The sequence below is a fragment of the Pseudomonas sp. FW305-3-2-15-E-TSA4 genome (assembly GCF_058787295.1).
In genome coordinates, this window is sequence record NZ_JBYSZP010000002.1 from 343,821 (window position 1) to 400,485 (window position 56,665).

Annotated in this window: 55 protein-coding genes and 3 pseudogenes (2 of these 58 only partly in view); 37 read left to right on the top strand and 21 right to left on the bottom strand. The window is 57.0% G+C overall.

The window, feature by feature from the left end; genetic code table 11:
* Window positions 1–88, bottom strand: the beginning of a protein-coding gene (galU, locus tag AC3WMV_RS03920; RefSeq protein ID WP_007912230.1) for a UTP--glucose-1-phosphate uridylyltransferase GalU. It extends 752 nt beyond the left edge of the window; the window shows 88 of its 840 coding nt (coding positions 1–88); its start codon is at window positions 86–88; the stop codon falls past the left edge of the window.
* A gap of 258 nt (window positions 89–346) precedes the next feature.
* Here galU and AC3WMV_RS03925 point away from each other — a divergent pair, with 258 nt between their 5' ends.
* Both AC3WMV_RS03925 and AC3WMV_RS03930 read left to right on the top strand, forming a co-directional pair.
* Entirely contained in the window at window positions 347–532 is a 186-nt protein-coding gene (locus AC3WMV_RS03925; RefSeq protein ID WP_007964653.1) for a hypothetical protein, read from the top strand.
* A 151-nt stretch (window positions 533–683) separates the two neighbouring features.
* On the top strand, window positions 684–971 hold the full coding sequence (locus AC3WMV_RS03930; protein ID WP_007964655.1) for a hypothetical protein: 288 nt from the start codon (window positions 684–686) through the stop codon (window positions 969–971).
* Window positions 972–974: 3 nt separating this feature from the next.
* Here AC3WMV_RS03930 and AC3WMV_RS03935 read toward each other — a convergent pair whose 3' ends face one another.
* Window positions 975–1,205, bottom strand: a complete 231-nt coding sequence (locus AC3WMV_RS03935; protein WP_027612691.1) for a hypothetical protein — start codon at window positions 1,203–1,205, stop codon at window positions 975–977.
* Between the two features lie 72 nt (window positions 1,206–1,277).
* Complete coding sequence (locus AC3WMV_RS03940) at window positions 1,278–1,634, bottom strand: hypothetical protein (RefSeq protein ID WP_027612690.1); 357 nt, start codon at window positions 1,632–1,634, stop codon at window positions 1,278–1,280.
* Between the two features lie 212 nt (window positions 1,635–1,846).
* Between AC3WMV_RS03940 and AC3WMV_RS03945 the strand changes: the two genes are divergently transcribed.
* From AC3WMV_RS03945 to ada, 5 genes are all read left to right on the top strand, one after another.
* Window positions 1,847–2,149, top strand: a complete 303-nt coding sequence (locus AC3WMV_RS03945; RefSeq protein WP_024164475.1) for a DUF1883 domain-containing protein — start codon at window positions 1,847–1,849, stop codon at window positions 2,147–2,149.
* 30 nt (window positions 2,150–2,179) lie between these two features.
* Window positions 2,180–2,350 carry a hypothetical protein gene (locus tag AC3WMV_RS03950; protein WP_096796544.1) on the top strand — a complete coding sequence of 57 codons (171 nt, stop codon included), beginning with the start codon at window positions 2,180–2,182 and terminating at the stop codon, window positions 2,348–2,350.
* A gap of 94 nt (window positions 2,351–2,444) precedes the next feature.
* The gene (locus AC3WMV_RS03955; protein WP_103366994.1) at window positions 2,445–3,155 is read left to right on the top strand and encodes a 2OG-Fe(II) oxygenase; all 711 of its coding nucleotides are present in this window, start codon (window positions 2,445–2,447) and stop codon (window positions 3,153–3,155) included.
* Window positions 3,156–3,160: 5 nt separating this feature from the next.
* Entirely contained in the window at window positions 3,161–3,826 is a 666-nt protein-coding gene (gene alkB / locus AC3WMV_RS03960) for a DNA oxidative demethylase AlkB (RefSeq protein WP_103367204.1), read from the top strand.
* An 86-nt stretch (window positions 3,827–3,912) separates the two neighbouring features.
* Window positions 3,913–4,980 carry a bifunctional DNA-binding transcriptional regulator/O6-methylguanine-DNA methyltransferase Ada gene (ada, locus tag AC3WMV_RS03965; RefSeq protein ID WP_103366993.1) on the top strand — a complete coding sequence of 356 codons (1,068 nt, stop codon included), beginning with the start codon at window positions 3,913–3,915 and terminating at the stop codon, window positions 4,978–4,980.
* On the opposite strand, the gene AC3WMV_RS03970 is transcribed toward ada, so the two are convergent.
* Both AC3WMV_RS03970 and acuI read right to left on the bottom strand, forming a co-directional pair.
* Window positions 4,977–5,435, bottom strand: a complete 459-nt coding sequence (locus AC3WMV_RS03970; RefSeq protein ID WP_103366992.1) for a GyrI-like domain-containing protein — start codon at window positions 5,433–5,435, stop codon at window positions 4,977–4,979. The genes ada and AC3WMV_RS03970 overlap by 4 nt on opposite strands.
* A gap of 61 nt (window positions 5,436–5,496) precedes the next feature.
* Entirely contained in the window at window positions 5,497–6,480 is a 984-nt protein-coding gene (gene acuI / locus AC3WMV_RS03975) for an acrylyl-CoA reductase (NADPH) (RefSeq protein ID WP_103366991.1), read from the bottom strand.
* Between the two features lie 188 nt (window positions 6,481–6,668).
* Between acuI and AC3WMV_RS03980 the strand changes: the two genes are divergently transcribed.
* The 12 genes from AC3WMV_RS03980 (at window position 6,669) to AC3WMV_RS04035 (ending at window position 17,988) form a co-directional block, all read left to right on the top strand.
* Window positions 6,669–9,131, top strand: a complete 2,463-nt coding sequence (locus AC3WMV_RS03980) for an autotransporter (protein ID WP_103366990.1) — start codon at window positions 6,669–6,671, stop codon at window positions 9,129–9,131.
* 101 nt (window positions 9,132–9,232) lie between these two features.
* Complete coding sequence (locus AC3WMV_RS03985; RefSeq protein WP_103366989.1) at window positions 9,233–10,297, top strand: NAD(P)H-dependent flavin oxidoreductase; 1,065 nt, start codon at window positions 9,233–9,235, stop codon at window positions 10,295–10,297.
* Between the two features lie 168 nt (window positions 10,298–10,465).
* The gene (gene modA, locus AC3WMV_RS03990; protein WP_027612682.1) at window positions 10,466–11,233 is read left to right on the top strand and encodes a molybdate ABC transporter substrate-binding protein; all 768 of its coding nucleotides are present in this window, start codon (window positions 10,466–10,468) and stop codon (window positions 11,231–11,233) included.
* Entirely contained in the window at window positions 11,234–11,914 is a 681-nt protein-coding gene (gene modB, locus AC3WMV_RS03995) for a molybdate ABC transporter permease subunit (RefSeq protein WP_097087329.1), read from the top strand.
* A 3-nt stretch (window positions 11,915–11,917) separates the two neighbouring features.
* Window positions 11,918–12,997 carry a molybdenum ABC transporter ATP-binding protein gene (gene modC / locus AC3WMV_RS04000; protein WP_097087327.1) on the top strand — a complete coding sequence of 360 codons (1,080 nt, stop codon included), beginning with the start codon at window positions 11,918–11,920 and terminating at the stop codon, window positions 12,995–12,997.
* Between the two features lie 69 nt (window positions 12,998–13,066).
* Complete coding sequence (locus tag AC3WMV_RS04005; RefSeq protein WP_096796534.1) at window positions 13,067–14,095, top strand: DNA topoisomerase IB; 1,029 nt, start codon at window positions 13,067–13,069, stop codon at window positions 14,093–14,095.
* Window positions 14,096–14,239: 144 nt separating this feature from the next.
* A complete protein-coding gene (locus AC3WMV_RS04010) occupies window positions 14,240–15,865 on the top strand; it encodes an ABC-F family ATP-binding cassette domain-containing protein (RefSeq protein WP_103366988.1) in 1,626 nt (541 codons plus the stop codon).
* A 70-nt stretch (window positions 15,866–15,935) separates the two neighbouring features.
* Window positions 15,936–16,166 carry a hypothetical protein gene (locus AC3WMV_RS04015; protein ID WP_027612678.1) on the top strand — a complete coding sequence of 77 codons (231 nt, stop codon included), beginning with the start codon at window positions 15,936–15,938 and terminating at the stop codon, window positions 16,164–16,166.
* A 122-nt stretch (window positions 16,167–16,288) separates the two neighbouring features.
* Window positions 16,289–16,519, top strand: coding sequence for a hypothetical protein (locus AC3WMV_RS04020; protein ID WP_007964939.1), 231 nt, complete (start codon window positions 16,289–16,291; stop codon window positions 16,517–16,519).
* Window positions 16,520–16,626: 107 nt separating this feature from the next.
* Window positions 16,627–16,911 carry a hypothetical protein gene (locus tag AC3WMV_RS04025; protein ID WP_027612677.1) on the top strand — a complete coding sequence of 95 codons (285 nt, stop codon included), beginning with the start codon at window positions 16,627–16,629 and terminating at the stop codon, window positions 16,909–16,911.
* 207 nt (window positions 16,912–17,118) lie between these two features.
* A complete protein-coding gene (msrA, locus tag AC3WMV_RS04030; protein WP_027612676.1) occupies window positions 17,119–17,625 on the top strand; it encodes a peptide-methionine (S)-S-oxide reductase MsrA in 507 nt (168 codons plus the stop codon).
* 201 nt (window positions 17,626–17,826) lie between these two features.
* Window positions 17,827–17,988 carry a hypothetical protein gene (locus AC3WMV_RS04035; RefSeq protein ID WP_178085212.1) on the top strand — a complete coding sequence of 54 codons (162 nt, stop codon included), beginning with the start codon at window positions 17,827–17,829 and terminating at the stop codon, window positions 17,986–17,988.
* Window positions 17,989–18,141: 153 nt separating this feature from the next.
* Here AC3WMV_RS04035 and AC3WMV_RS04040 read toward each other — a convergent pair whose 3' ends face one another.
* The 3 genes from AC3WMV_RS04040 to AC3WMV_RS04050 form a co-directional block, all read right to left on the bottom strand.
* Window positions 18,142–18,582: a hypothetical protein gene (locus tag AC3WMV_RS04040; protein ID WP_103366987.1), complete on the bottom strand. Its 441-nt coding sequence runs from the start codon at window positions 18,580–18,582 to the stop codon at window positions 18,142–18,144.
* A gap of 739 nt (window positions 18,583–19,321) precedes the next feature.
* Window positions 19,322–21,061 carry a hypothetical protein gene (locus AC3WMV_RS04045; RefSeq protein WP_103366986.1) on the bottom strand — a complete coding sequence of 580 codons (1,740 nt, stop codon included), beginning with the start codon at window positions 21,059–21,061 and terminating at the stop codon, window positions 19,322–19,324.
* 106 nt (window positions 21,062–21,167) lie between these two features.
* Entirely contained in the window at window positions 21,168–21,722 is a 555-nt protein-coding gene (locus AC3WMV_RS04050) for a hypothetical protein (protein ID WP_178085211.1), read from the bottom strand.
* 251 nt (window positions 21,723–21,973) lie between these two features.
* Between AC3WMV_RS04050 and AC3WMV_RS04055 the strand changes: the two genes are divergently transcribed.
* Window positions 21,974–22,594 carry a tyrosine-type recombinase/integrase gene (locus AC3WMV_RS04055; RefSeq protein ID WP_103366985.1) on the top strand — a complete coding sequence of 207 codons (621 nt, stop codon included), beginning with the start codon at window positions 21,974–21,976 and terminating at the stop codon, window positions 22,592–22,594.
* A gap of 139 nt (window positions 22,595–22,733) precedes the next feature.
* Window positions 22,734–23,768: a diguanylate cyclase gene (locus AC3WMV_RS04060; RefSeq protein ID WP_103366984.1), complete on the top strand. Its 1,035-nt coding sequence runs from the start codon at window positions 22,734–22,736 to the stop codon at window positions 23,766–23,768.
* Window positions 23,769–23,900: 132 nt separating this feature from the next.
* Here AC3WMV_RS04060 and AC3WMV_RS04065 read toward each other — a convergent pair whose 3' ends face one another.
* On the bottom strand, window positions 23,901–25,310 hold the full coding sequence (locus tag AC3WMV_RS04065) for a hypothetical protein (protein WP_146038471.1): 1,410 nt from the start codon (window positions 25,308–25,310) through the stop codon (window positions 23,901–23,903).
* Window positions 25,311–25,685: 375 nt separating this feature from the next.
* On the opposite strand from AC3WMV_RS04065, the gene AC3WMV_RS04070 reads away from it, so the two are divergent.
* From AC3WMV_RS04070 to AC3WMV_RS04080, 3 genes are read left to right on the top strand one after another with little or no spacing between them, the layout of a single operon-like run.
* Complete coding sequence (locus AC3WMV_RS04070) at window positions 25,686–26,219, top strand: PAAR domain-containing protein (RefSeq protein WP_103366982.1); 534 nt, start codon at window positions 25,686–25,688, stop codon at window positions 26,217–26,219.
* Window positions 26,220–26,225: 6 nt separating this feature from the next.
* On the top strand, window positions 26,226–26,939 hold the full coding sequence (locus AC3WMV_RS04075; RefSeq protein ID WP_103366981.1) for a peptidoglycan recognition protein family protein: 714 nt from the start codon (window positions 26,226–26,228) through the stop codon (window positions 26,937–26,939).
* The gene (locus AC3WMV_RS04080) at window positions 26,936–27,223 is read left to right on the top strand and encodes a hypothetical protein (RefSeq protein ID WP_103366980.1); all 288 of its coding nucleotides are present in this window, start codon (window positions 26,936–26,938) and stop codon (window positions 27,221–27,223) included. Before AC3WMV_RS04075 ends, AC3WMV_RS04080 begins: the two co-directional genes overlap by 4 nt.
* Window positions 27,224–27,870: 647 nt before the next feature.
* Here AC3WMV_RS04080 and AC3WMV_RS04085 read toward each other — a convergent pair.
* Complete coding sequence (locus AC3WMV_RS04085) at window positions 27,871–28,515, bottom strand: TetR/AcrR family transcriptional regulator (RefSeq protein ID WP_103366978.1); 645 nt, start codon at window positions 28,513–28,515, stop codon at window positions 27,871–27,873.
* Window positions 28,516–28,626: 111 nt separating this feature from the next.
* On the opposite strand from AC3WMV_RS04085, the gene AC3WMV_RS04090 reads away from it, so the two are divergent.
* A complete protein-coding gene (locus AC3WMV_RS04090) occupies window positions 28,627–29,520 on the top strand; it encodes an NAD(P)/FAD-dependent oxidoreductase (RefSeq protein WP_103366977.1) in 894 nt (297 codons plus the stop codon).
* A 21-nt stretch (window positions 29,521–29,541) separates the two neighbouring features.
* Complete coding sequence (locus tag AC3WMV_RS04095; RefSeq protein WP_103366976.1) at window positions 29,542–30,015, top strand: methyltransferase family protein; 474 nt, start codon at window positions 29,542–29,544, stop codon at window positions 30,013–30,015.
* Window positions 30,016–30,103: 88 nt separating this feature from the next.
* Here the strand turns inward: AC3WMV_RS04095 and AC3WMV_RS04100 are convergent.
* Window positions 30,104–30,208, bottom strand: a pseudogene (locus AC3WMV_RS04100) (low affinity iron permease family protein); the annotation flags it as partial.
* A gap of 283 nt (window positions 30,209–30,491) precedes the next feature.
* Between AC3WMV_RS04100 and AC3WMV_RS04105 the strand changes: the two are divergent.
* From AC3WMV_RS04105 to AC3WMV_RS04150, 10 genes and pseudogenes are all read left to right on the top strand, one after another.
* Window positions 30,492–31,496 carry a fimbrial protein gene (locus AC3WMV_RS04105; RefSeq protein ID WP_103366975.1) on the top strand — a complete coding sequence of 335 codons (1,005 nt, stop codon included), beginning with the start codon at window positions 30,492–30,494 and terminating at the stop codon, window positions 31,494–31,496.
* Between the two features lie 93 nt (window positions 31,497–31,589).
* Window positions 31,590–34,400: an ATP-binding protein gene (locus AC3WMV_RS04110; protein ID WP_103366974.1), complete on the top strand. Its 2,811-nt coding sequence runs from the start codon at window positions 31,590–31,592 to the stop codon at window positions 34,398–34,400.
* Window positions 34,387–35,574, top strand: coding sequence for a response regulator cyclic di-GMP phosphodiesterase PvrR (pvrR, locus tag AC3WMV_RS04115; RefSeq protein WP_103366973.1), 1,188 nt, complete (start codon window positions 34,387–34,389; stop codon window positions 35,572–35,574). Before AC3WMV_RS04110 ends, pvrR begins: the two co-directional genes overlap by 14 nt.
* 87 nt (window positions 35,575–35,661) lie before the next feature.
* Window positions 35,662–38,823, top strand: a complete 3,162-nt coding sequence (locus AC3WMV_RS04120) for a hybrid sensor histidine kinase/response regulator (protein WP_103366972.1) — start codon at window positions 35,662–35,664, stop codon at window positions 38,821–38,823.
* 22 nt (window positions 38,824–38,845) lie between these two features.
* The gene (locus AC3WMV_RS04125; protein WP_103366971.1) at window positions 38,846–39,493 is read left to right on the top strand and encodes a response regulator; all 648 of its coding nucleotides are present in this window, start codon (window positions 38,846–38,848) and stop codon (window positions 39,491–39,493) included.
* A 109-nt stretch (window positions 39,494–39,602) separates the two neighbouring features.
* Window positions 39,603–40,190: a fimbrial protein gene (locus tag AC3WMV_RS04130; RefSeq protein WP_011334439.1), complete on the top strand. Its 588-nt coding sequence runs from the start codon at window positions 39,603–39,605 to the stop codon at window positions 40,188–40,190.
* Window positions 40,191–40,262: 72 nt separating this feature from the next.
* Window positions 40,263–41,012: a fimbrial biogenesis chaperone gene (locus AC3WMV_RS04135; RefSeq protein ID WP_103366970.1), complete on the top strand. Its 750-nt coding sequence runs from the start codon at window positions 40,263–40,265 to the stop codon at window positions 41,010–41,012.
* An 85-nt stretch (window positions 41,013–41,097) separates the two neighbouring features.
* A complete protein-coding gene (locus tag AC3WMV_RS04140) occupies window positions 41,098–43,584 on the top strand; it encodes a fimbria/pilus outer membrane usher protein (RefSeq protein WP_103366969.1) in 2,487 nt (828 codons plus the stop codon).
* Between the two features lie 157 nt (window positions 43,585–43,741).
* Window positions 43,742–44,477: pseudogene (locus AC3WMV_RS04145) on the top strand (DUF4123 domain-containing protein).
* Window positions 44,477–45,550, top strand: a pseudogene (locus AC3WMV_RS04150) (DUF6531 domain-containing protein); the annotation flags it as partial. The pseudogenes AC3WMV_RS04145 and AC3WMV_RS04150, both read left to right, overlap by 1 nt.
* Window positions 45,551–45,697: 147 nt before the next feature.
* Here the strand turns inward: AC3WMV_RS04150 and AC3WMV_RS04155 are convergent.
* The 10 genes from AC3WMV_RS04155 to AC3WMV_RS04200 form a co-directional block, all read right to left on the bottom strand.
* Entirely contained in the window at window positions 45,698–46,915 is a 1,218-nt protein-coding gene (locus AC3WMV_RS04155) for a hypothetical protein (protein WP_146038470.1), read from the bottom strand.
* Between the two features lie 175 nt (window positions 46,916–47,090).
* Entirely contained in the window at window positions 47,091–49,685 is a 2,595-nt protein-coding gene (locus tag AC3WMV_RS04160; protein ID WP_103366967.1) for a hypothetical protein, read from the bottom strand.
* 414 nt (window positions 49,686–50,099) lie between these two features.
* Window positions 50,100–50,702 (bottom strand): terminase small subunit, encoded by a 603-nt coding sequence (locus AC3WMV_RS04165; RefSeq protein ID WP_103366966.1) that lies wholly within the window; start codon window positions 50,700–50,702, stop codon window positions 50,100–50,102.
* 236 nt (window positions 50,703–50,938) lie between these two features.
* Complete coding sequence (locus tag AC3WMV_RS04170) at window positions 50,939–51,175, bottom strand: hypothetical protein (RefSeq protein ID WP_146038469.1); 237 nt, start codon at window positions 51,173–51,175, stop codon at window positions 50,939–50,941.
* A gap of 295 nt (window positions 51,176–51,470) precedes the next feature.
* Entirely contained in the window at window positions 51,471–51,803 is a 333-nt protein-coding gene (locus AC3WMV_RS04175) for a phage holin family protein (protein ID WP_008080174.1), read from the bottom strand.
* A gap of 529 nt (window positions 51,804–52,332) precedes the next feature.
* Entirely contained in the window at window positions 52,333–52,692 is a 360-nt protein-coding gene (locus AC3WMV_RS04180; protein WP_103366964.1) for a PA0613 family protein, read from the bottom strand.
* Window positions 52,685–54,904 carry a VapE domain-containing protein gene (locus tag AC3WMV_RS04185; protein WP_103366963.1) on the bottom strand — a complete coding sequence of 740 codons (2,220 nt, stop codon included), beginning with the start codon at window positions 54,902–54,904 and terminating at the stop codon, window positions 52,685–52,687. Before AC3WMV_RS04185 ends, AC3WMV_RS04180 begins: the two co-directional genes overlap by 8 nt.
* Window positions 54,894–55,118 carry a TraR/DksA family transcriptional regulator gene (locus AC3WMV_RS04190; RefSeq protein ID WP_103367202.1) on the bottom strand — a complete coding sequence of 75 codons (225 nt, stop codon included), beginning with the start codon at window positions 55,116–55,118 and terminating at the stop codon, window positions 54,894–54,896. Before AC3WMV_RS04190 ends, AC3WMV_RS04185 begins: the two co-directional genes overlap by 11 nt.
* The gene (locus AC3WMV_RS04195; protein WP_009049401.1) at window positions 55,111–55,629 is read right to left on the bottom strand and encodes a phage regulatory CII family protein; all 519 of its coding nucleotides are present in this window, start codon (window positions 55,627–55,629) and stop codon (window positions 55,111–55,113) included. The genes AC3WMV_RS04190 and AC3WMV_RS04195 overlap by 8 nt, the downstream gene beginning before the upstream one ends.
* Before the next feature lie 319 nt (window positions 55,630–55,948).
* A complete protein-coding gene (locus AC3WMV_RS04200; protein WP_103366962.1) occupies window positions 55,949–56,200 on the bottom strand; it encodes a transcriptional regulator in 252 nt (83 codons plus the stop codon).
* Between the two features lie 101 nt (window positions 56,201–56,301).
* Here AC3WMV_RS04200 and AC3WMV_RS04205 point away from each other — a divergent pair, with 101 nt between their 5' ends.
* Window positions 56,302–56,665: the beginning of a S24 family peptidase gene (locus AC3WMV_RS04205; RefSeq protein ID WP_103367201.1), read on the top strand. It continues 398 nt past the right edge of the window; 364 of the gene's 762 nt are visible here — the first part of the coding sequence; it begins with the start codon at window positions 56,302–56,304; its stop codon lies off the right edge, out of view.

Below are 56,665 nucleotides of genomic sequence, written 5' to 3' on the forward strand. Positions count from 1 at the left end.
CCGGCAGCATTTCTTTGGGCATGGCTTTAGTCGCTGGCAGGAAGCGAGTACCGTAACCGGCTGCTGGGAACAAGCATTTCTTGATCATATAAGTCCTTGAAAGGGCTGTGTGTACGAGTTTCGGCGCAGTCTAATCAGGCGGCGTGCACCTTACAATGCCCCGCACTGGCTAACCGATGCCAACATAGAGAAATATTCTCGCCGATAGTTCCGTTGGCGACTTCGACCCGCGAAAACAGAGTAGCTCAAACACGCAAATGCGCTGCATCACCATACGCTCATCATCCCCCAATGTGAGGATTTGTCGGTATCATGGCGCCTTTGAACCAGCGAACGAGACAGATAGATGGCCGCGGTAAAAATCATCAACGGGTATGTGATCGACAAGAAAGACGGCAAGTGGAACCTGACCACTACCAATGGCGAACACATCGCCGGTCCTTTCGACAGCGAGCAACTGGCGACTGATGTAGCGTCGGTATTCACCGACACCCCTGCGTCGTCCAAACGCCGTGGCAAAGATCAGGACTGATCTGTTGCGACACGCGCCGAGCCCTGCCCTTGTGCAGGGCTTTTTTGTGGCCGCTCGCAGCATGATGAAAACAAGTGGCCAATCGCTATAACCTTTTCATGCTGGCGCTGTCAGAGCGTTTAGCCCCTCCCTCGCTGAAGACGACACACTTATGAACATGAACAGAATGCTGCCGCTGATCGCGGTATTGGCCCTCGGTGGCTGTGCCACCTCGGAAACCACCTACCTGAACAACGGCGAACAGGGCTTGAGCATCGACTGCTCCGGGGAAGCCAACTCCTGGGCCACCTGCTACGAAAAGGCTGACGCCTCCTGCGCGGGCACCGGCTATCGCATCGTCGGTACCGACGGCACGCCGGCGCCCAAGGAGAGTGACAAAACCCTGGGGGTCGACGTCGGCAACTACAAGAACCGCAGTGTGGTGGTGGTCTGCAAATAGACCCTACATGTGGATCTCGGCGAACTTGATCCCGAGCCCGCGCACGATCTCGATCAGGTCGTCGAGCCGGGCAAAGGATTCGACTTCGTCGTTATCGTCCACCAGAAAATAGCTGCGACCGGCGCTCTTCTTGAAAAACACGATCCATTCGCCCGAGTTCGCCGGGTTCTGAATCACATGCGTGGCAGAGATAAGGCCCTCTGCATGCCGTTCCCGTACTTGCTCTCGCTTCATGCGCGACTCCAGAAATGAAAATGCCGTCACAGCAGGACTGTGACGGCATCGGTGCTGATGGACGCTATTCTATCAGCCGGAAATACAGGCATTGGCGGCGTTTTGCACGTCACGGGGACGAACCGGCACATTGGACATCCGCTCATGCAGCTTGATGCTGCTGCCGCCGGAACGGTCTTCGATATCAAACACCGCAGCCGCGCCGGTGGAAAATTTCCCGGGAACAATCACTCGCACGCCATCCTTGTGCGGCTGCATCTGCAGCGCGCCGCGGCTGTTGGCAAGCTTGTCGGCCAGGCACTGAGCATACTCATGGGGTTTCTTGCCGGAAATCACGCTCATGGTGGGCAAGGTTTCGTTGATTTCGGAAACACTCGCGCAACCACCCACGACCAACATCAACGGCAGACACACCACACCCCACTTCATACAAATACCTCCCATAAAGACCCTCGGACAGCAGTAATGCCATTTTTCTCCGAGGCTTACTCCATTAAACCCGCATGGAATCGCGAATAACTGTTTTTAATTGTCAAAGCAGCGCTCGACGGCGGGATAATAACCCGTTCGGGCTGATAAACTGCGCCAATCGCACATGCTATCGTTTTGATTTAGTAGAAAAAGCCCTTCTGGAGGCGCCCATGAAATTCATTCACCAGCGCGAGCACCTCAACGAAGACGACATCGTCGTCATCCAATGCTCGCAAACCTGCAACATCCGCTTGATGAACGACGCCAACTTCCGCGCGTTCAAGAACGGCGGCCGCCACACCTACCACGGCGGCGCTTTCGACACGTTTCCTGCACGCATCACCGCGCCGAGCACCGGTTTCTGGAACATCACCATCGACACCGTCAACCGTCGCGCCATCAGCGTCACGCGCAAGCCGACCCTGACCCACTCGATCAAGATCATCCGCCGCTCCAGCTCCAAACTGAGCTGAGTCGCCCCTAACGCAAAGGTAAGCACGACCGTGGCCCAAACGACCAAATACGTCATCAAATACAAGCTCAACGGTGAACGCCGTTTCGAGTTCGCGCAACTGGAAAACGGCACCGTCGAAGAGGCCAAGGCCGCACTGGACGCCATCCATGGCACCACCGAAGACGTGATCAGCGACATCGCCGTGAGCAAAGCCCTGTAACGCAACACTCGGGATTCGACCGCAAGCGGCGGAGTGTTCTGCCGCCGGGATTTGCCCAGACTGACAGCCTCGACCAAAGGGTTCAGGAGTCAGCATGTCAATGTCCCCGTCTCGGCTGGATGCGCTCGATTGGGCAAGCCTCGAACAGCATCTGGATCAATATGGCTATGCCATCGTCCGCTCGTTGCTGTCGGCGCAAACCTGTGAACGCTTGAGCGCCCTGTATTCGCAGACCGAACCGTTTCGTTCGCAGGTCATCATGGCCCGCCACGGTTTCGGTCGCGGGGAATACAAGTACTTCAGCTATCCCCTGCCGACAGCCATCGAACGTCTGCGCACTGCGTTTTACCCGCGCCTGGTGCCACTGGCCAACCGCTGGTACGAACGCATGAATGTGCCTGTACGCTTTCCCGCAACCCATTCCGAGTTTGTGCAGCGCTGTCAGGCTGCCGGCCAACTGCGGCCGACACCCTTGCTGTTGCAATACGGCCCGCAGGACTACAACTGCCTGCATCAGGATCTGTACGGAGAACTGGTTTTCCCACTGCAAGTGGCGATTCTTCTGTCGCAGCCCGGAGAGGATTTTACCGGTGGTGAGTTCGTTCTGACCGAGCAGCGTCCACGCATGCAGTCGCGCCCTCACGTCGTGGATCTGCACAAGGGTGACGCGGTTATATTCGCGGTCAACCAGCGCCCGGTCAGCGGCACACGCGGCGATTATCGAGTGACCATGCGTCACGGCGTCAGTCGCCTGCACAGCGGAAATCGGCATACTCTGGGCATCATCTTCCACGACGCATCATGAACGCCATGCACCCGACCACCTTCGACCTGTTCGCCGACCACGAACCCGAGCAACAACCCCGCGCCGAGCAGATCGGCGAACAATCGTGGGTGTTGCGCGGCTTCGCTTTGCCGGTGATCGATCAACTATTGCCAGCGCTGGAAGCCATTCTCGCCGTAGCACCGTTGCGCCACATGATGACCCCGGGCGGTTTCAGCATGTCGGTGGGCACCAGCAGTTGCGGAACCCTGGGCTGGATCACCGACCGTAGCGGTTATCGCTACAGCACCGTCGACCCGCTGAGTGGCCAGCCCTGGCCGGCGATGCCAGAAGTGTTGTCGGAACTGGCGCGCAAAGCAGCACAGCGCGCTGAATTTGCCGACTTTCATCCAGACTCCTGCCTGATCAACCAATATGTCCCCGGCGCGAAAATGTCTTTGCATCAGGACAAAGACGAAAATGCCTACGCGGCGCCGATCGTTTCGCTGTCATTGGGGTTGCCGGCGATGTTCCTGTTCGGTGGTTTTGCCCGTAGCGACAAAAGCCAGCGCATTCCTCTGCTGCATGGCGATATGGTGGTCTGGGGCGGGGTTGATCGCTTGCGCTTTCACGGCGTGCTGCCGATCAAACCCGGGCGGCATCCGCAGTTGGGCGAACGCCGGATCAACCTGACCTTGCGTGTCGCCGGGTGAACTGAAAAGTTTGACCGCAAGGCCCGGAGTGTTACCAACATTGCCGCTGGTTAACCTGAATCAAACAGGTCAACGGACTACTCGCCATGAAAAAGCTTTCGCCCCTCATCAACGTTGAAACCGATCCACGCTGGGCCGCCGTCGTTGCACGGGACCCGCGGGCCGACGGGCAGTTTGTCTATGCGGTGAAAACCACCGGCATCTACTGCCGCCCCAGCAGCCTTTCACGTTTGCCCAAACCGCAAAATGTCGAATTTTTCGACAGCGCCGAAGCTGCCGAAGCGGCGGGCTACCGCCCAAGCAAACGCACAAGCAAAGATCAGACTGACGTCGCCAGCCAGCACGCCGCGACCGTGGCGATGGCCTGTCGGCAGATCGAGTCGAGTGAAACAGTGCCCGCACTCAATGAACTCGCCGAAACCGCCGGCCTCAGCCCTTTCCATTTTCATCGGGTGTTCAAGGCCGCAACCGGCCTGACACCAAAGGGTTACGCGGCGGCGCATCGTTCGCGCCGGGTGCGTGAACGGCTCGCGGATGGCGGCACGGTGACCGATGCGCTGTACGACGCGGGATTCAATTCCAACAGCCGCTTTTATGAGGCAGCCGACAAGGTACTGGGCATGAAACCCGGTGACTATCGCGCTGCCGGTCGCAACAACGACATTCATTTTGCCGTTGGCCAATGTTCGCTCGGGGCGATTCTGGTGGCGCAGAGTGAGCGCGGCGTGTGCGCGATTCTGTTGGGCGACGATCCGCATCAACTGGTGTGCGATCTGCAGGATCAGTTCCGCAACGCAAACCTGATTGGCGCCGACGCCGGATTCGAGCAATTGATCGCCAAAGTGGTGGGTTTCATCGAAGCGCCAGCGCTAGGCCTCGACTTGCCACTGGATGTGCGTGGCACAGCGTTCCAGGAGCGGGTGTGGCAGGCGTTGCGGGAGATTCCAGTGGGTCGCACCGCCAGTTACGCCGAAATCGCTCAGCGCATTGGCGCGCCGACCTCCATGCGCGCCGTGGCGCAAGCCTGCGGCGCCAACCGTCTGGCCGTAGCAATCCCCTGCCATCGCGTGGTGCGCAGCGATGGCAATCTGTCGGGGTATCGCTGGGGCGTAGAGCGTAAGCGCCAGTTGCTGGAACGCGAAACCCAGTCTTAGCGCACGCCGATGTAGACCGACACGGACTCGGGGCCGGTATAGGCCTCGAAGTCGGTAGCGTAACGGCGCTGAATCTGCGGATTGGCTGCAAAGAAGTCCCAGATCTTTCCCCAGGTCGAGATGACCGCGTCTGGCAACGGCCCCTGCGCTTCGAACACCAGATACTCGCCCGCTTCGATCCGCACGGACTCAAAGTCTTTGACTGAAGCATTCACGGCAACGCCAGCGGTAACGTCAAACGCACCCGAAGCATCCGACTCGTAAGCCGAATACACGCCATAAATCGGCGAATGGGCTGACTTGCCGGGAATGGATTCGGCCAACTCCTCGCCGAAAAACCGGCCCCACATCGGGCCGATTTTCGCGGTTTCGGGTTGGTGCTCTGCGGCGTTGGTGGTGCGCACCCGCAGGCCAGCAACGGTGAAGGCGTCGATTTGCTGTCGTTTCAAATCCATCGAAATTGCGGCTCCCTGTATAGAAGTGCGGCCACACAGGGCCGCAATGACGCCTACTCTGTCAGCGATTGACGTCGACCACAACCCTGCCGCGAAGCTGTCCGGCAAGCAGCTCAGGTGCCGCATCGATGGCCTCGCTCAGGGCGATTTCGTGACTGATCACTGGCAACAGGGCGAAGTCCAGATCCTTGGCCAGACGCGCCCAGGCCTCGATCCGCCGTGCCTTGGGCTGGGTCACGCTGTTGATTCCGGCCAGGGTCACACCGCGCAGAATGAACGGCGCCACCGACGCCGGAAAATCCATGCCCTGAGCCAGACCGCAGGCAGCGACGGTGCCCTCGGCGCGGGTACTGGCGCAAGCGTTGGCCAGGGTGTGACTGCCGACCGAATCGATCACCCCGGCCCAACGTTCCTTAGCCAAGGGCTTGCCCGGCTCAGACAAAGTTGCGCGATCGATGATCTCGCTGGCACCCAGTTGCTTCAGGTACTCATGCTCGGACACCCGGCCGGTGGACGCCACCACGCGATAACCGAGTTTGCTGAGCAAGGCGATGGCGAAACTGCCCACCCCGCCATTGGCGCCAGTCACCAGCACTTCGCCCTGATCCGGGGACACGCCGTTACGCTCCAGCGCCAGAATGCACAGCATCGCCGTGTAGCCGGCGGTACCAATGGCCATGGCTTGCGCGGCGGTAAAGCCTTTGGGCAACGGAATCAGCCAGTCGCCATTGAGCCGCGCCTTCTGCGCCAATCCGCCCCAGTGACTTTCGCCCACGCCCCAGCCGTTGAGCAGCACCTGATCACCGACCTGGTAATCGGGATGCGAACTGACCTCGACCGTGCCCGCCAAGTCGATCCCCGGTACCATCGGAAACTTGCGCACCACAGGGCTGCTGCCAGTAATCGCCAGACCGTCCTTGAAGTTCAGCGTGCTGTACGCGACCTTCACCGTCACGTCGCCTTCAGGCAACTGCGCTTCGTTGATCTGCTGCAGGCTGGCGCGATATCCGCTGTCGTCTTTGTCGATCAAAATGCCGTTGAACATGGCTGCCTCTCAATCAATGGATTCAAATACTCGTGCCCTGGAATAACACAAAGCAACACATTGCCCCACCCGACTTTGCGCCAATTCGCAAATCCGCCCAGTAATTCCAGAGCGGGCGACTATGCTTTTTCGACGGCCGTGCTTTCGCTGCCATCCTGCTGAAAGCGGCCCTGTCGATGGAGCTGACAATGTCTTACCCGCGCTCGTTGCTTGCGATACTGATGCTGTGCCTGCTGACGGTTGGCAACACTTGGGCTGCCCCGGCTACCGCCAGCAAACCTGCTGCTGCCGACGCTGCCCCGAGCGCGCCGACGTGGCCGCAAGTGATCACCAGCGACAAGGCCAAACTGACCGTGTACCAGCCGCAACTCGACAGCTGGGATGGCTACACCCTCAATGCCCGGGCTGCCGTCGAAGCCACCGGCGCCGACGGCAAACCCACCTTCGGCATCGTCCAGTTCAGCGCGCACACGCTGGTCGACAAGGCCACGCGCTGGGTCGCACTGGATCAGTACAAGATCATCAAGGCCGACTTCCCTGCCGACGCCAGTCAGGCCGACGTCTGGCTCGGCGCGCTGCAGAAAGATGCCGAAAGTCGCAAGAAAACCATCTCCCTCGATCAACTTGAAGCCGCCGTCGGCGTGCTGTCGGCCGAGCAGAAAGCCGACAGCGCGCCGCTGGAAAACACCCCGCCGACGATCATCAGTTCAGACGTCCCGGCGCTGCTCGTCTACATCGATGGCGACGCCGTGTACCGGGCGGTCGATGGCACCGCGCTGCAACGGGTGATCAACACCCGCCCGCTATTGCTCAAGGACGCCGAGGGCAAGCACTACCTGCACGTGTTCGATGGCTGGATGGTCGCTGACAGCCTCAGCGGCGAATACACCCGTCTGACCACACCACCGGCCGATCTGGAGAAGGCCAAACAGGCGGCGATCCAGAGCCGTCAGGTCGATCTGCTGACCGGGCAGAGTGATCCGAAAGACAAGGTGCCAAATCTGGCCAGACCGCCGCAGCCGAAAATCTTCATCGCCACCACGCCCACTGAGCTGATCGTCACCGACGGCGCGCCGCAGTGGCTACCGATTCAGGGCACCAGCCTGCTCTACGTGAGCAACACCACCGGGCACATCTTCAAGGAAATCGGTGACCAGAACAGTTACGTGCTGATTTCCGGTCGCTGGTTTCGCGCTGCCGACATGCGCGGCCCATGGACGTTTACCCCGGCGGACAAACTGCCGGCAGATTTCGCCAACATCCCGGACGACAGCCCGAAAGAGAACGTCAAGGCCTCGGTCGCCGGCACGCCGCAGGCCAAGGAAGCCGCGATCGCGGCGACCATCCCGCAAACCTCGTCGATCAAGAAAAGCGCAGTGAAAATGACCGCACCGCAGTTCGATGGCGAGCCGCAGTTGAAGGCAATCAACAGCACATCCCTGCAGTACGTGGTCAACAGCGCGACGCCGATTATTCGTGTCGACAACGACAACTGGTATGCGGTGGAAAACGGTATCTGGTTCAGCGCCACCTCGGTGAACGGACCATGGAGCGTCGCCAGTTCGGTGCCGGCGGTGATCTATTCGATCCCGCCGAGTTCGCCGATGCATTACCTCACCTACGTCAAAGTCTATGAGTCCAGCGGCGACACCGTGGTGGTCGGCTATACCCCGGGTTATCGAGGGTCGAATCTGGATCCGGCCACCGGCGTGGTGGTCTACGGCACCGGTTATCCTTACACGCCGTGGGTCGGCAGCGTCTGGTATGGGCCACCGGTGACCTACGGTTTCGGCGTCGCCATGCGCTATACGCCGTGGACTGGCTGGACCTTCGGTTTCGGCTTCGGCTGGAGCTGGGGCGGCAACACCGTGGCGATGGGTTGGGGCTGGGGCGCTTATCCATGGTGGGGCAATTATGGCTGGGGTTACGCCTGGGGCCCGCGCCTGTACCCCGCGCCACTGGCCTGGGGCGGCGCCGCTTATGGCTATCGTGGCGGTGCTGTGGCCTGGGGGCCCGGTGGCTGGGCAGGCACCACCGGCAACATTTATCGTCAGTGGGGGGATCGCGCGACGGTGAGTCGCTATGGCGCCGGATACAACGCCTGGACCGGCAATCGCTGGGCCGGTCAGGTTGGCTCCTCCTATAACTCGCGCACCGGCATTGCGGCAGCAGGCCAACGCGGCGCGGTGCACAACGCCTACACCGGCAACTACGCGGCTGGACGCAGCGGTGAAGTGGTCGGGCCGAATGGTGGCGCCATCGCCGGTGGCCGGGTCACCGCAGGTAATGCTCGCACCGGCACCCAGGTCACCGCCAATCGTGGCGCGGTGTACAACCCCAACACCGACAAGACCACGCAGTATGCCGGCGTGAAAGGCCGCAACGGCGGCGCCGCACGGATTGGCGACAACGTCTATGCCGGGCGCGACGGCAACGTCTACAAGAAAACCGACAACGGCTGGCAATCGATGGTCAAGGGCAGCCCGGCCCGCACGGCGCCTGTCAACAACAATGTGCAACTGCAGAACCTCAATCGCGAGTCTGCTGCGCGCAACTTCGGCAACCAGCGCACCAACAACTTTCACAACTCCTCGCAAGTCATGAACCGCTCATTTGGGGGCGGCGGGGGCGGCGGTTTTCATCGCCGCTGATGGCTGCATTGAAAATTCAGACTGGCCCCGAGTCCGGTTTTGCTGTTAAAAAACCGGCTCTGCCGTCCCTGCCCCGTTTCATCGTTCGGAGAACCGCTTTCATGAGCCAATGGCCTGACACTCGCATTCTTGACCTGCTCGGCATCGAGCTGCCGATCATTCAGGCCCCGATGGCCGGCGCCACGACTTCGGCAATGGTGATCGCCGTGTGCAACGCCGGCGGCTTGGGTTCGATGCCTGCCGCAATGCTGAGCATCGAGCAGTTGCGCGAAGAGCTGAAGACCATTCGCGAGCACACCCGCAAACCGTTCAACGTCAATTTCTTCTGCCACCAGCCACCGGCCGCCGATGAACAGCGCGCGCAAGACTGGAAAAACCTGCTGGAGCCTTACTACCGCGAATTGGGCGTGGATTTCGACGCACCGACACCGGTTTCCAACCGCGCGCCATTCGATGCGGCAGCGTGCGCCGTGCTCGAAGAGTTTCGTCCTGAGGTGGTGAGCTTTCACTTTGGTCTGCCGGAAAAATCCCTGCTGGATCGGGTCAAGGCCACTGGCGCGAAAATCCTCTCGTCCGCCACCACTGTCGATGAAGCGATATGGCTTGAGCAAAACGGTTGCGACGCGATCATCGCCATGGGTTACGAGGCTGGCGGGCATCGCGGGATGTTTCTCAGCGATGACTTGAGCAGTCAGGTCGGCACCTTTGCGCTGGTGCCGCAGATCGTCGATGCGGTCAAGGTGCCGGTGATCGCTGCCGGCGCCATTGCCGATGCACGCGGTGTCGCCGCAGCATTGGTACTCGGTGCGTCAGCGGTGCAGGTCGGCACCGCGTATCTGTTCACCCCGGAAGCGAAAGTCAGCGCCTCGCATCACCAGGCGCTGCGCAGCGCCAAGGAAAGTGAAACTGCGATTACCAACCTGTTCACCGGCCGCCCGGCTCGCGGCATTCTCAATCGGGTGATGCGCGAAATCGGCCCGATGTCACCGAAAGCTCCGGCCTTCCCGCTGGCCGGCGGGGCGCTGATACCGTTGCGTGCCAAAAGTGAAGCGCAGTTCAGCAACCTCTGGGCCGGTCAGGCGTTCCCATTGGGCGAAGAGCTGAACAGCGCTGATCTGACCCGGCAACTGGCGGATGGCGCACTGGGAAAACTGCTCCGCCGCTGATCCGGCGCAGGGTGAGACATGGCACCACCTCACCCTGTGTTCACCAGCACTTCCTGTTTAGCGGCATTTCGCTATATATTTCGCTATATAGCGTTCCACCCTTCGCATCGGTGCAGTCCACCTCCAACAATAACTGCCCTCTGCACTCGCCCATAACGGAGCTGTTACATGACCATTCGTGCCCCACGTTTTGCCCCAACCTGCCTGGCCACCCTGCTTTCGGTATTCGCCTTCGGTACCGCTCAGGCTGATGAAGTGCAGGTGGCCGTTGCCGCCAACTTCACCGCGCCGATCCAGGCGATTGCTGCCGATTTCGAAAAAGACACCGGGCACAAACTGGTCGCCGCTTACGGTGCCACCGGCCAGTTCTACACCCAGATCAAAAACGGCGCACCGTTCGAAGTGTTCCTCTCGGCGGACGACACCACGCCGGAAAAACTGGAAAAAGAAGGCGACACCGTCAAGGGTTCGCGCTTCACCTACGCCATCGGCACCCTGGCCCTGTGGTCGGCGAAAGATGGTTATGTCGACGCCAAAGGTGAAGTCCTGAAGAAGAATGAATACCAGCACCTGTCCATCGCCAATCCGAAAGCCGCGCCATACGGTCTGGCCGCTACTCAAGTGCTGGAAAAACTCAATCTGACTGAGGCGACCAAGGCGAAGATCGTCGAAGGCCAGAACATCACCCAGGCCTACCAGTTTGTGTCCACCGGCAACGCCGAACTGGGTTTTGTCGCACTGTCGCAGATCTACAAGGACGGAAAGGTCACCAGCGGTTCGGCGTGGATCGTTCCAGCGAGCATGCACGACCCGATCAAACAGGACGCGGTGATTCTCAACAAAGGCAAGGACAGCGCCGCCGCCAAAGCGCTGGTTGAATACCTCAAGGGTCCGAAAGCCGCTGCGGTGATCAAGTCCTACGGTTACCAGCTCTAAATGTCGCTGACGAGTGCCGACTTCGCGGCGATCTGGCTGACCCTGAAACTGGCGTCCCTGACCACCGCTATCCTGCTGGTCGTCGGCACGCCGATTGCCCTGTGGTTGTCGCGCAGCCGTTCCTGGCTGCGTGGCCCCATCGGCGCAATCGTCGCCCTGCCCCTCGTACTGCCGCCGACCGTGATCGGCTTTTATCTGCTGCTGGCGATGGGGCCCAATGGCTTTCTCGGCCACTTCACGCAATGGCTGGGTCTGGGCACTCTGACCTTCAGTTTTACCGGGCTGGTGATGGGTTCGGTGATCTATTCCATGCCGTTTGTGGTGCAACCGTTGCAGAACGCGTTCTCCGCCATCGGCACCCGCCCACTGGAAGTGGCCGCGACCCTGCGCGCCAATCCCTGGGACACTTTTTTCAGCGTGATCCTGCCGTTGGCCCGCCCCGGTTTTGTGACGGCGGCGATCCTCGGTTTCGCGCATACCGTTGGTGAATTCGGCGTGGTGCTGATGATCGGCGGCAACATTCCCGACAAGACCCGCGTGGTCTCGGTGCAGATCTACGACCATGTCGAGGCGATGGAATATGCCCAGGCCCATTGGCTGGCCGGGGCGATGCTGGTGTTTTCGTTTCTGGTGTTGCTGGCGCTCTACTCCAGCCGCAAGACCCGCGCGGGTTGGAGCTGATCGATGATTGATGCACGTCTGAAAATCACTTATCCGGGTTTCAACCTGGATGTCGATCTGCACTTGCCGGGGCGTGGCGTGACTGCGCTGTATGGCCATTCCGGATCGGGCAAAACCACTTGCCTGCGCTGTATCGCCGGGCTTGAGCGAGCCGAGCAGGGTTTCATCCAGATCAACGACGAAGTCTGGCAGGACAGCGAACGGCGGATTTTTGTCCCGCCGCACAAACGTGCAATCGGTTACGTGTTCCAGGAAGCCAGTCTGTTTCCGCACCTGTCAGTGCTGGCCAACCTGCAATTTGGCCTTAAACGCATTGCCAAGGCCCAGCGCCGGGTCGACATGGCGCAAGCCACCGAACTACTGGGCATCGGTCATTTGCTGGAGCGTCATCCGCAGCATCTGTCCGGCGGCGAACGCCAACGTGTCGGCATCGCCCGCGCGTTGCTGACCAGCCCGAAACTGTTGCTGATGGATGAGCCGCTGGCCGCCCTCGACAGTCAGCGTAAAAATGAAATCCTGCCATACCTGCAACGTCTGCACGACGAGCTGGACATCCCGGTGCTCTACGTCAGCCATGCGCAGGATGAGGTCGCCCGCCTGGCCGATCATCTGGTGCTGCTCAGCGACGGCAAGGCCCTGGCCAGCGGCCCGATTGGCGAAACCCTCGCGCGCCTTGACCTGCCAATGGCGTTGGGCGATGACGCTGGTGTAATCATCGAAGGCCAGGTCAGCGCCTACGATGCCGAGTACCAGTTGCTGAGTCTGCAATTGCCGGCGACTGCCATGAACATCCGGGTGACTCACGCGCCGATGGCGGTCGGTCAGGCCCTGCGCTGCAAGGTGCACGCCCGCGACATCAGTCTGGCCCTGCACAACAGCGAGGCCAGCAGCATCCTCAATCGCTTGCCGGTGACCGTGGTCAGCGAGCTGGCGGCGGACAACGCCGCGCATGTGCTGATTCGTCTGGATGCCGGCGGCACACCGTTGCTAGCGCGGATCACGCGGTTTTCCCGGGATCAGCTCGGCATCCACCCGGGCCAGCATTTATGGGCGCAGATCAAGGCCGTCGCCGTGCTGGCCTGAATTGGTTGGCACGACGGCCATGGCGCGCGGTCAATCGCTGTAACAGAGCGATTCGCCAAGGACACCGCCATGCCCGACACCGCACTAGCCGACGTCTTACCGCCCGACCTGCATTACGTCGACGATACCCAACCCGGCCTCACCCGTAAAAAGCTGCGTGGCAAGTTCGCCTATTTCGATCCGGCCGGGCAGCGCATTACCGACCCTGATGAGATCAAACGGATCAATTCGCTGGCAGTGCCGCCGGCCTACACCGATGTCTGGATCTGCGCCGATCCGCGTGGCCATTTGCAGGCCACCGGACGCGATGCCCGGGGCCGCAAGCAGTATCGCTATCACCCGCGCTGGCGCGAGGTGCGCGATGCCGACAAGTACTCGCGCTTGCGTGAGTTCGGCATGGCATTGCCGAAGTTGCGCAAACAGCTTGAAACCCTGCTGGACGCACCCGGCTTCAGCCGCGACAAAGTCATGGCCACGGTCATCACGCTGCTCGACGCCACATTGATTCGTGTCGGCAATACCCAATACGCGCGGGACAACCGCTCCTATGGCCTGACCACCCTGCGCAGCCGACATGTCGAGGTCAACGGCAGCGCGATCCTGTTCCAGTTTCGCGGCAAAAGCGGCATCGAACACCAGATCACCGTCAAGGATCGTCGCCTGGCGCGCATCATCAAGCGCTGCCTGGAAATCCCCGGACAGAATTTGTTCCAGTATCTGGACGAAAACGGCGAGCGGCACACCGTCAGTTCCCATGACGTCAACAGCTACCTGCAAACCCTCACCGGCGCCGACTTCACTGCCAAGGATTACCGCACCTGGGCCGGCAGCGCACTGGCTTTGGCGGTATTACGCGAACTGCAATGGGAGTCGGAAGCCGAGGCGAAACGGCATGTGGTGGAGATGGTCAAGAGCGTGTCCAAACAGCTGGGCAACACCCCGGCGGTGTGCCGCAAGTGCTACATCCATCCAGCCGTGGTCGAGCGCTTCCTGCTCGGTGCGCTGGCCGAACTGCCACGCCCGAGGGTGCGCAAGGGCTTGCGCTCCGAGGAAGTGGCGCTGGCGATGTTTCTCGAGCAAATGATGGACGCGTCTTGATCGCGGCGGATGGGTGATCTAGGCTAGCCACCTTTCCCCTTCAGGACGACCGCAGACAGTGAACAATCAAGCCTTCTGAAAATGTAATCGCGATAAGCGCTGAATAGCGCCTGTCAGTCTTCACGACATTTTTCGGAGGTGCCGATGACTCACGTCTCGCGTACGCCTGCCCTCGTCTCCCTGAATCAAACCAGTTTTCAGTTCGCTAATGGCGAGACGATTTTCAACGACCTGAATCTGCAATTCGATCACACCCACACCGCCATCGTCGGGCGCAACGGCGTCGGTAAAAGCGTGCTGGCCAAGCTGATCGCCGGGCACTTGCAACCAACTGTCGGCAGCGTCACCTGCTCGGTGCCATTGGCCTATGTGGCGCAAACATTCACCGCCGATGCGCGGCAGACCGTGGCCGACGCCACCGGCACCGCCGCCGCCCTTCGCGCATTGCAACGGCTGCAGTCTGGCGAGGCGGCAGCAGAAGATTTCGACATCCTCGGCGAGCGCTGGGATCTGCCCGAACGTCTGCGCCAATCGCTGGATAACGCCGGTCTGCCGGACATTGCTCCCACCGATCTGACCCAACCGCTGAGCGGCGGCCAGCAAGCGCGGCTGGTGTTGATCGGGGCGCTTCTGAATCCGGCGCATCTGTTGGTGCTGGATGAACCAACCAACCATCTCGACGGCCCCGGCCGCGACTGGTTGATGAGCGAACTGGAACGCTGGCGCGGCGGATTGATCGTCGTCAGTCACGACCGGCAATTGCTTGAGCGCATGCAGCGTATCGTCGAGCTGACGCCGCTGGGTGTCACGGTGTACGGCGGCAATTTTTCCGCTTACCAGCAGCAACGACAGATCCATCAGGCGGCGGCGCAAGCGACGCTGGATCAAAGCCGAACCGAGCGCCGGCGCGAGCAGCAGCGCTTGCAAAACGAGCACGACACCATCCAGCGGCATGCCGCCCGCTCACTGCGCAATGCCAAAACCGCCAACGTCTCGGGCTTCGAACGCGCCGGCCTCAAAGGTGCGGCGAGGCAGATCATGGGCCAGGTGCGTAATGGTCATCAGCAGCGCAAATCGGAGCTTGATGCACGGGTGCGCGATGCCTATGCCAAAGTGCTCGCGGATGATGCGGTGCTGATGAACCTGCCCCGCAGCGCAGTGCCTGCTGCGCGCAGAGTCTGTACGCTGATTGATGCGTGCGTGCCATGGCTGCCAGCGCAACCGTTCAATCTCACGCTGAGCGGTCCTGTGCGCGTCGCCGTCATTGGTCCGAATGGCTGCGGCAAATCGACGTTGCTCAGAGTGCTCGCAGGTCAAACGCATCCCGCCAGCGGCGAATGCATCACCCATGTTCCTGCGGCTTATCTGGACCAGCATCTGAAGCTGCTGGATGACCGTCTCAGCGTCATCGAGCAACTGCTCGCGCTGCAGAGTCCGTTGAGTGAGAGCGAATTGCGCAGCCATCTGGCGCATCTGCAACTGGACGCGCAGCGGGTCACTCGACCGAGCGCTTCACTGAGCGGTGGAGAACGTTTGAAAGCCGCGCTGGCGGTGGCCTTGTGGGGCAAGACACCTGCGCAATTGTTGCTGCTCGATGAGCCGAGCAATCATCTGGATCTGGCATCGGTTCAGGCTTTCGAGCAGGCATTGCAGACGTTTCCCGGCGCAATTGTTGCGGTTTCCCACGACACTGAGTTTCTACAGGCGTTGAAACCGACGCATCGTCTAGATTGGCATGCCACAGAGTGGCGGCTGCAACCGACGAACTGACTGGCTATTTTTTGCACGATTGGCCAAGGCTTCTATAGTTGATCTGACACCCATTTGCTGTGGTGACGCCATGGAAGACATATTTGTCGTGAAGCGCTGCAACAAGATCATCATTCACGGCCGCCGCGCCGGGGAAAGTAAGCATGAACCCGCTGAGGCCAGCAGTTGGTTTCGGATCAACGACACCCGCACCGGCGGCTTCATCGGCGACGGCTACGATCTTGAGGAAGATGCCCGACGCGAATGCCGACGGCTCAATGCGGCCAGCTCGCCGCTGCCGGCGCGACAATCGGCCGGCTGATGCAATTGACAGGCGGGGTCTATACTCAAAGCAGCTGACGGACCAGCGCCCCAACGGCAGAGAGCTCGCAGCCCGCGGGCTTTTTGCTGCCTCTCAACGGTTTGTCTGAACGGAGGTGTTCCATGTCCGAAAAAGAGTCCATCACCACCCTCCTCACCTTGCTCGACTCTCGTCAGGCGCGACTTGCCGCGGCCTGCAAGGAAATCGCCGACTGGGTCGACCATCAAGGCGGCCATCCGACTGCGCTGCGCATCCGCGACCGACTGAACGACATCGAAAAAGACACACCGCTGATCCGCAGCACCCTGTCTTCGCTACAACCGGTCGAGCGGCCACTGCCGCGTTTCAGATGACTGCACCGCGATAAACGACAGCTAACCGGCGTACCGTCTGGCCGATGTACCGAACGCCCCGAGGTGTGGGCGGTCAAAACCTGTACACGTCACCCAGGAGACGGTTCATGGTTATCCATTTCAAAACAGACGGACATCTGGCTTGTGGTCACAAGGGCGACAACCTTGCCTCAAGCCTGGAACTCAATCGCGTCAAATGCCGCAGCTGCCGCAACACAGACGCCTACAAAGAAGCACGCAAGACCCAGCGCAATGCCGCACGCCGCGCAGCGCGCCACACCAAAGCTGATCATGGTGCGTCGAACTGGCGTTCGGAGTGGATCGAACGCCTGACCGCGCTGGCCGGGCCGCAGCGCCTGCCAAGGGGCTTTTTCGGGCAAGCGTTCGTATAACCGATTGATGTCGTGTTTAAAGTCCATCACTCGACGTGAATTGTCCCGAATTCACCGCTCGAACCCATCAATGCCCTGGCCTTATCGTCAGGGCTTTTTGTTGAAAACTCCGGTTCGAGCAGCCCGTAGCCCTGAGGCAAGCTTGCAAATAGCCAACGCGCCCTCATAACCAGAACCGTATCCACAGTCACCGAGAGGCAAAAAATCATGACCGGACAAACCGAAACCGCGATTCTCGCCGGGGGCTGCTTCTGGGGCATGCAGGACCTGCTGCGGCGTTATCCCGGCGTGTTGCAGACGCGAGTCGGCTACAGCGGCGGCGATGTACCGAACGCCACCTACCGCAACCACGGCAACCACGCCGAAGCCATCGAGATCGTTTTCGACCCGGCGGTGATCAGCTACCGGCAGATCCTCGAGTTCTTCTTCCAGATCCACGATCCGAGTACGCCCAACCGTCAAGGCAACGATCTTGGCCCCAGCTATCGTTCGGCGATTTATTATCTCAATGAACAACAACGTGACATCGCCGAAGACACTGCTGCGGATGTTGACGCTTCCGGGCTGTGGCCGGGACGCGTTGTCACCGAAATCGCACCGGCGGGCCCCTTCTGGGAAGCTGAACCTGAGCACCAGGACTACCTGGAGCGGATCCCGAACGGTTACACCTGCCATTTCATCCGCCCAAACTGGAAGCTGCCCAAGCGCAGCTAATAACACACCTGCGTAATCACTCCACGCACAGCGCTGGCTTTTACTGAAGGCCTGCGCTCGCGCACTTCTGGAACTGATCATTTTGGTGAGCCCTCCGTAGCACAGTTCAAGCGCCCGAGGATGAACATACGTTCATCGCAAGCATGGCTCAATGCGTCTAGCCTGCAGGTTCCAACATAGTGCCTACAGGAGTACCCCACCATGTTCTCGCACGAAAGCCTCCCGCTGATTGCCATTTTCACCATCATGCTACTGTGCGTACTGGCTGCGTTTTTACACCCGGTACATGCATTCTTCAGTTGGCTGCGCAGGCGCAAGGAACGATCAAACGCCCAGGCTGCAAAAGAGGCTGATTCGCGCTGAGTGTTTTTCCCTGACAAGCCCGGGCATGCCTGGGCTTTTTGTTTTCTGGCCGAACAGCAGATACAAAAAAGCCCAGCGCGGGGCTGGGCCTGATTATTCGTCAACGTTAAAAACATCCAGGCTTCTTGGCCACGAGAGTGCAACTCAAGTGACTTACGCCAGACTCCTCTTGTGCTCGCTTTCATGGACATAAACCCATGAAATTCCGGATGGCGAGGCCTGGTCGACGCGCATAAGCGCCGAATCGACTTTCTTCTTGGTAATCCCGTCTTTGACAAGGTCGAAGACGGCCAGGAAACAGTCCCCGGGAAGCGCTGTGATCGAGAGGTTGGTGATGTGTGATTCAGGGCTTCCAGCACGCTTGCCATACAAGCCCCAAAGTCGCTCCCAATAGTCCGCCCGGCTCATGATCTGTCCATCGGTGAGTACCACACGGAAGTCATTCGCCAACGCATCGTACAGAGGCTTGATGGCGCCCTCCGACCGGGAAGACATACCGCGCGACCACGGAAAGAAGAGATTGTACCAACGGTACACCTCGGCTTCGACGAGAGCGGTTTTATCGGTTGCTGCGTGCACTTGATTGATTGCCATCGGTGTTCTCCTTAACACGTCAAAAATGGCGGGTCTGGCGTAACAGACAGGCCGTCTGAATGCCCATCGCCTGGGCGATGCACCGCGCCATGATCAAGATCCATTCTGATATCAACGCCACCGGGTCAAGCTAAAATGTTCACTCAATGACTTTTGATATCTTCGACCAAGCCACAAACGTAGACGCTTGCAGGATTGGTTGCATCGAGAAGTGACCAACGGTCTCTGCGCGCAGAAACGCAAGGAATTGATGAGGAGCCAGTTAAAAATGGCAATCCGGAAACAAACAAGGGTTTGTCTCAGCTTTCGCCCGCAAACCCTTGATTTAAGATGGTGCCCGAAGCCGGAATCGAACCGGCACGCCCTTACGAGCGGGGGATTTTAAGTCCGGATCTTTATATAATAAAATCAATTACTTATGGATTTAATTTTTCCGCAGGAATAGGTTTCTGGCACCCTTGAGAGCCAATAAATTCGTAGCTGTTCAAAAAATTGCGGAACAGAATTCACGTTGTCGCGGCGTGTGTATCCAGGAAAAAACACTCCAGGAACGGCCTGCATCGACCAGAGTCTGGCACTCCTGAATGTCCCCTTCCGGCCAAAATCGGCATTTCGTGAGCGGCAGCTTTCGGCCAAAAGCGGACATCGGCACGCGACTGATGACAGCCACTCAGGGCCATCCTATCCGCCTGGCAAGAGCGGATTCGCCGAAGCATGCCACTGGCTTATGAGACCTCGGCTAAATCAATGTGGAAATCATGTGCTTGATAGTTAAATTAGCCAGTTTCGCTCCTAATCCGGAAAAATTATCTTGGTTGGGCCTGACATGCATCGCATCGTTATAGATTACCGCCAGCAAAAAGTAGACTTCAGGAACAGTGACTCCCACAGATTGTGCGAATTGTAACTTGTTGACAGTTTTGTTTGTGGATAAGAACTCTTCTTGGGACTCTTCCGCTAATAAATCGAAGCTCGATTGCTCTACCTGACGACGCACGCCACTGCAAACTGCAAGGGGGTCAAAATTTTTACCTTCAATATACCTCTGAATATGACTAGCACAATGCACTGAAAATTGAGACGCCTTGGCCACTCCAGCGGGGAGCCCAAGGGCCAGAAACTCGTTACATAGGTCAATATCGTCAGTATGGAAGTGCAGAAAGTATTTCGAAATCGCATCCGATATGGTGGAGTCATCTCGTTTAGAAATTATGCTTTCTACCGTTTTGTCCGCAATGGCACTTTTGTTTAGGTAGCAAATTTTTTGATCACTAAAAGTAAAATTCCTGAAGAGTCCAGGATTTAAATGAGTCATGATCAAAGGAAAAATTTGGCGCCCTTCAGATTTCAATTCGGCAATAATTTGGGTCAGATAATACTGACAGGCAACCAGATTGGCATCATCTAGGTAGTCAAATATTTCATCAATGACCAATATAATGGCCTTGTTTTTCTTGAGCTGCAATTTGGCTTTTTTCAACTGTGCTACAAAGCAAATAATATCTCGTTCCCCATTGGAAATCTGATTTGCCTTCGGAAAGGCAATCACAAGTCCATCCGCTGTTTCCTTTGGGTGAATATTACGCCAAGTGCCTTTCAGCGCACTGAAGTCCTCAACGTAGGCCGCTTTTTCGAACGCATAGTTAGCTCGTTCCCCTGCCTTTTTAAAGGCAACCTTGTCGCTGGCGTGAATATCACCAATCTGTAATGCAGCGAGGATGGCCTCAATTTGCGAGGCGTGGTTTAATCCGGATTCCGTGAAGGCTGTCAAAGTGCATCTAACAAAGTCAATGGCTGACACCGCTTGAATTGTTTCATTTTCAATACTGGCAAGAATTTTATCCGAGCTTCCAGTTTTAGCGTTGATCTCATCTTGTAGAGCTTTTATCGCCTTCTTAACACCGACCTGCTCCTGTTTAGCAAACTCGATCTGATTCCAAATTTTAGCCATCAAACGGTTGTCTGCGAGAAGGGTGGATATGTTTGGTAACACTTTCCCGTTTTTTCCGAAGCCAGCTTTTGCTGCTGCGAAGTTGTAGCTAAACTTTTCTTTTGGAGGAATATTTTTGATCAGTACGACTGGAGTAACCTCGATTGAGGAAGTTACAATGTTAACGCCCGAAATCTTGAGTTTTTTTGCTTTTGAAACCAGCTGGCTATTGATCACATGAACGCCAAATATCGCTGCTAGTTCATTTTTCGTATGGTTCGCTTCTTTTTCAGTCTTGCTTCCATCCTGCATGGTATAACTGATTTTAAGAGATGGGTGAAGGTCTTCATCCCCCTTGTGGCGTTCGTCCTTATCCAGCTCCATCTTTTTCAAACGCAGGGAGCGAAAAGCGGCAGCAATGGAGCTTTTTCCGAAACCGTTGGGAGCGATAATGAGTGTTGGCTTGTTTGGAATAAGCTGAACATCAAAAACAGAGTTTTCGATCCCCTTAACATTGGTTATGGTGATCTTTTCAATTCTTTTGATCATACAAATTCACTCCCTTGACTAAATTATTATTTCTCATCTCCGCGAGCCTGCGGCTCATGCGGAAACGGCTCGGGACAGTGATGACTTAATATGCCTACAACGGCTATCACTCTCCGGGGAATCTAACCTTGCGACTTAAGCCTTCCTCTTCCATCGCCGGAAGCTTCTGAGTTATGTCTGATAACAAATCTACAATTGCGTATGCTTTTTTGTGAAGCTCATCAAGCTCCGACACTGTGAATGAAACAAAGCTTTTTTTGTACTTATTCCCCTCAGGAACACCACCAGAAAAATTTGTGCCGAAGATTTCTTCATCAGTACTTCGCGACCAGCAAAAATGTGCGAATTTGTTTCTGGCGGCCCTAAGTGGTGTGATTTTATTATTTGCGTCTAAAATCTTTTGGATTAGTTCCTCGCTTATCAGCTGGTAGTTGTAACGGTAGCTATGAAGCTTGCAGGCCTCATTTATTGCTTCTTGCCGCTTTGCTCCAGATATTTGATCCGTGTAAGTGCGAGCCAAGAACTCCGGCGTTATCAAAAGGCGAGACAATAGCACACCAAGTAGAAACTCAATATTTGACCACTCAACTGTTAGTTTTCCAATAGCTTCGAAATGCTTGCTCGTAAGCTCTGCATACTGCGATGAATGATTTAGCGGCATTATATATTCCTAGACCTAGTTGCTTTTTCTATGTTTTTTGTATAAATGTTTTATATCGTTTTTAGATTGTCCGCGTTCGACTATTTATCGAATTTAAGTGCCACATGGGCACAAAGCTTAATTACAGTAAAGATTCAGGGTAGCAGGATGGCAGCCAGTTGCCACTATTCTGTCCACCGATTGCTTCTGGGCGGTTAGCGACCGTTCCTCTGGTCAGCCATCCTTGTCCTTCGACACGAGGAGGACCTGTCATGAGCATCATCGCCACCTTCAGCCGTCAGCCCTGGAACAAAGGAAAATTGGTCGGGCAGAAAGCCCCACTCCGATTGAGAGATATCTGGGCGATCCGGGTAAGGCTTCAAATTGCAGAACGAACCCGTGATCTTGCGCTCTTCGATCTGGCCATCGACAGCAAGCTTAGAGCCTGCGACTTAATCAAGCTTCGTGTACGCGACGTCGCCCATGGTGAGCACGTATCACCACGAGCCATGGTGATGCAGCAGAAGACGCTGCGGCCAGTGCAGTTCGAGATCACCGAACAAACACGGTTTGCTATCGCGGCCTGGATACATAAGGCCCAACTCCGTAGCGAGGACTGCCTTTTTCCGAGCCAACTGCATACCTCAGACCATCTATCCACACGTCAATACGCGCGTATTGTCAAAGGCTGGGTGAAGGCCGTTGGCCTTGACCCAGCCATGTATGGCACTCACACAATGAGGCGTACGAAGGCATCGCTGATCTATCGCAGAACGAAGAATCTGCGAGCGGTTCAACTACTGCTCGGCCATATGAAGCTGGAGAGCACCGTTCGATATCTGGGAATTGAAGTCGATGACGCCTTGGAGATGGCGGAACAGACTGAGGTTTGAACATGCCTAGCGACGGTTGAATCCTGACCGTCGCTAACCGGCCATAAGCGGATGTAGAAACCTACTAAACTGTAGTCTATACATAACGAAAGGTACGTCCTTTTTCAAGCAGGCTGTGAAATATCTAGCGAGGCACGACATGGATGAAATACCTGCTCAACTGTTATCAAATAGCGACCTTGGCTCGGTCATCGTTTTGGTAGTTGATGATCAACCAATGATTGGAGAGGCCGTGCGCCGTAACTTAGCTGGTAAAAGCGATATAGCGTTTCACTACTGCGCTGATGCGATGCAGGCCGTTATTGAAGCCGAAAAAATAAAACCCACAGTGATTCTTCAAGATCTTGTCATGCCAGGGATTGACGGTTTCTCGCTGATAAAAGCTTATAAAGAGAATCTAAATACGAGAAATATACCGATAATTGCCTTATCCACCAAAGAAGAGCCAGCTACAAAGAGTCGCGCCTTTGAAGCAGGCTATAGCGATTACATTGTTAAACTACCTGACCCCATAGAGCTTGCAGCTCGCCTTCGACATCACTCCCGATCGTTTAATGCCACGATACAGCTAGATCGAGCATATCGTGCCTTGAGAGTTAGTCAGCAACAGCTATTAGATACGAACTTATTTTTGCAGCGTGCGAATAACAAGTTGCAAAGGCTATTAAAATCTGATGGTTTAACTGGGCTCTCAAATCGTAGGCATTTTGACGAGTTTTTAGAGTCCGCGTGGGGACGCGTTGGCAATGAACACCTAGAGATATCTTTATTGATGATTGACGTCGACTTTTTCAAGCTCTTCAACGATAGCTTTGGGCATTTGGCTGGTGACGAGGCACTAAAAAGTGTTGCAGCCGCAGTGCGGGACACAATAATCGACGAGAGTTATTTGCCAGCACGATACGGGGGAGAAGAATTCGCAGCAATCATGCCAGGGGCGTCCTTAGCAGAGGCCGTTGTCATTGCGGAAAAACTACGTGAAAATGTGGAGTTGCTGAAAATACCGCATTGTTCACCAACTACTGATTCGGTAGTTACGGTGAGCATTGGACTCGCTACTTTTGCACCCATAAATTTAGAAAGCAGCAAGCTGCTGATCGAGCTTGCTGACAAGGGGTTATATCTGGCGAAGGACCGTGGCCGTAATCAAGTGGCCATTTGTAGGGAAAAGTGAATTCCAGACTTTTATAGGCGCGCACGGATGGCTGGATTTGGCCGTGAGCAGACGTCCGCGTAACTCTTGTTTAAGAGTTTCCCGCTTGCCAACGATCTACCCTACCTGCGTTTGTTTTTGGCTTGCGCCAAATCAGTAAACAATATTCGCGATGTCTGCGGCAGCGTTTAAACCACCTCGATGATCGCTAGCCGTTTTTGGAAGAACGTAAGTATAGCGCTCATCATCTTGATAGGTCACTTTCCAGTGTTTTCCATCGGCGGTGATAGAGAAACCAAGGTCTTCAAATGTATCCTTTACTCTCTTGTTCATATCGCGATAGTCACGAAGCACCTCCTTGAGCGTCTTTGTCTTCTGCTCGTGTAGATCTTCGGTGCTGTTGCTGTTTAGAATAGCCGTAAGAATATGTTCGCGCCTTGAATTAGGATGTACGCTTTTTTTAAGGTGATCTTTTATTGCGTGCAGAGCTAAAGCGAGTATTTCATCATTGAAATAGTCTTCTTCGTCCCCAGTATTAATAAGTATTCCCCCTTGGACTGGGGTCTTCGCTTCGCGAATCCTAAGCAACGCACTTAATCGATCGATTTCGCGATTGAGGGTTTGAATGTTGTCGGTCTTCTCTGCTAACTCAGCTTCATACAATAATACGATTTCTTTAGCTTCAGTTACGTTCGAACCTTCCCGCTTTAAATGTTCAATAGCGTTTCTGTTTTTGACGTGTATAACTTCTTCCCAACTGCATTTTTTGGGTGAGATCAGAACTGATAAAGCATCGCAAATAGTGTTGAAGATATCTTTTTCAAAAGCCTTTATTTCAGTTGTATCTCTTCTAAAAAGTGTTACGCCACTTCCTTTGGGCCAGTAGATGCCTACGACTCCACCATAAACATTGCGCGAGGAAACTTCTTTTCTAAGGCTGTGAGAAAAAGCTCTGTTTGGCTCGATAACCACATGAGCCATTCCGCTTAAGGCCCTAGCAAGTCTATCGGGTATAATTGTATGGCGGTTGTTGTTGGTCGAACTCACATAAACAATAGGCAAAGTGCAGCTGTTGTTAGAGTTTATGACCGCCGCCGCAATTTCTTTACCGTTTCTACTTTCATCTAAAAGAATGGGGTTTATACTGATTGGTACGCCACCGTCATCACCCCCGCCAAATCGGCTAATTAACCGAATTATGATTAACGGCTTTTTGATTTCGGGTGGTTCTTTTGAGGCGGTGTTTGTAACTATACTGGCGACAACGTTGATCCAATATTCTCCATGTTCCATTCTAGATGAAACTTCCGTAATCCACTGCGCGATTTCAGTTGATTTTGTATAGCGTAATGAAGATACGAAAAGACCTGGTGCCTCAGAACGGGAGAACTCGATAAGCTCGTTATTTTTTGAGTAATTGAAGTCATCGCCACTTGATAGCTGAGTTAGTTCTTCTTGCGCAAACTCAGTAAACGGAGAATCCAGAATCCAATTAATGCACTCTTGAAATACATCCTCACTGGTGATGTTATTATTCAGCGGAAAACATACTTTTATGCTCACAGGCCCATCTCCATATTAGGAACGTGAAGCTAGCATTCTGATATCACTAGTGTCTATAGACTTATCGTACCTTCTGTCGAGAGCAATGGCTCCCACTCGCATACCAGTCATTTTGGGAGGAATAACGCGATCAAGCACTCGCCCAGACAGTTTGCCTGAGGCACGAAAAGCCCAGTTGAGTGAGCGTTTTTTGGACGATAGAGGCCGCTTGGCAACGTCCGCTTTTGGCCGAAAGCTGACGCTCATCGACATCTGCCTAACCAGAGGCGATTCAAAGCGGTTGCCGAAATGCCAACCAGAGCAATGCCTTGAGCCACTGTTCTACGCAACTCTGATACAGTCGCCCTTGGAAAAATCGTAGACAGGAAGTCATACATGGCAAAGCCAGCTGCGCGCATAACTGATCCCACCAGTTGCCCTATGCCTGGGCACGGGCCCAAAGCCATTGCGTCCGGATCTCCCGATGTGTTTTTCGACGGCCTCGCAGCTGCGACGAAAGGCGACACTTGCACCTGCGGCAGCGCTTTGGACTCGGCAGTGTCTGCGACGGTGTTCATCAATGGCAAGAATGCCGCTCTGGTGGGAACCGTCGGCACACACGGCGACGTAGTTATTGGTGGCTCGGGTACGGTGATCATCGGCGACTCCCATACTCCTGCACCATTCACGCCTCCACTCCCGCTTTTACTGCAGAAAACCTATGGGCATACCTTCAGCATCGTTGATAGCGAGACTGGTCAACCTCTAGTCGGAAGAAATTTCACTGCCACGGTCAATGGTCAAAAGATCACAGGTGTTACCGACAGCGCAGGGATAGCGAAGATCAAAACTCCGGTCAAAGATGCCAATATTTCCATGAGCATTGATTTCAATTCTCCAGCTCGGACGCTTAACGAATTAACGGACTGACTCAGAATGGCTGAACAATTTACTACTGAAGCAAAAGCGACTGAAGTCAAACCAGGTGTGCCAGTTGCTCCCACGACTATCACCGTCAACGATAGAGCTGCAACTAGAGAAGCGATCATCAGACTACTCAGCAAAAACAAGTGCGAATTTGTAGAGCGGTCATCATGGGGAGCGCACAAAGCAAAAGGTGAAATGGTGGATGATTGGGACTACTCGATGATCGCCCTTCACCACGCGGGACGAAGTGTTAGCTGCGGTGCTGGTGCAGGACAAATGCGGGCGATTCAGAATGAGCATCAGGCTAAGTTTGATGATATCGGCTATCACTATGGCATCGATTGTACGGGTAAAGTCTTTGAAGGACGCGACATACGATTCAAGGGATCAAGCGTACATAACTACAACACAGGTGTGATTGGTATCGTTTTGCTAGAAAACCTGACAACCGCCGAAGAGGGTGGCGATATGGTCGCTTTGGCTCGCCAAGCCCTCGAAAGCATCAACGGCAACATGGACCAGAAAATTCCTGCCATGCAAATTGATACCCTTCTGACGTTGATTCAGGCCCTGACCAGCGTTTTCAGGGTGACGACGTTAGGTGGGCACCGTGAATTCCCCATGCAAGCCGGCGAAGGAAAAATTTGCCCTGGTAATATTGGCATGGAGCTTGTTAGAAACCTTCGGATTAAAACCAAACTTTTGCGACCGCCTTCATCATGAAATCGCTGCTAATCATATTATCAACCACGATTGTCGCCATACTTTATATAGGATTTTACGAAAAGATGGAGGACGCTTATCCGGAAAAAGTTTTCTTTATTAAAAAGAGCCCCACATTTCAGATAGAATTTGAAAATATTTTCGCGTACGAATCAGATGATAAAAATTTGAGTGAGCTAAGCGAGGCAGAGCGAAGCTTGGTCATTAATTATTGCAAGTATCGGCTTGGCGTAGATACGACATTGAAAAGTCAAAGCGAGCTTGAAAAATGCAAACAAAGGTAATCGTAATTCGTCCATGTAAACCGGAGATGGCTCTGAAACGCATCTGACGACTATTACCGATTACGACAAAGGGGGCGGCTGTTTTGCCAGAGAAACAATGCTAACCGACCAGCAAGCTCGAACAGCAGTCAAAGAGTTAGTAGTAAAGTACCTCAAAGGGGTAGCCCCTGATTATCAGCTCTTAATTGAGTTGATTGAAGACCCATCGCAGCAAGTTCCTATCAGGGGAGTACTGGAGGATATTCGGCAATATTGCAACGCCCGATACACCCAACAGGAATTGGAACACATTGACGACTGCCTATACATCTTCGGCTGAAACGGGTTCATGTCAGCACCTGCATTGAAACATAATCATTAATTGGTTAATTTTGATAGACGTCATTGAATAGCTGCTATTGGCCGGAAGGTGCCGCTCTCAAGCGACCGCTTTTGGCCGATAGCTGCCGCTCACTAACGGAGGCCTTCGGCCAATAACAGCCGCTCTTGGCCAGAGACAGCAGCTTGAAGGAGTCTACGAATCTATGGTAGACTCAGGCTACGATGCTGAGTACTTACGCCAATTATCGGACGCATCCTGTGATCCCGTTGCGAACCCTGAAGCGCAAATCCAATGCTAGGCCAAGCTGCTCCAGAGCAATTAAATACTATCCACCCACAGTGTCGCTGCGACCGTGCGCGGCGATGAACATAGCGACGGCCGACCGGCAATAGGATTCAATTTCGCCCTCTGCTCTCGCCAAATCGAAGCGGGCGATCATCAGTAGATCGGACCCTTTGAATAACGCGGCAAACAAACGGGCGGCTTGGTGGGGATCAGGTACGTTGAGGAGCGCCTTCGCGTGAAGCTGGCGCAATAGGACCTCGATGTCGGCGATGACGTGGGCGGCGCCGGCTTCGTAGTGGCGCCTGCTCAAGTCGTTTTGGCTAGTTTTATCGGCCATAACCATGGCTTCGATACTGCTGACGTCTGGTCTCAACAGCGTGCGCAGTAGAGATGTTCCCACTGCCATAAGTTGGTCTTCCACCGAACCTTCGGCACCTTCAAGCAGGGCCTGTGGCGCAAACGACTGCTGGCAGCCGGCCGCGATGGCTGCGCTGAACAGCGCCTCCTTGTTCTCGAAGCGCCTATAGATGCTGAGCTTGGATATCTTCGCCCGCTGGGCGACCTTGTCCAACGTCGTCGCTTGAAAACCCAATTCCACAAAAAGCTCGCTCGCGGCGTCGAGTATCGTTTGGGCAAGCGCCTCGTTGGTGGGTCGGCCGCGCCGGCCCTGAATGGTTTCAGTCATAATATTGGTACTTTACAGTATCTTAAATTAAGGTCTACGATACCATTCAGTATCTTAAAATTGCAATCCAACGGCTAGGTTACAACCGGCCCTTCAGCGGAGCCCATCACAATGAATGACGTCATCATCATCGGCGGAAGTTTTGCAGGTCTCGCCGCAGCTTTGCAGCTCGGCCGTGCCCGTCGCAAGGTCATCGTTCTCGATACCAGCCGACCGCGTAACCGCTTTGCCGGCCATTCGCATGGTCTGCTCGGTCACGATCACACGCCGCCGCTGGACATACTGGCTGCGGCGAGGCAGCAGCTGGCGCGCTATCCAACGGTCAGGCTGGTCACTGCCCGAGCGGAGAAAATTTCTGGCGTAATCGACGATTTCTGCGTTGTCACTGACGATCACGAAAGCCTACGGGCCCGCCGCGTGATCCTGAGCTATGGCGTCACCGACCAGATGCCTGATGTTCCAGGCTATGCCGAGAGTTGGGGCACGTCCATCGTTCCCTGCCCCTATTGCGACGGCTTTGAAGCCGCCGGCCAGCATTGGGGCCTCGTTTGGTCCGGCCCGCAATCGTACAACCAGGTCAGGCTGTTCCTCGATTGGACCGACAGGTTGACTGTCTTTGCCGATGGTCACGACATTGCGCCTGATATCCAGGCCGATCTGGCGCACCGCAACATACCTGTCGTCGAAGGGCGGATCGTCGAGATCGCCCATCACCAGGGGCATATCGCCACGGTCAATCTCAACACCGGCTCCACTGTCGCGGTCGATATCCTGTTTGCTCATCCGCGCAACAAGCCGTCCGCGAACCTGCATGAGTCGCTGGGCCTTGCCACGATGGATACGCCCACCGGCGTCGTGCTCAAGGTCGACGAGCGTCGCCAAACCAGCACGCCCGGTATCTACGCCGCCGGCGATCTCACCACTCCCATGTTGCCCTCGGTCACCCAGGCATCATCGCAGGGCGCGATGGCGGGTATTTTCGCCCAGCAGTCGATGCTGGCTTGAGCGCATAGAGAGGAGATGAACATGGCCGTCGAACCAGACAGCGCGGGGGTGCGCTTCCCTCCGCCCTTCATCTATCTGGGAGCGCTGCTGTTGGGGCTGGCGGCGGAGCGGTTCGTCGCCCCGCTCTCCTTCGGCATCGACCGGTGGTGGCTGGTCGCGACGGGCGCGCTGCTGTTCGCTGCCGGCGCGGCGACGATGCTTGCGGCGGTGGGGCTCTTCCGACGCCTGGGCACCCACGTTCCGCCGTCGCGACCAACGACCTTCATAGCATCGACCGGTCCTTATCGGTGGACCCGCAATCCGATGTATCTCGGCATGGCGCTTGTCTATGCCGGCATTGCTGTCGGCTTCGACGGAGCGATCGCCTTGGCTTTGCTTCCGTTGGTGCTGATCGTGATCCAGAGGCACGTAATCGCTCGCGAGGAGCGCTATCTCGAAGCGAAGTTCGGCGACGAGTACCGACGCTACAAGGCTGAGGTTCGCCGCTGGCTCTGATTATTCAGGAGCTGCCGCCTGCGGGATTTTGACAACCGAAACCGACCTTCCAATGGGCCCTGATTTAGTAAGTAACCAAGGGCCGCTTTTGGCCCTGTGTGTTCTGAATGAGGAACACCATCAGGAAGGTGATGATCGTTGTGGAAGTGTTGATGATCAGTTGCCAAGTGTCGTTGTAATGGAAGTACGGCACTGCCTAGGCAGCGAATGTCAACGTAATAGTTAGAGGGCTAGGTAATTATTTGACCAGTGAGCTGAATTTTATTGCGTGGGCGCCTGCCTTCGCGAGCAGGCTCGCTCCTATAGAGAACGTGTTCATGCAGGGAAAAACGCAGTCAAAGCGGGAGCGAGCCTTGCCCGCGAACGCGGTAATACGGTGCAAGGGGACGATTGTTTTCTAGGAATTGCCTGATGTCCAGCGTTGTGTGTCGCGGCTAACGTACGCCGCTCATTGGCCGATACGTAAAGCCCTTTTCATGAAGCGTTTCCAGCCCCAGCGCCCTACCCCGATCACGAAATTGATTCACACGCTGTGCCTGACGCTGCTCTTCGCGTCCAGCTACGCTGGCGCGGCTAATTGCTCGTTCTACCCAAAACATCATCAAACAATTCTCACTATGCAAGTACCCGCTACACTTTCCATTCCTCGTGACACACCTAACGGCACCTTAATATATGAAAGTCCGCCAATCACACTCGGCCCTACGCCCAGCTCATACAAATGCACTAACGAGTTTTCATATGGTGTTTTGAACAACGTCGGCGTGTCTAAATCGGGCGACCTTGTTTACGCGATAGGAAACACTGGACTTGCATGGCAGTGGTCTTTCAAAGACAACATAACCATACCCATTTATCCAGGCATTCAGCGGGAAGCGGGCGGATACGGATGGGACACCACAAGACATGTGCTACGACTATTCAAAATAGCGGATGTAATCGATGTACAGAAAATCCCGGCAGGAACACTTGGGACTTTTCATGCAGATGGAGTGTCACCACTCGCAATGGCGACCAATGGCACAACGATTGTGCCTCAATCCTGTGAAACGCCTGACATCAAAGTAGACATGGGGGCGCATGACATGAGTAGCTTTGGCCAAAACGGCGCCTATTCTGAGCCGATCAAATTTGACATCAACCTTAACAACTGTCCGTCAGGCATAAATAAAGTAACTTATATGCTCAAGCCTACCCTGACGTCTCCTTCGCAAAACTCCACGAGGGGCATCGTAAAGTTGAGTGCAGATTCAACTGCCCAGGGTGTGGCTTTGCAAATACTCAATAGTGATGGGACCCCGCTCGTTTTACATCAAAGCTATGTGTTCACGGACTATCCCGCTGCGGGAGGTAACTTGAAGATCCCCCTCAGCGCTCGATACTTTCGCATTGCTGAAACAGCTGGCAATGGCGGGTTTGACAAGGGCATGCGCGCCGGAACAGCCAACGCAACAATTGCCTTTGTCATGAGTTACTTGTGAATCCATTAACGCGTTGCCACAGCCGATTGTTCGCGCCCCATCTTTAGGAATCGTCTGATTTTCGTCGTGCCCGGCCCGCCCTACTGTGCCGGGATGCGCTTGAAGAACTACCTCCACCAGATCAGCCCTGTCCTGTCCACGCCTCACGCGGCGCGACGCTTGTTGCGCATTTTTGCGTTGGTATTGCTGGCAGGCATCCTCGGCGGCGTGTACAGCTTTCTGCTGTTTACCTTCAACAATGAAATTTCCCAGCGGCGCAGCTACATGAGCAGCGCCATCGCCGAGGCGCACACGTTTTTCACCGGCCGTGAAGCGCTGCTCGAAAGCCTGAGTCTGTCGGCGACCCGACAGACCGCGCTGAGCGCGCCGCTGTCCGAAGAGGAGATCCGTCTGCTGCTCGGACACCCCCCCGGCAAGCAATGGAGCATCTGGCTGACCCAGCGCATGCGCGACTTCCTGCAAGCGCGCAAATTGAATCTGCTGTACGTCAGCAGCGGCGCCGATGCCCAGGTCTGGCGCTTGTACAACACGACGCCCATGGCCGACGACTTTCCGCATGAGATGCTTGATCGTCTGGAAACCCTCAAGTGCGACAACAACGGTGCCCTGAAAGAGATCTGGCTGACCCACAACTGGCAAGGGCACTCGCAGCTGTACATCTTCATTCGTCTGGATGAGCGCGACCTCGATTCTGGCTGGCTCGGTCTGGAGATGGATGACCGCGAAGTCTCCAATGCGCTGAGCGACCACAGCGCCGGCGAGTTCACCATGTTCAATTCTCAGGGCATGCCGTTATTCAGCAACAGCCACAAGCCGCCGCCCGGGCAGAATCTGCCGCTGCTGCGTCAGCAGGATTTCTTCGGTTTCGTCGGCGACGGCTGGCTGCCCGAGCAACTGGTATTGCGCAAACAGCTCAAGTCGTCGGACTGGCAACTGACCTACTCCATCGACTTACTCGCCGTGCTGTGGGCCTTGTGGCCGCAGTTGCTCGGTGCGCTGGCGTTCTGTCTGGCGAGCATCAGCCTGGTGTGGCTGCTGATCCGTCGTCTGGAACATCGTTTCATCACGCCGACCCTGCAGCGGATTCAGGCCCTGGTCGAAAGCGAGCTGTTCAGCCGCGACGTGATACAGACCGCGCCCGTGGCGCTCTGCGTATTGCGGCGCAGCGATGCTCGAGTGGTGCTGGAAAACACCCTCGCCCGGCACTGGCTGGGCGAATGCGGCCAGCAACTCGGGCCTGGCTGGATCCGCGCTGCGTTTGCGGATAAATCGCCGTGCCTCACCGATTATTTCGAAACCGCCGACGGTCGCCACCTGTACCTGAGCTGCGCGCCGACCCGCTACAAGGGCGAAGACGTGTTACTTTGCGCCTTCAGCGACATCAGCGCGCGCCGGCAGATCGAAGCAGCGCTGGAACGGGCGCGCCAGTCGGCCGATGCCGCCAACGAAGCGAAGACCCTGTTTCTGGCGACCATGAGCCACGAAATCCGCACACCGCTGTATGGCGTGCTCGGCACTCTCGAACTGCTCGCTCGCACTCAGCTCGATACTCAGCAGAAAAGCTACTTGCGGGCGATCGAAGGCTCGTCCGCGACCCTGCTGCAATTGATCTGCGACGTGCTCGACGTGTCGAAAATCGAGGCCGGGCAACTGGCGCTGGAACTCAGTGACTTTTCCATCGTCGCCCTGGCCCAAGAGGTTGTGCAGGGCTACGCGGCAGCGGCGCAGAGCAAAGGTTTGCAGCTGTATGCCTGCTTCGATCCGCAACTGCCCGACAGCCTGATTGGCGACATCAGTCGTGTCCGGCAGATTCTCAACAATCTGCTGAGCAATGCGGTCAAGTTCACCGATTCCGGACGCGTGGTGCTGCGGGTCAACGTGCTGTCTCGCGAAGGCGAGCGCGTCTGCGTGCAATGGCAGGTATCGGACACCGGGCGCGGCATTGCCCACGATGATCAGGCGTTTATTTTCGAGCCGTTCTACCAGACCCAAGGCAACAGCCACGTCATTGCGGGTACCGGGCTGGGCCTGCCGATCTGTCTGCGGCTGACGAATTTGATGAACGGCACCCTGCGGATGGTCAGCGAACCGGGGCTGGGCAGCAGTTTTTCCCTGACCTTGCCGCTTGAGCAGCGCTCGGGCAACACGCCGCCTGACACACAACCGAAACTGGCGGGGGACATCATTTACGTGGTGTCGCCAGTACGCGAACTGGCCGACAGCCTCGCTGGCTGGCTGCGCCGCTGGGGCGCCCGCCCGCACGTCGGCGCGCCGGCCAGTCAAGTACCTGCCGACGGCGGCGTATTGCTTGAGCTATACCCGGCGCCGATGGACCAGCGCAGCGAACTGCGCTGGTCAGGGCCACGTGTGCTGGCCAGCGGCGCGGGTGCCTGTGAGCCGCAATCCACAGTCGACGGCTGGATAGCGAATCTGAACGATCTGGCCGCAATCCGCCAGGCCGTGCGCCAGGCTCAGGGCGGCGCCGTTATCGAGCATCAGCAGACACAGACCCAGGCGTTGGCGCCGCTGCACCTGCACATCCTCGTCGCTGAAGACAACGCGATCAACCAGTTGATTCTGCGCGACCAGCTGCAAGAACTCGGCTGCACGGTGGCGCTGGCCAGCGATGGCGAAGAGGCCTTGTCGCTATGGCAGGCCAACACCTTTGATGTCGTGCTCAGCGACGTCAACATGCCGCGCCTCAACGGTTATGAACTGGCCAAGGCCCTGCGCAGACTGGGCTGCACCACGCCGATCATCGGCGCCACCGCCAACGCCCTGCGCGGCGAAGAGGCGCTGTGTCTGGCCGCCGGCATGAATCACTGCCTGATCAAACCTTTTACGCTAAGAGCCTTGTCGATCGTCCTGGCTCCCTACCAACGAGTCGCCCATGAAGTCCCCTAGCCTGCTGATTGTCGAAGATCACCCGTTCCAGCATCTGTACTTGCAGAACCTGTTCAACGAGCTGGGCGTCTTCGATCTGGAGTTTGCCAGGGACGGCGAAGAAGCCTTGCGGCGCCTGAAAAACCGCGAGTTCGACCTGGTGCTCACCGACCTGCTGATGCCAGGCATGGACGGCGTGCAGTTCATTCAGGGCCTGGCCGCGCAGTCCTCCCGCCCGGCACTGGCGATCATGAGTGCCGCCTCACGGCGCATGCTGATGGGCGCGAGCCTGGTGGCGAGCAATCTGCAGGTCAAAGTTATCGGGCTGATTTCCAAACCGGTCAACAGCGCCGCCCTGCGTTGCCTGATCGACCAGTTGCAGGCGCTGCGTCAGGACGTGCCGATCGCCGCGCAGGCTGGCATCGACCGCCAGAGCCTTGTACGGGCGTTGGATAACGGTGAGCTGCAGGCCTGGTTTCAACCAAAGAAGGCGCTGGATAATGGTCGCATCGTCGCCGCCGAAGCACTGGTGCGCTGGGCTCACCCGGAACACGGCACATTGTTGCCCGGCGCATTTCTACCGGCGCTGATCGCCTGCGATCTCGAAGAGCACCTGCTCTGGCGGGTACTGGAACAGGCAATGGCCGCCCAAGCGGTATGGCGCCAGCAGGGCTATGACATTCCGGTGTCGATCAACCTGCCGACGCACCTGCTCAACAGTCACGACCTGCCGGATCGCATTCTCGCTTTTGTCCTGCAACACAACGGGCTGCCGGCGCGGATCTGTTTCGAGTTGATGGAGTGCTCGGTGCCCGATGACATCAGCAATTTCTACGCCGGTGCCTGCCGCTTGCGAATCAAGGGTTTCGGCCTGTCACAGGATGATTTCGGCAAGGGCTACAGTTCCTACATGAACCTGGTCTCAGCCCCTTTCACCGAACTGAAAATCGATCGCGCGCTGGTGCAGGGTTGCAACCGCAACGCCGAACTGGCGCAGGCGCTGACCAGCATTGTCACCCTTGGCCGGCAACTGGGTCTGACGGTGGTCGCCGAAGGCGTAGAAACCGCGCAGGAACTTGCTCTGTTGCGTAAAATCGACTGCACTCAGGTCCAGGGTTTCCTGATCTCCCACGCCGTGTCTTCGGAGCAGTTCCAGCAGTTGCTCTGTCATGACGGACCGGCGAATGTCTGGTGATCCGCAGCACGCGGTGGACGACCGCCACTTGCCATCGAGGTCAGCCGTGTTCAAACGCTTATCCACTTTTATCGACCGAGCGTATTGATGCCGCACGCCAATGCCCTGCTGGAAAAACTTGCCAACAGCTCGCAGCGCCTGAACAAGGGCTTGCTGATCCTCGGCGCGCTTGCGCTGCTGTTGCTGGGTATCAGTTATCTGGGCGTGCAGCGCATGGTGGAAGAACAGCGCGATACTCTGCAGTTTCACTTCGCCCGCCTGATGGAAAACATTCGTGAGCAGGAGGCCTTTCTCGGTGACATCTCACGGGCCGGCGCCAGCGGTGATTACTTGCCGGTTACCGTGGCGTCGCCGGTGGTGCAAAAACTGTTGCCCGATGAAGGCCCGAACATTTATCAAGGCCGCGGGTTGCCGTTTTCGTTACCGTTCAGCGTGAAGATTGATCCGCAGCGAATTGCCCCCGACCAATATCCCAAGGTGTTTGCGCTGGGCAGCTATCTGGCGGCGTATTACAGCGCCTTCTGGGCGGCATCGCATTACCAGTCGCCGCAGGTGATCCTGCTCAACGGCCCCGATAATTTCGACATCGCCGTGCCTGCCACCGGCCGTTTGCGCGGCGCCGGGCCAACGCAGGTAGGCCGGTTCGTCGAGCTCATGACCCAAATGAACATGCAGCGCCACTCACAGACTTCAGAGCAAGTGCACTGGGCGCCCTACCCGTTCGAGCAGGACAACGATGGCACCCCGAGCCTGCTGGCCTACGTGCGGATGAACCTGAGCAAACCGACGCTGAGGATTGAGGGGGCGAACACCTGGGTGGTGCTCGGCTCGCTGTTAAAACTGTCGCAGGTCAACAATATCGAGCGTTTGATGGAGTGGTCGATCTACGACAATTTCACTCTGATCACGCCCAACGGCACGGTGTTGATCGGTGCGCTCAAGCCAAATCAAATGCTCGATGACGGCGCGAATCTGACCCGCGACGGCCTGGTGTTCAAGCTGACCAGCGCCGGCGACCAACGATGGACGGCGATCTATGTAATCAGCGTGCGGAGTTTTCTCGATTACGCGCTGTGGCCACTGCTGTGCCTGCTGGCTCTGGTGCTGGCCCTGCTTGGCAGTGGCCGCGCGCTCAATCGCTGGTACACCGACCGCGTTATCCTCCCCGCGCAAAGTGCCCACGCTAGCATCGCCGAAAGCGAAGCCTTCAGCCGTGCGGTCATCGACACCGCGCCGACCGGCCTGTGCGTGATTAGCCGCCGCAATCATCAGGTGTTGCTGGAAAACCAGCTCGCCCAGCAATGGCACGACACTGGCGAACTGATCAGCCTGCTTGACCAGCAGGCGGCGACTGGCCATGGCCATGCCGAACTGGAGATAGACAGCCGGCATTTGCATGTTGCCTTCGTCGCCACCCGTTATCAGGGCCAGGACGCCTGGCTGTGTGCGCTGCACGACGTCACCCGCCATGTTGAAGACTCGGCGGCGCTGGAAGTCGCGCGTCAGGCCGCCGACTCGGCGAATCAGGCGAAGAGCCGTTTTCTGGCGACCATGAGTCATGAAATCCGCACGCCGCTGTATGGCGTGCTCGGCACTCTGGAGCTGCTTGGCCTGACCGCGCTCGCCCCGCGCCAACAGGATTATCTGGAAACCATTCAGCGCTCGTCGGCCAGTCTGTTCAAGCTGATCAGCGATGTGCTGGATGTGTCGAAGATCGAGGCCGGGCAGATGAACCTCGAGCTTCAGCCATTCTGCCCGCTAGAGCTGACCGAAGACGTAGTGCGCAGCTACGGAGCGTTTGCCCGCGGCAAAGGGTTGCAATTGTATGCCTGCATCGATGCAGCACTGCCGGATCACCTGCTCGGTGATGCGCAGCGCATACGCCAGATCCTCAACAACCTGCTGAGCAACGCGATCAAGTTCACCGACAACGGCCGTGTGGTCGTGCGTGTTCGCGTGCTGCAAAACTCAGGCGGTCACGCCCGGGTGCAGTGGCAGGTCAGCGACTCGGGCGTGGGCATTTCCCAGGCGCAGCAACAGCAATTGTTCGACCCTTTCTATCAAGTCAACGAGGCCGACAGTCATGCCGGCGCGGGTCTCGGTCTGGCCATTTGCAAATGGCTGTGCGAGTTGATGCACGGCCAGTTGAACGTGGTCAGTGAACCGGGACTGGGCAGCTGCTTCAACTTGCAACTGATGCTCGAATGCGCCTCGGGCAGCCTCGCCGATTGCCCGGCGTTCGGCGCCGACAGCCCCGCTGTCTACGTGCGTGCGCCAGTCGCTGAACTGGCGCAACATCTGATGGCGTGGCTCAACCGCTTTGGCCTCGACTGTCGACTGGTGACCAACGAGCTGCCGCCTCCTTCGGCGCTGCTGATCGATCTTGCACCACTGGCCAGCGCTACAGCTTTCGCTGGCCAGCGAATCGTCGCAATTGCCGCTGGCCCCAACCCGGCGCAGGTGAGCGGCAATGGTTGGCAGGTCGATGCCGACGACGTGCGCGCGATCGGCTGGGCGATTGCCCTCGCCGTGCACGGCGCCGGTCAGCAGCGCCCGCCGTCACGGCAGGCAAGCACCCGAGCGCTGAACCTACGTGTGCTGGTGGCCGAGGACAATGCGATCAACGCAGCAATCATCAAGGAACAACTGGAGGCGCTGGGCTGCTCGGTAGTCGTCGCGGCCGATGGCGAACAGGCTTTGGCGCACTGGGCACCGGGGCGCTTCGATTTGCTGCTGACCGACGTCAACATGCCGGTCATGAACGGCTATCAACTGGCCGCAGCACTGCGAGAGCAGGATGCGACGCTGCCGATCATCGGCGTCACCGCCAATGCCCTGCGCGAAGAAGGCGAGCGCTGCGCCGCCGTCGGCATGAACGCGTGGATGGTCAAACCGTTGAACCTGGCGACGCTGCGTGCGCAACTGCAAAGCCATTGCCAGACCACCATCGCACCGATTGCCGATGCTCCCCCGACGCTATCGCCGAAAATGCGCGAGCTGTTTGTCGTGACCCTGCGCCGCGACATTCAGAGCACCCTCAGCGCGCTGGACGCGGCCAACGCCGACAGCGTCGCGCAGCAACTGCACAGCATGGCCGGGGCACTGGGCGCGGTGCAAGTCGCGACACTGGCCAGCGCATTTGTCGAACTGGAATGTCGCCTGACCGGCATGGCCATCACCCCGGCGCTGGCCGTGGAGGTGCGTCAACAACTGGCGCACCTGAGCGACCTGCTCGACGCCCTTGAATAATTTCACTCTGGATAAAGCACCCATGGAAACCTTCAACGTTGTCATCGCCGATGATCACCCTATCGTCCTGCTGGGGGTGCGGGAACTTGTCGAGCGTGACCGCCGCTTCAGCGTAGTGGGCGAAGCCGTTTGCCCCGATGAGCTGATCGACTTGCTGACGACCCGGCCGGTAGACCTGTTGATCACCGATTTCAACATGCCCGGTGACTCGCGCTACGGTGACGGGCTGAAACTGGTGGAATACGTGACCCGGCATTTCCCTCAGGTGCGGGTGCTGGTTCTGACCATGATTTCCAACCCGTTGATCCTGACCCGTCTGCAGGAACTCGGTGTACTGTCGGTGATTCAGAAAAACCAGTTGCACGTTGAAATAGAAGTGGCGCTCAAAGCCATTGCCAAAGGCAATACGGTTCGCAGCAAACAACCCGCACCCACTTCGGTGCTGGAAAATAGCGCTGACCTCGATGAACGTTTTGCTCGTCTGTCGCCCAAGGAACATGAAATCCTGCGCTTGTTTGTGCAAGGACAAGGCGTCAATGAAATAGCCCGGGGACTTAACCGAAGTGCCAAGACAATCAGTACGCAGAAAGTTTCCGCCATGCGCAAACTTGAAGTAAGCAGCGATCAGGAGTTACTGGCTTATTGTATCGAGCGCAACTTGTTCAACTAGACAATTGCGCACTTCAGCATGACTTTCCGCGCATCTAGGAATCGTCTGATGTTCCAGCGCAAGTACGCGATTTATTGTGTTGCTTTAACCCCACCAATGGAAAAGCAACATGAAAAAGCTGTCTCGCACGCTTCTCGCCCTGTCGATCTTCGCTGCCGGTAATGTTCTGGCGGCCGATCCTGTTTCGCCAACCAAGGCTGGCAGCGGCACCATCAATTTCACCGGCACCATCAACAACGATGCCTGCTCGGTCGAAGGCGCCGGCAAGGACAAGACCATCTCGGTCAACATGGGCGAAGTGTCGATCAAGGACATGGGCACCGCCACCGCGCCGAAAGGCAACGGCACCCTGAGCGTCGAAAACTTCGACATGAAGATCAACTGCAATGCCGGGACCAAGGTGGCCATGATCTTCGAACCGACCAAGGGCGCAGGTTCGGGAATCGAAACCGGAACCAAGGTCTTGAAACTGATCGATGGCCTGGGCTCGGCGAAAGGCATCGGTATTGCCCTGCTTGATTCCAACGGCGCCGTGATCGACCTGACTTCGCCAACCACTGCGCGGATTGAAAACACTCTGCAGGACAGCAACACCACGCTGAAATTTTCGGCCGCCTACGTGACCACCGTCGATCCGAAACTGGCGGTTGCCGGTCGCGGCGATGCGACCCTGCCGTTCACCCTGCAATACGAATAATCGCGCGATTCATCGAGCCAGTGCAGGGCGCAACGGCCCTGCACTTCCCTTCACTTTGCGCGGTAATTGTTCATGTTCTTACGGCATTTCTTATCCCTGTGCGTCGGCCTCCTGGGCCTGTTCGCCGTTAATCAGGCCATGGCCGGTATTTCGTTGAGCAGCACCCGGCTGATTTTCGATGGCAAGCATAAAGAAGCCAGCATCACCGTGCGCAATAGCGGTGCAGACGTATTGGTTCAGTCCTGGATCGACACAGACAGCGACGAAGCAGGTTCAGCGCCCTTCGCCGTCACCCCGCCTCTGGTGCGGGTCAGCGGCGATCAACAGCAGATTCTGCGGGTTATCTACGAAGGCACCGGTATGCCGAGCGACCGCGAGTCGGTGGTGTGGCTGAATGTGCAGGAAATCCCCAAATCGGCGAAAACCGCGAACACCCTGCAACTGGCGGTACGTCAGCGGATCAAGGTGTTCTTTCGCCCCGCCGGTTTGCCAAACAATGCCTATCAAGCGCCAACCGAGCTGCGCTGGCGACAGATCGAGCGCGCCGGCAAGAGCATGCTGGTGGTGAACAATCCAGGCCTCTATCACGTATCGATTGCCGACATAACGATGCAAGCGGGCGCCAGCAGGGAGAAGCCATTCGAATCGATGATGATTGCGCCCGGCGAACAAAAAGAATTCGCGCTCAAACAAACTCACGTGGCCAGTTCTGCGCGACTGTCATTCAGCAGCATCAACGACTACGGCGCTCGGGACCGTTATGTCGCGCAACTTTCCGGTAGCGCCGAAGTTAGCGCCAGCCTAGATAAAGAATCGCCATAACTCGCGTGCCGCTTTATCAGCCGCACTTTCACTGTATTTCTCTTCGCTCCGTTAGTTCGTATCGGAGGTGATATAGGGTTCCTGCATGTTTTTTTTAAAGCGCGATGGATTGGCGCCGTTGTCGGTTGCACTGGTCGTCAGCACAACTTGCCTGGCCGACGGCGAAGAACAATTCAATACATCGTTTCTGCAAGGCGCGACGTCTGCCATCGATCTGCAGACCCTGCTCGCCGGCAGCCAGGTTCTCCCCGGCACTTATCGGGTCGACCTGTATGGCAATGACACCTTGGTCGGCCGTCGCGATATCGATTTTCGCCTCCAGCCCGACAGCCACAAGGTCGAAGCCTGCCTGACGCTGGACATGCTCAAGCAACTGGGTGTGGATCTTGGCAAGCTGCAGGCCAGCGGCAAACTCGACGACGCCGCCGACACCTGCCTTGATCTGCCCGCGCTGATCGATCAGGCCACCGTGCGCTATGACGTGCCGCGCCTGCGTTTGCTGGTCAGCGTGCCGCAAAGCGCCATGGAGCGTGGCCGCCGTGGTTATGTCGATCCAGCGCTGTGGGACGAAGGCGTACCCGCAGCGTTCATCAACTATCAGGTGAGCAGCAACCGCAACAGCACCGACGCTGATACCACGTTTGCCAATAACGTCGGCCTGCGCAACGGCATCAACCTCGGCGGCTGGCGCTTGCGCAACGAGTCCAATTTCAACAGCAGCACTGGACGGCCAAGCACGTTCAAGAGCAATCGCAGCTATCTGCAGCACGACGTCACAGCGCTGAAGGGCCAGTTCAGTGCCGGCGATATCTTCTCCGACGCCGACCTGTTCGACAGCGTGCGCTATCGCGGCCTGAAACTGGCCTCCGACGATGGCATGCGTGCCGATAGCGAGCGCGGCTATGCGCCGGTGATTCGCGGTATCGCGCAATCAAGCGCTACCGTGGAGATTCGCCAGAACAATTACATTCTGTACACCGCCAACGTGCCGCCGGGGCCGTTCGAAATCAGCGACATCTATCCCAGCGGCTCCAACGGCGATCTGGAAATCACTGTAATCGAAGCCGACGGTCGGCGCCGGGTGACGGTGCAGGCGTTTTCCAGCCTGCCGATCATGGTTCGCGAAGGGCAACTCAAGTACAGCATCTCGGCGGGCCGCTACAACAGCAATAGCGATGATCAGCAATCGCCGGAGTTCGTCAGCAGCACGGTGGCCTACGGGGTCAGCAGCAACTTGTCGGCGATCGTGGGCACCCAGGCCAGCGAAGATTTCCAGGCGTTTTCCGTTGGCGCCGGGCGCAACACCGCGATCGGTGCGATCTCGCTGGACCTGACCCACTCCAGCAGCCGCACCTTTGGCCAGACCGTCAAGGGCAACAGCCTGCGCGCGTTGTATGCCAAGACGTTCACCGGCACCGACACCAACTTCACCCTCGCCGCTTACCGCTATTCGACCGAGGGCTATCGAACCTTCAGCGAACATGTCGAGGAACTGAGCAGCGAGGGCCAGAGGCGCACCGGTAATTCGAAAACCCGCACCGACCTGACCGTCAACCAGAGCCTGGGGCGCAACCAGCAGTTCGGTAGCATCTACCTTAACGCCAGCGACCAGCGTTATTGGGGGCGCGGCGGTTCGCAGAGCCTGTCTGCCGGCTACAGCAATTATTGGGGAGAGGTCAGCTACAACCTTAGCGCGACTTACACCAAGGATGTCGGCAACTATGGGCCGGCCAACAACGACACTTTGTTCAACCTCTCAGTGTCGTTTCCGCTGGGCTCGAAACCCCGGGCGCCGAGGGCATTCGTTTCTGCCAGTTCGCAGAAGGGCAACAGCAGCACGCAGGTCGGTATCAATGGCTATCTGTCCGAAGACAGCGACACCTATTACTCGGTACAGGGCAGCAACAGTCGCACTGGCGGCAGTACGGGTTCGGCCAACCTCAGCACGCGAACCTCAATGATGGACATCAGTGCCGGTTACAGCCAGGGCCATGGCTACAACTCGCAGAATCTCAACGTCGCCGGTTCGATTGTCGGGCACGCGGGCGGCATCAACCTCGGGCAGACCGTCGGTGAGACGTTCGCGCTGGCACAGGTCGAGGGCGTTGAAGGCGTGAAGATCGCCAGCTTCTCCGGGGCGAAAACCGCTGGCAACGGTTATGCGGTGGTGTCCAACGCGCAGCCGTATCGGGTCAACTGGATCAGCCTCGACACCCGAGATCTGGGCGGTGATTTCGAAATTGAAAACGCCACCCAGCAAGTGGTACCGCGCCGTGGTGCCGTGGTGCTGGCGCGCTATGCCAGCAAGACCGGGCGTCGGGTGCAATTCGCCCTGTTCGATGCGCAGCACCAGCCAATCCCGTTTGGGGCGACGCTGGAAGACGCCGCCGGCAAGCAACTGGCGATCTCCGACCCAAGCGGCAAGGCACTGGCGCTGGTCGCGGATGATGCCGGCACCCTGACCATCAACTGGCAAGGCCAGCGCTGCGAGGCATCGTATGCACTGCCCGAGCGGGACAAGGCGCTGAATTACGAGCGCGCATCCTTGGTATGTCGCCCGCATCAAAACTAGGAGCGAGATTGCTCGCGAAGTGCTGTCAGCCGCACCCTCTCTGCTGGCTGCAAAGCCTGTAAGCGCTTCGTATATCATTTAACGATACCGAAACGCCATCATGCGCAAGAAGTTGCGCAGTACTGCGAAGAATGCGAAAAATGCAAGGCAGGTGCCTGTGCCATCTGATCGACTGACATCCAGGACTGGCTGACACAACAGCCGTTGCAGACTGGAGAGCGCCTGTACCTGATCGTCAGCGCAGCAAGCGATGCCGACGCGCTGAAAACCCTGTACCTGACCGAACCCACCACCCAGCTCCTGCCGATCTGGGGCGGCACGCCCTACTCCAGCTGGCAACCGGTGATGCCCTACGTCACCGAACTCAAACCGAACTCTGCATTCCTGCCGTGGATCGCTGAAACCGCCGCCCTCGACTGGGGCTGGCTGGCCATATCACGCGCCGAACCGAACGACGTGTTCGGGCACCTGCGCAGCCTTACACAGGTGAAGATGCCGGACGGGACCGAGGTGTTTTTCCGCTTCTGGGATGGGCGGCATATCTACCCGATTCTGAAGGGGCTTGGGAAGAAGGCTGGGGAAGTAATGCCGGTGTTTGAGCGGTATCTGATTAATGGGCAGACGCTGGAGGTTGGGACGCAGGTGTTGCCGAAGGTGAAGGATTGGCCGTGGTGGGAGGTGCCGAAGGACTTGCTGGATGGCTTAGCCAAGGAGAGCCCGACGACACTAATCAGCAACCTGATGCAGTGGCTGGAAGAAGATCGCCCGGATATTTACAACGCTTGGCTGAGAACAACCTGAAGCTGAAAGTCAGCCGTTTCGTGTGCCGCCCGGATGCGCCGAAAAACCTTAAAGAAGCACTGTTAAACCACCTGATTCTGGAGCAAGGCTGATGGATCGCCTTGCCACTATCGAAACTAAATTGGACTCCTTCAAAAACAACCTCAAGCTGTACCGCGAGGAAACCAAGAGCTGGTACGCACAGCTTGCTGACAAAGCTAGCCGAGCAGCTGACATGCCCGCCCTGCTTGGTATGGAGCGCGTGATCAAGGCCGGTGACTCCAGCAAGTCTGTCAGCATGAATGATGGAGATTTTTCATACGTCGCCAAGTGCCCGCTTGTAGGGCCGCTGCTGATTGAGAGCAAATTCGAAACGGTTTTCGACATTCCCATCGGCGATATCAAGGTCGATATCATTGCCGTGGATGGAGGCGCCACGTCGACGATTACCTTGGATAAACAGGGTAAAGGCAGTTTTCAGGGACTGCCTGGAAAATCCTACAAGATCCACGTCCACGATCAGGTGCCGCCTGCGCAGATCGACACTCTGTTCAAATCCTAGCGCCCTGATGACGCCTCGAAACAATCGAAGAATCCTGACGACAAAAGTGCGGCGCCGGCCCAAGACACTTGCACCAACGGCTGTCCGGTCTCGATGGTTACGGGCGAAGAATTGCTGACTCTTACCGATGGTCAACTCGATGGTCTGCTGCCGTTTGTGTGGACGCGCCTCTATCGCACCAGTGCGGTCGAGATCGACAGCCGCCTTGGGTTTGGTTGGAGTCACGCTCTTTCGCATCGACTGGATCAGGATGATGAAGGCGTCCTGTGGACAGATAACGAAAACCTAACCACTCGTTTTCCCATGCCGACGCAACAACGCCCCACCATTATCAACAGCCTGTCGAAAGCGGCCATCTACCTGGGATCGCCACCAGGCGAACTCATCCTGACGCAGGCCGGGCAAAATGCGCGCTTTTATCAATTCCGTGCGGGCCGCTTGATCACCATCAGTGACGCGTACGACAACCAGTTACAGCTGAGTTACGACTTCGCTGCCCGCATCCAGCGCATCGACAACAATGCCGGACGCTCCCTTTTAGTCCGCCACGAAGACCGTCATATCGTTGCCGTGGATTATCAGCAGCGTCGTGCTGAGTACACGGATCAGGGTCAACGACAGGATAGCTGCCACTAATGACGGGCAGCTACCGGCCAGAAGCGGACATTCACAATGCGGTCGCTACCGGCCAATCACGAACAGTCACCGGCGCACAACCAGTACTGAGGAAACGAGCTTGGCTCTCCTCTAATACATTCAGACTTATGCCATTTACTTCGACAATTTGCTTGGCCGAGTGATATTCCCTTGCACAACAATAGTGATCACCGATACGTCGGCGGGTGGCTGGGACTTTAGAATTGCGATGCCTTCTCCGGCAGGCCATGGAGCGGCAGTTTTTGTTCTGCAGTCGAGCACGCAGAGCACAGCAACACGTTTCTCCTTGGATACTGCATAACTTGCGGTTTGCTCAACATAGGCTTGGCAGTCCTCTATCACCTTGACTCCAGCTGGTAGGGACTTTAACTCGATAACGATACCGCGATAGCTGAGATCTGTGATCCCGCCTGAAGCTTTGGGATGTTCGTCAAGATCAGAGCCAATTTGAGGGTTGCGCCGAAGCTCCTTGCGAATCGCATCCTGAAACTGCGCCTCTGACCAAACACCATCGAATTCAGCGTCCTGGATGGCACGCCCCGCCACACCTCCTAAAACCTTGAGCACCTCAAGCACATCACTAAGTTCGATGCTGTTTACTAGACCATTTCGACGCAGAAAGTCCCGAATGCTCAGAATTTTCTCGTCAACTTTCGGATAGCCAGTGATGGGATTTGACCGGATATCAAGACCTTCGATGAGAAGCGTTCGGTGCCCTACGATAGCTACTGGCTGCTCTGAACTAACTGGCTCGAATGCAGCTGAGTACTTGAACTCGTAGGGCCGTGCATTCATCCCTTGCGCAAGCTGCAGGGCAGCGCGCCCCCGCTGGAAAAGTGTGTACGGTGGTTCGCCCGCAGGTTTGTCGAACACGAACTCTGAGAGGTCGTAGCTGGTACGCAGCTCCGTTGAAATAGGGGACAGTCTCAGCGTTAGTGCAGATTCGGGCCAGCGTGATACACGTACTTCTATTTCAAGGTCATGAAGCACTAATGGTGTCAGGTGGTGAATACTTCCAGCGGCCTGCCCATCAATTTGGAACTTAAGGAAAGCCACCGACAGCTCCGTGGGGAGAGGAGGACGCGTTTGCTCGTCAACGAACTGGGGCATGCTCCGAGCCCCTTTGGAAAAAGCGCCCACAGGCAAAGGTACCAAGGCGATTGCTGCACAGAGGTCTTCGAAATCGGAAAGTGACCCTACACGCGGGAGAGACTCAGCGGCTTTAACGAGCGATTGAGCAGCGGCTTGCTCGCCATATTCATTCTGCCACATGCGATATCGCTCGAAGGCGCTTCGTAAAAAACGCTCCACTCCGTCACTGGCAGCGAGCACACCTTCCCTCCATTCAGCAAGACTGGCGACAAGCCGCAGTAGGCCAGCCAAGGCGCTGTAGGTAGTTCCGTTTATCGCTCGTCCATACCGAAGTGAAGCTTCGTCCAGCTCTGCACTGATAGCTCTGAGAACCTCTGGCTCGACTGTCTTTCCAGCCCCCAACGACCTCAGTACTTCAACTGCCCGAATCCGGCTGTAGAAAGCTTGGGAGAGAATTACGTCTGCTTGCATATTGTTTTTCATCCTCCTTGAGGGTTTCTTCAAGTTGAAGCCATTCCATTTGCAGGGCTTCCTGGCGGGGGGGATCATTTGCAGCGACTGCAGCCTCAAATTGCACGGCAATCACATGAAGTCTCCGATGCCACTTGAGGCGTCTTTCCGGCGCCGTATCTGGAACAGCCTCCCAAGAGGCTTGCATTGCCGCAACAGCTTGGGGCCAAGCACCAACGCGCGACAGCAGCTCCACTACTGCCCCAACGAGCATAAAGCGTCCAGCTCGTCGCTCAATCAATTCGACTAAGTCGTCCGCCCGCTGCAGAGCTACCGCTTCTGGAATTAGATGCACGAGGCTGCTGGCTTCCTCTTCACCGTGCTCGCTCAGTTCTAGATCATCGAGCGTGTGAATCACTAAGTCAGCAAAGTTTGAGGAAGCAGCGAGCGCTTTCCCCATTCGTGAGAGGTCACGGACGTGAAGATTGGCAGGTGCTGTCATCAAGAACTTGATGAAGAGACTGCCAAGACCGTACTGAAGCTGTTCAGAGGATGCGAACCGAGATACGTGTAAGCGAATGCACCGTATCAGAAAGTTGTGCTCATCCTTTTTGCCATTGTAGTAGGGGATGAGCTGCAACAGAGCCTCCCCAGCACGTCGTTCTAGATGCTCTGGTAGATCGATGCTGGAAAGAGCGCTTACGGCCGCCTTGTGTACCATTACATACGGATCCAGCAACAATAGTACAAACGCTTCTAGTACAAGCTCAGGGAGATCGGAAATACGAGCTTTGCCTAGTTCTCCTAAAGCTTCACCTGCAGCCGCACGTTTACGAACTGAGACTCCGACCAGCGATGAATAGAGGGGAGGTAGAACAACATTTAGTGTGGAGGGGCTATCGATTAGGCATGGAGTGGCTTTGATAATTGTGGAGCTCAGTCCATCGCTTTGTTCATCGATACTGTTGAGAAATTCTACGTAAGACATAACGAGCCGTTCACTTCCCTTCGCGGCTCTGGCAGCTATCAGCGCACATAAGTCGCGGAGTTGGTAGAAGGTGGTTACTGAGTTCTGGGCCTCAAGGTACTCGTTGAAGTTGGCTGCTGGCGTGGCGATTCGCTCCGCTTCAAAAGCCTCAATGCGAGCATCTAAAACAGCCGCTGTGCCGAGTAAAGCATCAATGTTCTGCTTTCCAGCTGCGACGATTTCATCTGGCTCGTTTCTGAACACTTGAACAACGAGGCGCAGAACCTTTTGATTTGTAGACGTTCCTGCGAGCTTAAGAAGCCGCCTCAGCACCACCACATACGCGGCAACGTCAGAGGACGTCATTGCACCTCTATAGTCCTCAACGAGTCGTATTGAGTGCCGCGAAAGCTCTTCATATATCTGGGTTAAGCGCTCCTCGCCTTCAGAAGATGCGCTATCGAAAAACTCAGAGATTAATGCATCGGTATTTTCAGGCGCAGCAAGGAGGGCTTCTACGACGATACGCCTTAGGTCGCCGCACACCATTCCAAGCTCTCGATCAGAAGGATCCTTTTCAAATAACAAGTGCGCACGGGCGAGCTTTGAAATCGTTGTCCTAGCAAAGCTGGGAAGCAGTCCAGCATCATCTCTGAACAGGACGTGCAAAGCGGCTACACCCAAACGAACTGGATAGGACTGCTTCGAGTCGAGTAGGCGCTGGATTGCATTGCGGACTAACTCCGGCCAAAGTTTGTAAATTTTTTTTAGCGGTTCTGGCTTTGAGATCGGCTCATCTATAGCAAGCTGTGCTTGAGGAAGCCGGGCAAGAGCTATCAGTGCCGGTACAGCGCTCTCTACCTTCGCTGGTGCCACCGTCCCTGGGTACGCAAGGACGATATCCGCGGCGACCTCGATAGCATCGTGCTTTGCAAGGCAGTCGAATGCCGTTTCGGAAAGGCGAGCCTTGTCTGCACTGACTAGACGTAGAATCGAAAGTGCTTGCTCCTTAAAATTCATTTTGTCGGAGGTGGCAAGCTCGAAGAAGTACTCAATAATCGGAGCGATGAAGACTTCCGGAGCGAGCTTAGCTGTCTCGACGATGCGGGTCTTCACCTCATCCGATGAGCAGGCATCAAGTGTGTCGAGGTCGTCGAGAAGAGAGCAACAGGCAGCGCTCTGCCCCACTCGGAGAGCAGCCCTCTGCGCAACCCTCCCTTGATGGGCCTTTGCAGCTTGGGCTTGAGCTTTCTTTTGGGCCTCCCTTTGTCTTTCTAGAGCCCGATCTCGCTCATCAACTAGCGCCAGCAAACTGGGCATTCGAACGGCCACGCGCTTATCGCAATGAGCGCAATTCCGGTCATAGAAATCAACAGCAATGGGTTCGAGAAACCAACCTGCCATTCCAGATGCTGGCGCGTGGTCACAGTGCACGCCAAGCATTCCGAGCGGAAGCCCGGTTACTTGCGCAATCAAACCGACCCCGCCGCGGTTGACGACACGAGCGTGGGAGCAGTAGTTGTGCACAAGCTTCAGAACTTCATTGTTGCGAAGGCCTGTTCGGATCGCTTCTTCGTACTCGTCTTCGTTCATGTTCAGACGTATCCCACCTTGGGTGGATGTGTATAGGCAAGTAAATCTGCCACTGCCGCTATCAATAATGCTGGATTTCTCCGTGCAGTGTTAGTGGGACAGAATGGGCAGCGTGCGCCTGTAGTGGGGATGGCAAATTGGCTCAGAGACTGTGCACCAAGGGTGCCAGGTTAATAAACCTAGCTAACAACATTATATGTTGCGTGCTGACGGCTCTCTTTTTCATGTGGTCGAGCCTATTGTTCAAGGCCCTTGAGGATTTCCCACCAAGTCCAAGTTAATTTTTCCTAGGTTTTTAGGCGCCTCAAAAACCCCAAAATCGAGCCTAGGTAAACGACCGCTTTTGGCCGAAAGCAGACGGCCAAATAACCAGCTTCTTGGCGTCGTTGTCACGGGACAGGTCCACAGATACTTTTAGCATTCACTCAATGCAAATCCGAAGTCGTCACTGGACACTTGAGCGGCTTCGTTGAGCCGCTGGCGCAGCGCAGCCGTTAGCTGCCTCTCTACTTCCCATGGATCAGATAGAGCAGCGAGCTGTGGCGCCAATTGAGGCGACAGGCTCATCAGTGAATGATTGAGCGATCGCGCTGTTTCAAAGGCGGCTTTCTGCACAAAGCTGATTTCCACCAGTTCCCCCTGAGCCTTGCGAAACTCCATCTCGGCCATCCTCGCCAGGTAGTGCTCGCGATGCGCACGTGCTTTCTGAAAGTCCGGGGACTGCCCTTGCGCGGATTCAACGGGCGGCGGCGCAGCCATGTTAGTCGGTTCGGATTGGGCTGAGACTTGGCTGTACACATCACGCTGAAGCCGCTCCTGTTGGTGGCGGGCAGCGACGGCAGCCTTGCTTGGGTCAGCGGTATCGCGGATCAATGCTTCGGTGGCCAGCACGTCGACCTGCTTGCCGTTGGGCGACAGTACCAGTCGGCCGTTCTCTTTCAGCCAGGTGATGTAACTCGGTGACCGACCAATGTGCGCCGCGAAGGCGCTCTTCGACAGGTATGTGGCTGTGCTCATAAGCCCTCCTTTTCAGCGGCTTTTCAATGATTCCTTTCAAGATTTCAGTGGATTGAAATTTCAGTAAGCTGGCGAGCCTCCAACTAACACGATCCCGCGGGTTTCCGACCCCGTGTCCTTTGAAAGTCCTCAGGGTCCCCGGCGAGTTCTGGCTGATTCCGATCGCGACGAGGGCGTTGCGCCAAGAGCGGTGCACGGAGATCCGCCGGCTTTGGTTTCTGGCGGGAGTTGGTGATTTATCTTTGCTTCGCGGTAGATCTGCGCGGACCGAACCAACGATCACGTACCTGGTCAGCTTCATCCAGAAGCTGCGCGAGTTCATCTTCGCTGATGACTCCATTCCTTTGCAGAGCTCGGCAGTAGCCAATAGCGCCTCTGAACAGCGTCTCAAGATCACGCTCGTCTACGGCTTCAGCAAAAAGGTCAAAATTGGATCGCGCTTTAGCCAGTGCGACTGATTTGATAATGGGCATCGTTGAGGGCTCTAGATCGGGCTTTTGAACAGGCCCCGAACCGATTATTGGTACAACGCCTGTCCTTACCCTATATCAATCTTGACCACCCAAACAGTGATTGAGTCCCCATATTTCAAAAACCTATACATCTGCCGATGGTTATTTCCCTTCCTACAAAACACTAGTGTTTGCAAAGACGGACATCCCTGCGAAGGTTTCAGCTAGAGAGAATCCGCGAGTTCGATAACCCGTGTAGGGGGGCGGCCCTCAGGGAGGACCCGTAAAAATCGGCGCCCTACCCGGCCTGCCCGGCTCATGCCTTCGGCTCGGCCTCGCTAAGGTCCAGCCGCTTGGCCACCCAGCGTTCGTACAAGCCGATGGCGACATCCGCGCCGGCCATCGCGGTCAGGCAACCCAGGGCGCCCGCCGTCCAGATCGACAGGCCCGCGCCGAACAGCAACATCATTGCTGACACGCCGCAGACGATGCAGGCGCCGGACCGAAGTGCGAGGCGGCGCAGTAACGCCCAGCCCCGTGCTCCGTCCTTGTCAGCGCGCCACATTTCGCCGGACACGCCGCCAACCAGGGATAGGGCAATCACCAACCAGATCGGCATCTCTGCCAGTGCCTGTTGCTCGTTCGTCACTGCCCTGCCCCTTAAACAAAAAGACCCGGCGCATTGGCCGGGTCAGGTGGTGGGTGGCCTGCCGCGCTTTGCGGTCGCACCCATCGAAGATGGCCCCTTTTTACAGGTCGATTCTGGTGGCAGCAAGACCGTTTTAATGCCATCCGGTGAATGTGTGGCTTACGTCCGGTGAACGGCTGGCGAATGTCGGTGAATATCTCAACCCGGCTGGCTTTTGCTTTCTGGCGTCCCATGCGTCCCACCTCTCTAAAACAAGGTGGGACGTCTGAAAGCCCCGCAGGTCGGGGCTTTGCCCCACCGTCCTACTTTTCTTTCTCTTTTCTCGTGTATAGAGAGAAATTTAAAAAGCACGCGTGCGCGTAAACGCGCGTACCTGTACCCGCTACGCACACACGGGCGGGAGGCATGAAAAAGGTGGGACGGTGGGACAGCCCAACAACGACGCGGCCTGCGCCCGTCTCACCACTGTAAAAAGCAGTGGGACGGAGGCAGGCCGGTGGGACGGCGTGAGCCAGAGGGATGCCCACGATCAAGCCGCTTCCCCCAGGAGGAAGTGCTCGACCACGATGTGAGCGTCATGCAGGCGCTGGTAGTAGAGGTTGCGTGTGCAGCCACTCTCAGCCAGACGCGCAGTCAAAGGCGCATCAGGCTGGAAGTAATGCACCTGGACCACCGACATCAACTCAGGATCGAGGCGTTTCTTGACGATGCGCTCGATGTCCAGCGAGGCTTCCAGCGGCACCCTGCTCCCGCGCCTGCCGCGCACGAGCTGGCCACCGCTCTCCATCATCATGGCGACCATATTGCCGCCCGAATAACCGGCGGCGACCTCGTCGCTGTGCAGCTCCTGCGCCCATTGCTTGAGAGCCATATCGATCGCTTTAATCATCGAAGCATGGCTCCTCAAACGCGGGTTGTTCCAGCTCAGGCGCCCTGCCCCAACCCTCAGGCTTCTTGTACGCCCAAGGCCGCTGGCCGCTCTTGCTCAACGCGCCCAAACGGAACCGTCGCCATCCCAGTCGATGGAGGATCGCTCCCACGCGCATCTGCTCCGGTTTACCCCAATGACCGGGATCGAGCTTGAGCGCCTGACTCATCACCTCACTGCCGGTGGTGGTCTCGCCGATCTGCGACTCTTCGAGCCAGGTCAGGATGGGCGTTTCCCATTCGTCCACCACAAAGCGTTCGTCCTGCTCCTCGCTGAACATCGGCGCTTCCTCTCGCGTGACCCACCAGAGATCGCCGGCCTCAAAACAGAACATTGCTTCGGCCCACAGCTGGTCGCGGATCTCGCGCAGCAACGCCACATCGACCTTGGTACAGGCCACCGGCCAATAGCGACGGTTGCCGGTGGCGTCCTTAAGGTACTCGTCCTGGTTGGTGGTACCGACGAACACACACTGGCGTGGCACGTCCAGGGTTCTGCGGCCATAGCTTTCGCGGTAGGTGTCGGTCGACGCGGAGAAGAACTGCTTGGCCTTGGTGCTCTCGGCCTTGTTGAAGCTGTCCAGCTCGCCCAGCTCGACGATCCACTTGCCACGTATCGCCTGAAAGCCGTCCTTGTCGCCAAGGGCAAACGGCGTGTCCATGAACCACTCACCGCCGAGCACGCTCATGGCGGTCGACTTACCGGCGCCTTGTACACCTTCGAGGATCATCACCGAGTCAGCCTTGCAGCCGGGTTTCATCACCCGCGCCACGGCCGAGATCATCCAGCGCTTGCCGACCTTGGAGGTGTAGTCGGTTGCTTTCACCCCCATGACATCGGTCAACCAACGCTCCAGGCGCGGCACGCGATCCCATTCGAGTTTTTTCAGGTACTCACGCACTGGGTGAAACGCGTGGTCGTGGGCCACGACGCTGACCGCTTCGATCACGTGCGAGGATTTCACACGCAGGTTGTACTGCTGCGCGAGCCACTTCATGACGCGCACGTCGTCGATGTCGGCCCACTCCCCGGTGCCACCGCCATAAGGCGCCGCACGCAGCTTGACGATCTTCGAGCTGAAAGCGCAGTAGCTGATCACCCCGGCCCAGCGCTCGTCGTGAGCGAGGATCAGTTCGACGTTCTGCATGTGCGCGATCAAGGCGCCGCTTTCACTGCGGGCCAGTTGATCTTTCCAGCCACCGGCGGCCGGCGGGCGGACCACGGCCAGCACCTGACGGCGAACCGCGTCGAGGCCTTCAGCGACGTGCAGGTCGTTGAAGTCGGTCCACTTGTCATGACGCTCGACAGAGAAGATCGGCGCAACGACCTGGGCACCGACGATCAACGCAGCATTGCTCGCTTTCTCCTCGCCAGGGTTCCAGGCATCGCCGTTGGGCTTGGTGGTCTTCCAGTCGTCATCGCGGCAGATGATCAGCGGGCAGCCGGCAAAGCGCTCACGCATGACCTTGCACACGGCCAACAGGTTGCCCGCATCGAAGGCCACGGCCACGGCGAGCGACGTCGCCATGTGCAGGCTGGCGCCGGTGGCGTAGCCCTCACAGACCAGCACCGGTTCGCCCGGTACCGGATGCGGGCCGAGCAGGTGGAAGGTGCCCTCCTTCGCCATGCCGTAGGGCCAATAGGATTTGTCTCGGCCGGTGTCTTCTTGCTTGTTCGGGAAGATCACCTGAAGGCCCATGATCTGATCACGGGCGTTCTTCATTGGGACCAACACGGCGCCGGTGCGTGGCGCGTAACGCACATTGATACCAGCGATCTGCTTGCGGTCCAGGTAGTCGCTGCGCCCGGTGGTCGGCATGCGCTCGAACAAACCCTGCGCCCTTTTCGCGGCCCGCCGCGCAGCGTTGTTCGCGATTTCGGCGGCGCGGCGTTTGGCTTCTTCCTGGCGGGCGCGCATCACTTCGCGCTCTTCCGGCGACATGCGACCGGCCTTGACCTTGATCTTCTGTGTCTCGCCCGAACGCCAGTCACCGAAAGCGCCGAAGATCAGCGTGTCGCCCTTCTCCGTGCGCTGCTCGTGGACCACGTACCAGCCGTTCTTTTCCTTGCCCTTGTCCTGCGCTGTCTTGCAGCGGGTCAGCTTGCCGAACACCAGCGGCTGCGCTGGCTCCAGACCGTAATCGGCGAATTGCCCCAATACCTCATCGAGCATGCTGAATCCCCCGCTCAGAGAGGGACTGGCAGCTGATGCACTGCGAGCAACCCGGTTGGGCCAAGCGGCGCGCTTCCGGGATCGGATCGTCACAGACTTCACAGAACAGCAAGGAATGGGCAACACTTTCTGCTTTGGCAGCGCTGCGCGCCGCCATGGCCTGATCGATGCGTTCCTGCACCAAGTCGTTGGCGAAATCGGCGATGTCAGCCACGGTCAGCACCTCGCGTCGTCTGGTTGACGTAGGTGGCGCGGTTGAACAACCCCAGCAGCCCTTGAATGCCCCGGAACACCTGCAGGCGAATCGCAGCCAGTTCCTGATCAGTCACCACACCGTCGCCGATGCTTTTGGCCCAGGTTTCGGCCAGATCCGCGACCTGACGGAAGTATTCAGCAATCCCTGTGGTCAAGGTCTCGGGCATGTCGTTGGTGTAGGTGTCCGCCAGCTCCTGCCAGATCGTGTCACCGACCAGCGCATGCACCGCATCGAGAATGCGGCGGTCCTTGGTCAGTTCGAGGATCTCACCGAACTCCTGAATGTTGATGGAGTGGCTCGGGTGGGTCGGCGACAGTTTGTGTTGCAGCGTGGTCGGGTTACGGCCGGTGGTGGCTGCGATGGCAGCAGCTCCGCCCGGATAATCGCGGGCAGCGTGGTACAGCGCTAAATCGAGCGGCAGGATTTCCCGCTGCGCCCGTTCCAGAGAACTGAGAGCGATTCGGCTCATGGCATTAATCCTAAAAGTTGCCAGTGCCGCGCGACAGAAGTTGGTGATACATTTGCCGCGTGGTCTGGAGAGGCCCAAAGCCGGCTAGGTTCGTAAGACCAACACCGGCACCGTGCCGGGGCGAACAATCCGTTGTTCACCCCTGGCGCAACAGCTGCCAGCTCTGTGGTAAGAACGGCAGCAACACCAAGGCTTCCGAGCCTTGGAAACGCGATGAAGGTCGGCGGCATGTGGTGTGCTCGCCTGCTGACATCGCAACCCGACCGCATTGTGGTGATGCTGTCGGGAGAAACTGGGCGACCCTAGGGTCGCCTTTTTTCTATGCAGCGTTTTCTACTCTGTGATTAGCTGGTGCCTGCATTCGCAGATATTGCCAATCAATGTCTGGCCTTAACGACTCACACGTCACACGACTGCCGCTATGCCGATCAATCGAAATGGATAAAGCTGCGTTCGCTCGACGATTGCCATAAGCAACCTGCTTTAATTGGCCGACTGAGGTATTACATCGAGAGGCAAAGGTCTTGAGCTTTGCGTCGTCTAGGATCTTTATGTATTCGAGAAGCGTCATTGCTAACCCCCTATTCAACACAAGATTAGCAACTGCTAATCCGGTCCGCAATAGCAAAACGTAATTTACATTTTGCTAACGGAGCACGGATGATTCCCTATATGAATATCTACGAAAAACGCCTCACGATTCTTAAAGCCCTGATTGGTGAAAACCAACTCAAGGACTTTGCCGGAGCGCATGCCGATGTGGACGCTTCGTACATTTCTCAGATCCTGAACGGGCACCGGACATTGGGTGACCGAGCTGCCACGAACCTTGCAAAAAAGCTCGCAATTCCTGCTGATTTGCTTACGACGGGAACCTACTCCGCCGAAGACCAGCATCAAATCACCGCCGCGTGGATCGCTCTTGGCCTCAAGCCTCCAGTTTTGCCCCACCCAGCATTCTTCAATGCAACCATCAACGAAACCGCCCTTAGAACAGCGGAAGAGCGGGAAGCAAGCGAGCACCGGCGCCCTGCAC

What these genes read in the sequence shown, in the direction of transcription:
- AC3WMV_RS03925 (WP_007964653.1), top strand. Translation starts at nt 347, where the DNA reads ATGGCCGCGGTAAAAATCATCAACGGGTATGTGATCGACAAGAAAGAC.
- AC3WMV_RS03930 (WP_007964655.1), top strand. Translation starts at nt 684, where the DNA reads ATGAACATGAACAGAATGCTGCCGCTGATCGCGGTATTGGCCCTCGGT.
- AC3WMV_RS03935 (WP_027612691.1), bottom strand. Translation starts at nt 1,205, where the DNA reads ATGAAGCGAGAGCAAGTACGGGAACGGCATGCAGAGGGCCTTATCTCT.
- AC3WMV_RS03940 (WP_027612690.1), bottom strand. Translation starts at nt 1,634, where the DNA reads ATGAAGTGGGGTGTGGTGTGTCTGCCGTTGATGTTGGTCGTGGGTGGT.
- AC3WMV_RS03945 (WP_024164475.1), top strand. Translation starts at nt 1,847, where the DNA reads ATGAAATTCATTCACCAGCGCGAGCACCTCAACGAAGACGACATCGTC.
- AC3WMV_RS03955 (WP_103366994.1), top strand. Translation starts at nt 2,445, where the DNA reads ATGTCAATGTCCCCGTCTCGGCTGGATGCGCTCGATTGGGCAAGCCTC.
- alkB (WP_103367204.1), top strand. Translation starts at nt 3,161, where the DNA reads ATGCACCCGACCACCTTCGACCTGTTCGCCGACCACGAACCCGAGCAA.
- ada (WP_103366993.1), top strand. Translation starts at nt 3,913, where the DNA reads ATGAAAAAGCTTTCGCCCCTCATCAACGTTGAAACCGATCCACGCTGG.
- AC3WMV_RS03970 (WP_103366992.1), bottom strand. Translation starts at nt 5,435, where the DNA reads ATGGATTTGAAACGACAGCAAATCGACGCCTTCACCGTTGCTGGCCTG.
- acuI (WP_103366991.1), bottom strand. Translation starts at nt 6,480, where the DNA reads ATGTTCAACGGCATTTTGATCGACAAAGACGACAGCGGATATCGCGCC.
- AC3WMV_RS03980 (WP_103366990.1), top strand. Translation starts at nt 6,669, where the DNA reads ATGTCTTACCCGCGCTCGTTGCTTGCGATACTGATGCTGTGCCTGCTG.
- AC3WMV_RS03985 (WP_103366989.1), top strand. Translation starts at nt 9,233, where the DNA reads ATGAGCCAATGGCCTGACACTCGCATTCTTGACCTGCTCGGCATCGAG.
- modA (WP_027612682.1), top strand. Translation starts at nt 10,466, where the DNA reads ATGACCATTCGTGCCCCACGTTTTGCCCCAACCTGCCTGGCCACCCTG.
- modB (WP_097087329.1), top strand. Translation starts at nt 11,234, where the DNA reads ATGTCGCTGACGAGTGCCGACTTCGCGGCGATCTGGCTGACCCTGAAA.
- modC (WP_097087327.1), top strand. Translation starts at nt 11,918, where the DNA reads ATGATTGATGCACGTCTGAAAATCACTTATCCGGGTTTCAACCTGGAT.
- AC3WMV_RS04005 (WP_096796534.1), top strand. Translation starts at nt 13,067, where the DNA reads ATGCCCGACACCGCACTAGCCGACGTCTTACCGCCCGACCTGCATTAC.
- AC3WMV_RS04010 (WP_103366988.1), top strand. Translation starts at nt 14,240, where the DNA reads ATGACTCACGTCTCGCGTACGCCTGCCCTCGTCTCCCTGAATCAAACC.
- AC3WMV_RS04015 (WP_027612678.1), top strand. Translation starts at nt 15,936, where the DNA reads ATGGAAGACATATTTGTCGTGAAGCGCTGCAACAAGATCATCATTCAC.
- AC3WMV_RS04020 (WP_007964939.1), top strand. Translation starts at nt 16,289, where the DNA reads ATGTCCGAAAAAGAGTCCATCACCACCCTCCTCACCTTGCTCGACTCT.
- AC3WMV_RS04025 (WP_027612677.1), top strand. Translation starts at nt 16,627, where the DNA reads ATGGTTATCCATTTCAAAACAGACGGACATCTGGCTTGTGGTCACAAG.
- msrA (WP_027612676.1), top strand. Translation starts at nt 17,119, where the DNA reads ATGACCGGACAAACCGAAACCGCGATTCTCGCCGGGGGCTGCTTCTGG.
- AC3WMV_RS04035 (WP_178085212.1), top strand. Translation starts at nt 17,827, where the DNA reads ATGTTCTCGCACGAAAGCCTCCCGCTGATTGCCATTTTCACCATCATG.
- AC3WMV_RS04040 (WP_103366987.1), bottom strand. Translation starts at nt 18,582, where the DNA reads ATGGCAATCAATCAAGTGCACGCAGCAACCGATAAAACCGCTCTCGTC.
- AC3WMV_RS04045 (WP_103366986.1), bottom strand. Translation starts at nt 21,061, where the DNA reads ATGATCAAAAGAATTGAAAAGATCACCATAACCAATGTTAAGGGGATC.
- AC3WMV_RS04050 (WP_178085211.1), bottom strand. Translation starts at nt 21,722, where the DNA reads ATGCCGCTAAATCATTCATCGCAGTATGCAGAGCTTACGAGCAAGCAT.
- AC3WMV_RS04055 (WP_103366985.1), top strand. Translation starts at nt 21,974, where the DNA reads ATGAGCATCATCGCCACCTTCAGCCGTCAGCCCTGGAACAAAGGAAAA.
- AC3WMV_RS04060 (WP_103366984.1), top strand. Translation starts at nt 22,734, where the DNA reads ATGGATGAAATACCTGCTCAACTGTTATCAAATAGCGACCTTGGCTCG.
- AC3WMV_RS04070 (WP_103366982.1), top strand. Translation starts at nt 25,686, where the DNA reads ATGGCAAAGCCAGCTGCGCGCATAACTGATCCCACCAGTTGCCCTATG.
- AC3WMV_RS04075 (WP_103366981.1), top strand. Translation starts at nt 26,226, where the DNA reads ATGGCTGAACAATTTACTACTGAAGCAAAAGCGACTGAAGTCAAACCA.
- AC3WMV_RS04080 (WP_103366980.1), top strand. Translation starts at nt 26,936, where the DNA reads ATGAAATCGCTGCTAATCATATTATCAACCACGATTGTCGCCATACTT.
- AC3WMV_RS04085 (WP_103366978.1), bottom strand. Translation starts at nt 28,515, where the DNA reads ATGACTGAAACCATTCAGGGCCGGCGCGGCCGACCCACCAACGAGGCG.
- AC3WMV_RS04090 (WP_103366977.1), top strand. Translation starts at nt 28,627, where the DNA reads ATGAATGACGTCATCATCATCGGCGGAAGTTTTGCAGGTCTCGCCGCA.
- AC3WMV_RS04095 (WP_103366976.1), top strand. Translation starts at nt 29,542, where the DNA reads ATGGCCGTCGAACCAGACAGCGCGGGGGTGCGCTTCCCTCCGCCCTTC.
- AC3WMV_RS04105 (WP_103366975.1), top strand. Translation starts at nt 30,492, where the DNA reads ATGAAGCGTTTCCAGCCCCAGCGCCCTACCCCGATCACGAAATTGATT.
- AC3WMV_RS04110 (WP_103366974.1), top strand. Translation starts at nt 31,590, where the DNA reads ATGCGCTTGAAGAACTACCTCCACCAGATCAGCCCTGTCCTGTCCACG.
- pvrR (WP_103366973.1), top strand. Translation starts at nt 34,387, where the DNA reads ATGAAGTCCCCTAGCCTGCTGATTGTCGAAGATCACCCGTTCCAGCAT.
- AC3WMV_RS04120 (WP_103366972.1), top strand. Translation starts at nt 35,662, where the DNA reads ATGCCGCACGCCAATGCCCTGCTGGAAAAACTTGCCAACAGCTCGCAG.
- AC3WMV_RS04125 (WP_103366971.1), top strand. Translation starts at nt 38,846, where the DNA reads ATGGAAACCTTCAACGTTGTCATCGCCGATGATCACCCTATCGTCCTG.
- AC3WMV_RS04130 (WP_011334439.1), top strand. Translation starts at nt 39,603, where the DNA reads ATGAAAAAGCTGTCTCGCACGCTTCTCGCCCTGTCGATCTTCGCTGCC.
- AC3WMV_RS04135 (WP_103366970.1), top strand. Translation starts at nt 40,263, where the DNA reads ATGTTCTTACGGCATTTCTTATCCCTGTGCGTCGGCCTCCTGGGCCTG.
- AC3WMV_RS04140 (WP_103366969.1), top strand. Translation starts at nt 41,098, where the DNA reads ATGTTTTTTTTAAAGCGCGATGGATTGGCGCCGTTGTCGGTTGCACTG.
- AC3WMV_RS04160 (WP_103366967.1), bottom strand. Translation starts at nt 49,685, where the DNA reads ATGAACGAAGACGAGTACGAAGAAGCGATCCGAACAGGCCTTCGCAAC.
- AC3WMV_RS04165 (WP_103366966.1), bottom strand. Translation starts at nt 50,702, where the DNA reads ATGAGCACAGCCACATACCTGTCGAAGAGCGCCTTCGCGGCGCACATT.
- AC3WMV_RS04170 (WP_146038469.1), bottom strand. Translation starts at nt 51,175, where the DNA reads ATGCCCATTATCAAATCAGTCGCACTGGCTAAAGCGCGATCCAATTTT.
- AC3WMV_RS04180 (WP_103366964.1), bottom strand. Translation starts at nt 52,692, where the DNA reads ATGATTAAAGCGATCGATATGGCTCTCAAGCAATGGGCGCAGGAGCTG.
- AC3WMV_RS04185 (WP_103366963.1), bottom strand. Translation starts at nt 54,904, where the DNA reads ATGCTCGATGAGGTATTGGGGCAATTCGCCGATTACGGTCTGGAGCCA.
- AC3WMV_RS04195 (WP_009049401.1), bottom strand. Translation starts at nt 55,629, where the DNA reads ATGAGCCGAATCGCTCTCAGTTCTCTGGAACGGGCGCAGCGGGAAATC.
- AC3WMV_RS04200 (WP_103366962.1), bottom strand. Translation starts at nt 56,200, where the DNA reads ATGACGCTTCTCGAATACATAAAGATCCTAGACGACGCAAAGCTCAAG.